49 protein-coding genes, 4 pseudogenes and 1 riboswitch are annotated in these 57,671 nt (G+C 40.1%); of the genes and pseudogenes, 42 read left to right on the top strand and 11 right to left on the bottom strand.

The window, feature by feature from the left end; translation table 11 throughout:
• The first annotated feature begins 228 nt into the window (after positions 1-228).
• Positions 229-1,086 carry a rhamnulose-1-phosphate aldolase gene (gene rhaD, locus AC1D7X_RS18595; RefSeq protein ID WP_495455621.1) on the top strand — a complete coding sequence of 286 codons (858 nt, stop codon included), beginning with the start codon at positions 229-231 and terminating at the stop codon, positions 1,084-1,086.
• Positions 1,087-1,306: 220 nt separating this feature from the next.
• On the opposite strand, the gene AC1D7X_RS18590 is transcribed toward rhaD, so the two are convergent.
• Positions 1,307-2,311: a LacI family DNA-binding transcriptional regulator gene (locus AC1D7X_RS18590; protein ID WP_495455622.1), complete on the bottom strand. Its 1,005-nt coding sequence runs from the start codon at positions 2,309-2,311 to the stop codon at positions 1,307-1,309.
• 167 nt (positions 2,312-2,478) lie between these two features.
• On the opposite strand from AC1D7X_RS18590, the gene AC1D7X_RS18585 reads away from it, so the two are divergent.
• The 6 genes from AC1D7X_RS18585 to AC1D7X_RS18560 are packed head-to-tail and all read left to right on the top strand — an operon-like array spanning position 2,479 to position 8,818.
• The gene (locus tag AC1D7X_RS18585; RefSeq protein WP_495455697.1) at positions 2,479-3,246 is read left to right on the top strand and encodes an SDR family oxidoreductase; all 768 of its coding nucleotides are present in this window, start codon (positions 2,479-2,481) and stop codon (positions 3,244-3,246) included.
• Positions 3,243-4,520, top strand: a complete 1,278-nt coding sequence (locus AC1D7X_RS18580) for a nickel pincer cofactor-dependent isomerase, group 22 (RefSeq protein WP_495475881.1) — start codon at positions 3,243-3,245, stop codon at positions 4,518-4,520. Before AC1D7X_RS18585 ends, AC1D7X_RS18580 begins: the two co-directional genes overlap by 4 nt.
• Positions 4,521-4,545: 25 nt before the next feature.
• Positions 4,546-5,376, top strand: coding sequence for an ATP-dependent sacrificial sulfur transferase LarE (gene larE, locus AC1D7X_RS18575; RefSeq protein WP_495455624.1), 831 nt, complete (start codon positions 4,546-4,548; stop codon positions 5,374-5,376).
• The gene (larB, locus tag AC1D7X_RS18570; RefSeq protein ID WP_495455625.1) at positions 5,363-6,043 is read left to right on the top strand and encodes a nickel pincer cofactor biosynthesis protein LarB; all 681 of its coding nucleotides are present in this window, start codon (positions 5,363-5,365) and stop codon (positions 6,041-6,043) included. The genes larE and larB overlap by 14 nt, the downstream gene beginning before the upstream one ends.
• Positions 6,040-7,305 carry a nickel pincer cofactor biosynthesis protein LarC gene (gene larC / locus AC1D7X_RS18565; protein ID WP_495475880.1) on the top strand — a complete coding sequence of 422 codons (1,266 nt, stop codon included), beginning with the start codon at positions 6,040-6,042 and terminating at the stop codon, positions 7,303-7,305. Before larB ends, larC begins: the two co-directional genes overlap by 4 nt.
• A 28-nt stretch (positions 7,306-7,333) precedes the next feature.
• Positions 7,334-8,818 (top strand): tagaturonate epimerase family protein, encoded by a 1,485-nt coding sequence (locus tag AC1D7X_RS18560; RefSeq protein ID WP_495475879.1) that lies wholly within the window; start codon positions 7,334-7,336, stop codon positions 8,816-8,818.
• 81 nt (positions 8,819-8,899) lie between these two features.
• On the opposite strand, the gene AC1D7X_RS18555 is transcribed toward AC1D7X_RS18560, so the two are convergent.
• Positions 8,900-10,120, bottom strand: a complete 1,221-nt coding sequence (locus AC1D7X_RS18555; protein ID WP_495455628.1) for a foldase protein PrsA — start codon at positions 10,118-10,120, stop codon at positions 8,900-8,902.
• Positions 10,121-10,431: 311 nt separating this feature from the next.
• On the opposite strand from AC1D7X_RS18555, the gene AC1D7X_RS18550 reads away from it, so the two are divergent.
• Positions 10,432-11,469: an AI-2E family transporter gene (locus AC1D7X_RS18550; protein ID WP_495475927.1), complete on the top strand. Its 1,038-nt coding sequence runs from the start codon at positions 10,432-10,434 to the stop codon at positions 11,467-11,469.
• A 98-nt stretch (positions 11,470-11,567) separates the two neighbouring features.
• On the opposite strand, the gene AC1D7X_RS18545 is transcribed toward AC1D7X_RS18550, so the two are convergent.
• Positions 11,568-12,026, bottom strand: coding sequence for a hypothetical protein (locus tag AC1D7X_RS18545; RefSeq protein WP_495455629.1), 459 nt, complete (start codon positions 12,024-12,026; stop codon positions 11,568-11,570).
• Positions 12,027-12,165: 139 nt separating this feature from the next.
• On the opposite strand from AC1D7X_RS18545, the gene AC1D7X_RS18540 reads away from it, so the two are divergent.
• From AC1D7X_RS18540 to helD, 3 genes are all read left to right on the top strand, one after another.
• Positions 12,166-13,254 (top strand): FUSC family protein, encoded by a 1,089-nt coding sequence (locus AC1D7X_RS18540; protein ID WP_495455630.1) that lies wholly within the window; start codon positions 12,166-12,168, stop codon positions 13,252-13,254.
• Positions 13,255-13,532: 278 nt separating this feature from the next.
• Positions 13,533-15,371: an adenine deaminase gene (locus tag AC1D7X_RS18535; protein ID WP_495475878.1), complete on the top strand. Its 1,839-nt coding sequence runs from the start codon at positions 13,533-13,535 to the stop codon at positions 15,369-15,371.
• 263 nt (positions 15,372-15,634) lie between these two features.
• Positions 15,635-17,986 (top strand): RNA polymerase recycling motor HelD, encoded by a 2,352-nt coding sequence (gene helD / locus AC1D7X_RS18530; protein WP_495475877.1) that lies wholly within the window; start codon positions 15,635-15,637, stop codon positions 17,984-17,986.
• Here the strand turns inward: helD and AC1D7X_RS18525 are convergent.
• Positions 17,983-18,933, bottom strand: coding sequence for an AraC family transcriptional regulator (locus AC1D7X_RS18525; RefSeq protein ID WP_495475876.1), 951 nt, complete (start codon positions 18,931-18,933; stop codon positions 17,983-17,985). The genes helD and AC1D7X_RS18525 overlap by 4 nt on opposite strands.
• Before the next feature lie 142 nt (positions 18,934-19,075).
• Here AC1D7X_RS18525 and yicI point away from each other — a divergent pair, with 142 nt between their 5' ends.
• From yicI to AC1D7X_RS18490, 7 genes and pseudogenes are all read left to right on the top strand, one after another.
• On the top strand, positions 19,076-21,397 hold the full coding sequence (yicI, locus tag AC1D7X_RS18520) for an alpha-xylosidase (protein WP_495475875.1): 2,322 nt from the start codon (positions 19,076-19,078) through the stop codon (positions 21,395-21,397).
• Positions 21,398-21,819: 422 nt separating this feature from the next.
• A complete protein-coding gene (locus AC1D7X_RS18515) occupies positions 21,820-22,800 on the top strand; it encodes a phosphotransferase family protein (protein ID WP_495475874.1) in 981 nt (326 codons plus the stop codon).
• 12 nt (positions 22,801-22,812) lie between these two features.
• Complete coding sequence (locus AC1D7X_RS18510) at positions 22,813-25,677, top strand: glycoside hydrolase family 3 C-terminal domain-containing protein (RefSeq protein WP_495455636.1); 2,865 nt, start codon at positions 22,813-22,815, stop codon at positions 25,675-25,677.
• 91 nt (positions 25,678-25,768) lie between these two features.
• Complete coding sequence (gene bcbE / locus AC1D7X_RS18505; RefSeq protein ID WP_495455637.1) at positions 25,769-26,992, top strand: bacillibactin exporter BcbE; 1,224 nt, start codon at positions 25,769-25,771, stop codon at positions 26,990-26,992.
• Between the two features lie 67 nt (positions 26,993-27,059).
• On the top strand, positions 27,060-27,461 hold the full coding sequence (locus AC1D7X_RS18500; protein ID WP_495455638.1) for a nitrous oxide-stimulated promoter family protein: 402 nt from the start codon (positions 27,060-27,062) through the stop codon (positions 27,459-27,461).
• Positions 27,462-27,694: 233 nt separating this feature from the next.
• Positions 27,695-28,485, top strand: a pseudogene (locus AC1D7X_RS18495) (AAC(3) family N-acetyltransferase).
• 27 nt (positions 28,486-28,512) lie between these two features.
• Positions 28,513-28,911 carry a ribosomal maturation YjgA family protein gene (locus AC1D7X_RS18490; RefSeq protein ID WP_495455640.1) on the top strand — a complete coding sequence of 133 codons (399 nt, stop codon included), beginning with the start codon at positions 28,513-28,515 and terminating at the stop codon, positions 28,909-28,911.
• A 44-nt stretch (positions 28,912-28,955) separates the two neighbouring features.
• Here AC1D7X_RS18490 and AC1D7X_RS18485 read toward each other — a convergent pair whose 3' ends face one another.
• Positions 28,956-30,833, bottom strand: a complete 1,878-nt coding sequence (locus AC1D7X_RS18485; protein ID WP_495475873.1) for a hypothetical protein — start codon at positions 30,831-30,833, stop codon at positions 28,956-28,958.
• A gap of 227 nt (positions 30,834-31,060) precedes the next feature.
• Here AC1D7X_RS18485 and AC1D7X_RS18480 point away from each other — a divergent pair, with 227 nt between their 5' ends.
• The 21 genes and pseudogenes from AC1D7X_RS18480 (at position 31,061) to AC1D7X_RS18380 (ending at position 50,450) form a co-directional block, all read left to right on the top strand.
• Positions 31,061-32,002 carry a carbohydrate ABC transporter permease gene (locus AC1D7X_RS18480; protein ID WP_495475872.1) on the top strand — a complete coding sequence of 314 codons (942 nt, stop codon included), beginning with the start codon at positions 31,061-31,063 and terminating at the stop codon, positions 32,000-32,002.
• Positions 32,003-32,019: 17 nt separating this feature from the next.
• Positions 32,020-32,859, top strand: a complete 840-nt coding sequence (locus tag AC1D7X_RS18475) for a carbohydrate ABC transporter permease (RefSeq protein WP_495475871.1) — start codon at positions 32,020-32,022, stop codon at positions 32,857-32,859.
• A 128-nt stretch (positions 32,860-32,987) separates the two neighbouring features.
• A complete protein-coding gene (locus tag AC1D7X_RS18470) occupies positions 32,988-34,364 on the top strand; it encodes an ABC transporter substrate-binding protein (protein WP_495455644.1) in 1,377 nt (458 codons plus the stop codon).
• Between the two features lie 81 nt (positions 34,365-34,445).
• Positions 34,446-36,260, top strand: a complete 1,815-nt coding sequence (locus AC1D7X_RS18465) for a sensor histidine kinase (protein WP_495475870.1) — start codon at positions 34,446-34,448, stop codon at positions 36,258-36,260.
• A complete protein-coding gene (locus AC1D7X_RS18460) occupies positions 36,248-37,855 on the top strand; it encodes a response regulator transcription factor (protein WP_495475869.1) in 1,608 nt (535 codons plus the stop codon). Before AC1D7X_RS18465 ends, AC1D7X_RS18460 begins: the two co-directional genes overlap by 13 nt.
• A 56-nt stretch (positions 37,856-37,911) precedes the next feature.
• The gene (locus AC1D7X_RS18455) at positions 37,912-39,048 is read left to right on the top strand and encodes a glycoside hydrolase family 88 protein (RefSeq protein WP_495475868.1); all 1,137 of its coding nucleotides are present in this window, start codon (positions 37,912-37,914) and stop codon (positions 39,046-39,048) included.
• A 96-nt stretch (positions 39,049-39,144) separates the two neighbouring features.
• Positions 39,145-40,989, top strand: a pseudogene (locus AC1D7X_RS18450) (DUF2264 domain-containing protein).
• 170 nt (positions 40,990-41,159) lie between these two features.
• Positions 41,160-41,447 carry an immunity 53 family protein gene (locus AC1D7X_RS18445; RefSeq protein ID WP_495455648.1) on the top strand — a complete coding sequence of 96 codons (288 nt, stop codon included), beginning with the start codon at positions 41,160-41,162 and terminating at the stop codon, positions 41,445-41,447.
• Positions 41,448-41,540: 93 nt separating this feature from the next.
• Positions 41,541-42,320 carry a glutamate racemase gene (gene murI, locus AC1D7X_RS18440; RefSeq protein WP_495475867.1) on the top strand — a complete coding sequence of 260 codons (780 nt, stop codon included), beginning with the start codon at positions 41,541-41,543 and terminating at the stop codon, positions 42,318-42,320.
• Positions 42,321-42,405: 85 nt separating this feature from the next.
• A riboswitch (TPP riboswitch) is annotated at positions 42,406-42,509 on the top strand.
• A 155-nt stretch (positions 42,510-42,664) separates the two neighbouring features.
• Positions 42,665-43,294, top strand: coding sequence for a thiamine phosphate synthase (locus tag AC1D7X_RS18435; protein WP_495475926.1), 630 nt, complete (start codon positions 42,665-42,667; stop codon positions 43,292-43,294).
• An 82-nt stretch (positions 43,295-43,376) separates the two neighbouring features.
• Positions 43,377-43,535 carry a hypothetical protein gene (locus AC1D7X_RS18430; RefSeq protein WP_495475866.1) on the top strand — a complete coding sequence of 53 codons (159 nt, stop codon included), beginning with the start codon at positions 43,377-43,379 and terminating at the stop codon, positions 43,533-43,535.
• Positions 43,499-44,020, top strand: coding sequence for an FAD-dependent oxidoreductase (locus tag AC1D7X_RS18425; RefSeq protein WP_495475865.1), 522 nt, complete (start codon positions 43,499-43,501; stop codon positions 44,018-44,020). Before AC1D7X_RS18430 ends, AC1D7X_RS18425 begins: the two co-directional genes overlap by 37 nt.
• Positions 44,017-44,220 (top strand): sulfur carrier protein ThiS, encoded by a 204-nt coding sequence (thiS, locus tag AC1D7X_RS18420; protein WP_495475864.1) that lies wholly within the window; start codon positions 44,017-44,019, stop codon positions 44,218-44,220. Before AC1D7X_RS18425 ends, thiS begins: the two co-directional genes overlap by 4 nt.
• A gap of 13 nt (positions 44,221-44,233) precedes the next feature.
• A pseudogene (locus AC1D7X_RS18415) lies at positions 44,234-44,785 on the top strand (thiazole synthase); the annotation flags it as partial.
• A 155-nt stretch (positions 44,786-44,940) separates the two neighbouring features.
• A complete protein-coding gene (locus AC1D7X_RS18410) occupies positions 44,941-45,435 on the top strand; it encodes a GNAT family N-acetyltransferase (RefSeq protein ID WP_495475863.1) in 495 nt (164 codons plus the stop codon).
• A 22-nt stretch (positions 45,436-45,457) separates the two neighbouring features.
• Entirely contained in the window at positions 45,458-45,955 is a 498-nt protein-coding gene (gene lepB, locus AC1D7X_RS18405) for a signal peptidase I (protein WP_495475862.1), read from the top strand.
• A gap of 25 nt (positions 45,956-45,980) precedes the next feature.
• Positions 45,981-46,694, top strand: coding sequence for a class I SAM-dependent methyltransferase (locus tag AC1D7X_RS18400; protein WP_495475861.1), 714 nt, complete (start codon positions 45,981-45,983; stop codon positions 46,692-46,694).
• A 132-nt stretch (positions 46,695-46,826) separates the two neighbouring features.
• Entirely contained in the window at positions 46,827-47,615 is a 789-nt protein-coding gene (locus AC1D7X_RS18395; RefSeq protein ID WP_495475860.1) for a class I SAM-dependent methyltransferase, read from the top strand.
• A gap of 786 nt (positions 47,616-48,401) precedes the next feature.
• Complete coding sequence (locus AC1D7X_RS18390) at positions 48,402-49,145, top strand: nucleotidyltransferase family protein (RefSeq protein WP_495455655.1); 744 nt, start codon at positions 48,402-48,404, stop codon at positions 49,143-49,145.
• Positions 49,146-49,162: 17 nt separating this feature from the next.
• Complete coding sequence (locus tag AC1D7X_RS18385; protein ID WP_495455656.1) at positions 49,163-49,945, top strand: sugar phosphate isomerase/epimerase family protein; 783 nt, start codon at positions 49,163-49,165, stop codon at positions 49,943-49,945.
• The gene (locus AC1D7X_RS18380) at positions 49,932-50,450 is read left to right on the top strand and encodes a hypothetical protein (protein WP_495455657.1); all 519 of its coding nucleotides are present in this window, start codon (positions 49,932-49,934) and stop codon (positions 50,448-50,450) included. The genes AC1D7X_RS18385 and AC1D7X_RS18380 overlap by 14 nt, the downstream gene beginning before the upstream one ends.
• Before the next feature lie 155 nt (positions 50,451-50,605).
• Here AC1D7X_RS18380 and AC1D7X_RS18375 read toward each other — a convergent pair whose 3' ends face one another.
• The 5 genes and pseudogenes from AC1D7X_RS18375 to AC1D7X_RS18355 all read right to left on the bottom strand — a co-directional run bounded on the left by AC1D7X_RS18375 (position 50,606) and on the right by AC1D7X_RS18355 (position 54,208).
• The gene (locus AC1D7X_RS18375) at positions 50,606-51,169 is read right to left on the bottom strand and encodes a hypothetical protein (RefSeq protein WP_495455658.1); all 564 of its coding nucleotides are present in this window, start codon (positions 51,167-51,169) and stop codon (positions 50,606-50,608) included.
• A 181-nt stretch (positions 51,170-51,350) separates the two neighbouring features.
• Positions 51,351-52,442: pseudogene (locus AC1D7X_RS18370) on the bottom strand (transposase).
• Between the two features lie 299 nt (positions 52,443-52,741).
• On the bottom strand, positions 52,742-52,966 hold the full coding sequence (locus AC1D7X_RS18365; RefSeq protein ID WP_495455659.1) for a hypothetical protein: 225 nt from the start codon (positions 52,964-52,966) through the stop codon (positions 52,742-52,744).
• Positions 52,967-53,294: 328 nt separating this feature from the next.
• Positions 53,295-53,546, bottom strand: a complete 252-nt coding sequence (locus AC1D7X_RS18360; protein ID WP_495455660.1) for a hypothetical protein — start codon at positions 53,544-53,546, stop codon at positions 53,295-53,297.
• A 101-nt stretch (positions 53,547-53,647) separates the two neighbouring features.
• Entirely contained in the window at positions 53,648-54,208 is a 561-nt protein-coding gene (locus AC1D7X_RS18355; protein WP_495455661.1) for a hypothetical protein, read from the bottom strand.
• 750 nt (positions 54,209-54,958) lie between these two features.
• On the opposite strand from AC1D7X_RS18355, the gene AC1D7X_RS18350 reads away from it, so the two are divergent.
• From AC1D7X_RS18350 to AC1D7X_RS18340, 3 genes are all read left to right on the top strand, one after another.
• Complete coding sequence (locus AC1D7X_RS18350) at positions 54,959-55,318, top strand: hypothetical protein (RefSeq protein WP_495455662.1); 360 nt, start codon at positions 54,959-54,961, stop codon at positions 55,316-55,318.
• A gap of 128 nt (positions 55,319-55,446) precedes the next feature.
• A complete protein-coding gene (locus AC1D7X_RS18345) occupies positions 55,447-56,286 on the top strand; it encodes a TolB-like translocation protein (protein ID WP_495455663.1) in 840 nt (279 codons plus the stop codon).
• 126 nt (positions 56,287-56,412) lie between these two features.
• Positions 56,413-56,934 (top strand): hypothetical protein, encoded by a 522-nt coding sequence (locus AC1D7X_RS18340; RefSeq protein ID WP_495455664.1) that lies wholly within the window; start codon positions 56,413-56,415, stop codon positions 56,932-56,934.
• A 394-nt stretch (positions 56,935-57,328) separates the two neighbouring features.
• Here the strand turns inward: AC1D7X_RS18340 and AC1D7X_RS18335 are convergent.
• On the bottom strand, positions 57,329-57,671 hold a 343-nt coding region (locus AC1D7X_RS18335), incomplete at its 5' end, for a hypothetical protein (protein ID WP_495475859.1).

Genomic DNA, 57,671 nt, shown 5'->3' with positions numbered 1-57,671 from the left:
ACCTTTCCGTCGATGAATAATACTTTATACAAAAATGACAACACCCATATTGTAGCAATTTGGAGTGAAGAACGATACCCTATGCAACGTGTTGTCATTGAAAATACATAAAACAAACAAAAACAACATTTATTATTTTGATTTAGTTGACAATAAAGATTTTCGGACATAGGATATAAATATAAGCAACGATATTCCATAAATAGGATATTGAAGGAGAGTGCTAATATGACTATAGCGTTCAAGGGCGAGAGAGTAATACAGAGTTATGTATCTTCCATGGAAGTGCCTTTTATACGGGAAATGGCTGATATTACTTTTCATATGTGGAATTTGGGTTGGGATGAACGTAACGGAGGAAATATCAGTTATATACTGGAGGAATCCGAAGTTAGTAAGTATATAGATACACAAAAAGTCATCAGGACACTTGATCTGACCTTTCCAGTGGTGCCATTAGCAGGTAAGTATTTTATCGTGACAGGTTCAGGTAAGTATTTCAAGAATGTGATCTCTGACCCTGAGTCTAATCTTGGTGTTATCCGCGTGTCTTTGACGGGTGATTCTATTGATATTCTCTGGGGATTAAGTCAGGGTGCGGTTCCAACAAGTGAACTTGCCTCTCATTTCATGAGTCATATAGAGAGATTACAAGTGGATCCTACACATCGCATTGTTATGCATACGCACTCTACAAACACATTAGCGATGACCTTTATTCATGATCTGGACGAATTAAAATTTACACGGACTTTGTGGGAAATGTGTACGGAATGTATTGTTGTTTTTCCTGATGGCGTAAGTGTTATTCCTTGGATGTTACCAGGAAGTAATGATATTGGGCGAGAAACGGCGAAGAAGATGAAGGATCATCGAGTTGTGATTTGGCCACAGCATGGGATCTTTGGTACGGGTTCGACGATGGATGAGACATTTGGGTTAATAGAGACCGTTGAGAAAGCTGCACAGATTTATATGTTAGTTGCACATCATGAGATTAAACAACGGATTACAGAGCAACAATTAATTGATCTAGCAAAAGCGTTCGGCGTGACGCCGGTTCCAGGTATTCTCCAGGGGGGTTGACTAGACTAGCTATGTTTCTATTAATGAACGGATACTTACGTAAGAACTACGTAGGATATCCGTTCTTTTTTTAAAATATAAGAATTTATAAGTATTTCTGCTTATACATAGGATTATATTTCAACGCTAAACGTTTCATCGTCGCTAAAGGACGGCGAAGCCGTTTATGCTTGTATGATGAACTATCGTACCTTGTTTCATGTTATTCAAAGGCAATCTCTCATGTAGCTGGTGAAGAAGTAGAGGAACGTATGACTAACTCGGGTTCAAGATGATTAGACGGAATAGGACCTTTGCTATCAATCATCTCAAGTAAGGTTTGGACGGTTGTATTTACGATTTCAGTTAGTGCTACACCAACAGCCGTCATAGGTATCTCAAGGTCCTCCATCTGCTGGATATTATCATAACTAACAATAGATAAATCTGCTGGAATCTGTAATGTTAACTCATTAACTGCTCGCACGACCCCTCTTGTAAGATCATAACTCCCGCTAATGATGGCTGTAGGTCTCTGTTCGGACGAGCGGAGTAATTGTTTGGCTGTCATATAACCTTCATGTGTATCCAGACTATGAATAGGTAGGATTGATTCACTCGTGATGGGTAAATGATGCTCATGCATCCGTTCAGTGAAAGCAACGACTTTCTCGTATTGCAAAGGATCGTTCGTCATGACATGACCTATGTAGGCGATTCGTTGGTGCCCGAGTTCAACAAGATGATCAACGGCCAGTTCAATGGCTTTGCTACGAATAGCATCAATCGTTGTATAGGGTGTCAGCCCATCAATCCCATAATAAAGGATGGGAATATGATGTGAACTTGGAAAATCCGTGTCCTCTCCACTCTCACGTCTCTCTTGGTCATGGAATACAAGAATGGCATCACATTGTAGACGGATAAAGGTCTCGATCGCCATAGGAGTATCATTGATGGATAATAATGTCGTGTAAGAGTGTTTGGCTAGTTCATGATTGATTCTTGTAATTAAGGCAGAGGGTGCGACTCGTTCCACAGATGGCCAGACGACACCAATAATCCAACTTTTATTCGAAACAAGTCTTTGGGCTGCTATATTGGGTTGATAACCTAATTCTTTGGCAATCTCTAGTATTTTATGTTTGGTTACATCTTGTACAAGGGGGCTATCCCGAAGCGCTTTACTTACTGTAGAAAAACTTACACCTGCACGTTCAGCTATATCTTTAATCGTGATAGACACTCTAAATCCCTCCCAATTAACAACGTTGTTATTATAGCATAGAGAAACCAAAACGATAAGTGATTTACTTCAATTAAAGTGGTAGACAGTATAAAAAAAGTCGGTTATGATTACCAATAACAACGTTGTTATTGTCAGGTATTAGTTTACCATGGAGGGATTGTATGATGAATCTATTTGATCTAACAGGGACAACTTCAGTCGTTATAGGTGGAAATGGTGTACTTGGAGGGGCCATGTCTGAAGGTCTTGCGGCTCAAGGGTCAAGAGTAGCCATCGTTGGGCGTAACCTTGAGACAGCCAATGCTGTTAAGCAACGGATCGAAGATGCTGGGGGTGAGGCACAGACTTTCCAAGCCGATGTTACGGTGGAAGATGATCTTAAAAACGTGCTGGCCCAAGTCGTAGCATGGACGGGAAGTATTGATACCTTAGTGAACTGTTCTGGTAGTAATAGTTCAACACCTTTTTTTGAACTTCGTATGGATGAATGGGATAACATTATGGATGTAAATTTGAAAAGTGTTGTCATGGCTAGTCAAATCTTTGGACATCACATGGTTGAGCAGGGTAAGGGAGGATCGATTATTAATATTTCTTCCGTATCATCTGATCCGCCGTTATCCAAAGTCTTTACTTATTCTGCATCTAAAGCAGGAGTTAACAGCGTAACGAAGTTTCTAGCTCGTGAGCTTGCCCCCCATCATATTAGAGTAAATGCTATTATTCCAGGGTTCTTCCCTGCGGAACAGAATCGGAAGATTCTATCTCCTGAACGTATCGATTCTATTATGACGCACACCCCCATGAGTCGGTTCGGGAACCCTGAAGAACTGCAAGGAACGATTATATATTTAGCATCTATGAAAGCGTCATCATTTGTTACGGGAGCGCTAATTCGTGTAGATGGTGGGTTTGGAGCGATGACGATATGAGTGATTTATTAAGTCAAATGTTAAAAGATATCCCTATGCCTCGGATGGTCAAGATTCGTCAGAAATTCGATGACACCAAGCTAGAAGATCCCATAGCGGAGTTGAAAATAAAACTAGATCAATCTGGTTGTGTCCCGAAGATTGCTAAGGGAAGCAGGGTGGCTGTAGCTGTTGGTAGCCGCGGCATATACAAGATTGATGAAATGACAAAGTGTGTCATTGACGAATTGAAAGAAGCGGGTACAGAACCTTTTATAGTTCCATGCATGGGAAGTCATGGTGGTGCAACAGACCAAGGACAGCGTGACGTTCTTGCACACTTAGGTATAGATGAACAACGTATGGGAGTTCCCGTCCGTTCGTCTATGGAGGTTGTCCTCATTGACCAACTTCCAAATGGGCTACCTGTATATGTTGATAAAATAGCTGCAACGGAAGCCGATGCCATTGTCGTGATTAACCGTGTGAAACCTCATACGGCTTTCCGTGGACCTATTGAAAGTGGTCTGTTGAAGATGATCGCCATTGGACTCGGTAAACAAAAAGGTGCTGAAGCCACGCACCAATTAGGTTTTAAATACATGGCAGAGAATGTTCCTGCTATGGCGAAGAGAATGATAGATAAGCTCCCGATTATATTCGGTGTTGCCTTGATTGAGAATGCCTACGATCAGACATGCAGAATCGAAGTCGTTCCAGCAGCAGAAATGGAGCAGCGTGAACCAGAACTCCTACTTGAAGCGAAGAAGCGCTTGCCTCAACTGTTGTTCTCGCATTTAGACGTCCTTGTGATTGATTATATCGGTAAAAATATTAGCGGGGATGGTATGGATCCGAATGTGACGGGTCGATATCCAACACCGTATGCACACGGTGGACCTGAGGTAAACAAGATGGTCGTGCTAGATTTAACACCAGAATCTCAAGGGAACGCTAATGGCGTGGGTACAGCAGATTTTACGACTCAAAGATTAGTAAGTAAGGCTGACTGGCCTGCTACGTATGCCAATGGACTAACGTCTACCGTGTGTGCTCCCACGAAGCAAGCTACAACACTTGGAAACGATCGAGATGCGATTAAAGCGGCAGTCAAAACATGTAATATTCTTGATTTCCATCAATGCAGATTAGCTAGAATACGGGATACTCTCCATCTTGGAGAGATCGAAATCTCTGAGACACTACTTGCAGAAGCAATAAATAATCCACAAATAGAGATTGTTAGTGAACCTTACGACTGGCCATTTGATCAAGAGGGGTATTTAAGTAAATGAAACGAAAGGTGCGGTGATGTGCCTAATGCTTAAGTACAAACATGAGAAATTAAAAGAAATATTAATCGAAATGAAGCGTGTTGTTGTGGCATTCTCAGGTGGGGTAGATAGTACGCTTCTGCTAAAGGTAGCTCTTGATACGCTTGGACCTGAGCATGTATTGGCCGTTACAACAGATTCGGAAACCTATCCATCTCGCGAATTAGAAGAAGCGAAGACGATTGCTATAGAATTGGGAGCACCGCACAAGGTGGTATATACTTCAGAACTATCGATTCCGGGTTATGTGGAGAATACAGAGAATCGCTGTTACTTCTGCAAAAGAAATCTATTTGAAGAGTTACTTCCTTATATCAATGATAGTGTTGAGGGGTATAACTATTTAGTATTTGGACTTATAGCAGATGACATGAGCGAACATCGACCAGGCGTCAAAGCCGCGCGTGAATATGGGGTGCGTGGTCCTCTTCAGGAAGTAGGATTATTCAAACCAGAGATTCGTGAACTCTCTAAGGTGCTCGGATTATCGAACTGGGATAAACCTTCCTTCGCGTGTTTGTCGTCAAGAATTGCCTATGGGGAGACGATTACACTCCAAAAATTAAGCAAAGTGAATCAAGCAGAAGACTATCTTCTCTCGCTAGGTTTTCGGCAGGTTCGCGTTAGAACTCATAACAGCATTGCAAGGATCGAAGTTGAACAACATGATATGAGTCGGTTAATCGAATTGGGTAGTGAAATTACTAACCAATTACGTACGATCGGATATGAGTTCGTTACAATGGATCTTTCAGGATATAAGAGCGGCAGTATGAATCGTGTATTGGAACGAGGAGGTAGCCATGAGCTCGTTTGAAGATATGGGGTTCTGTAAGCTAGACACAGATCGTGAACAGAGAACAGGATTTCCCGAAGTGGTCTTTGGGGCAGGGAAGACGACAGAACAAATCAAGTTAATCGTTACTCGGTTAATTGAGAATCATGGTCGTGCTATGGTTACCCGACTCCCGCAAGAGTCAGCTGCAGATTTAATAGAATTATTTCCTGGAGGAGTCTATCACGAGATATCACAAATTTTTACCTATGGGATAACAGAGCGTCTGTTCGAGGGTAAAGTTACCGTGTTAAGTGGAGGCACCTCAGATATGCCGGTGGCCGAAGAAGCAGCTATTACGGCCGAGTGGATGGGATGTGTTGTTGAGAGAATTTACGATGTAGGTGTAGCGGGTATTGATCGTTTATTAGCCCATCGTGAGCATATTCAAAGTGCCAATGTTGTCATCGTCGTTGCGGGGATGGAAGGCGCATTGGCGAGCGTAGTGGGTGGGCTTGTAAGAAGGCCAGTTATTGCTGTGCCCACGTCTGTTGGGTATGGATGCCATTTTCAAGGATTAACCCCATTGTTATCGATGATGACATCTTGTGCAGCGGGCATTTCGGTTGTAAATATTGATAACGGATTTGGAGCGGGATACAATGCGGCCATCATTCAACAATTGGTAGCGGAGGCGAGCAAGAGATGACTAGAGTTCTTTATTTTGATTGTTTTGCAGGCATTGCCGGAGATATGGCCTTAGCAGCACTGATTGACCTTGGAGCAGATATCGATTATATCCGCGACTACCTGAAGCTTCTTCCCTTTGACCCCTTTGATATGGATGTTGAGTCCGTCGTGAAACAGGGAATGTCAGCGAAGACATTAATACTCCAATTTGGAAAAGAGTCAGATGTAATTCACATTGGACATAGTCATGATCACGGGCACAGCCACGATCATAGTCATGATCACGGACACAGTCACGATCATAGTCACGATCATGTTCATCGTAAAGCTTCCGGAATTATTAAGGATATTGAAGAATCTCAGTTACCTGAACGAGTGAAGAGCAGAAGCATTCAAATCTTCCGGGCGATTGCTATCGCGGAAGGGAAGATTCATGGGATGAGCCCGGATGATGTTCATTTTCATGAAGTGGGAGCTATGGATTCAATCATAGATATTGTTGGTGTGTGTCTGGCACTTGAGAATCTTAATATCGATATCATCGAGTCTTCACCTGTCCCGACGGGTCGAGGAAGGATGCGCATGGCACATGGACTGTATCCGATTCCAGCGCCTGCTACATTAGAGATATTACGAGGGATTCCTTTGGATGATTTTGCGGTAGAGAGTGAATTAACTACGCCTACAGGAGCTGGAATTCTAAAAGCGTTATCGACTCGGTTCGGCGTATTCCCTGCGACAACGATCGAAAGAATGGGTTACGGAGCAGGTACGAAAGATTTCGCGCATCCTAATGTGTTACGAGTATGTCTCATTGAACAACCTGATCTTCAATCTAGGGAAATGATTCATGTACTAGAGGCGCAACTAGATGATTGTACAGGTGAGATGATGGCGTACGCTATGGAACGTTTAATGGATGCTGGAGCATTAGACGTCTATTTCACCTCGATCTATATGAAGAAAAACAGACCGGGTGTGTTAGTAACCGTATTATCTTTGCCCGATCATGTTGAACAATGTGAAGAGACCTTATTAAGAGAAACGACGACCTTTGGTGTTCGTAAAAGTGAATGGTCTCGCAAAATATTAGATCGAAGATTTATCCAAGTCGATACGAAGTACGGGAGTATTCAAGTGAAGCAAGCCTTGCAAGGGCAGGCGATTATCCACCAATCCCCAGAGTACGAAGAGGCTGCCACAGCAGCGAGAGCACACGGAATTCCCATCAAGATTATATATGACGAGGTTGCGAAACGCTTGAACCAAGGTGAATCATAATATTTTAAGATATGGGAGGATTATAATCATGAATGAAATCTCGCAAGTGTTAAAAGAAGGTCGTGTAGCATCAGCGTCACCCCAAGGTGTGAAAATTTATGATCGTTCACTCCACAACCATGGTGAAGTTCATTTGCTCATGCTTAAGGTGGACAGTAAGAAATTCATTATGGCCGTCGGAGTTGGCGAACTTTATGATGAACTAGAAGGCGAAATTCATGATGATTATAAGCTATGCCCTTTAACTCATAAGAATCGATTAACGCTTGCCAAGTATTTCACGCATTTATCACCCAAAGCTTTTGGGAAAAAGTCTACTACGTTTGGATTAGGAGATCGGCTTGGACTTGCGGGTCCCGGACATTTAGCAACATTACGTGGTCGTCCTGTATCCCCGATCCTTGCACAGCAAAGTATTCGTGAGCTGGCTTTAACCGGTAGAACCTATCAAGATGTGCTAGATACAGCTAGTTATGCAGCGTTCCAAGAGGGTTATCGAGATGGATATGGTGCTGATGGAGATCACTTGAAGGAAGAGTCGGATATTCAGATGTCGATAGACTTGGGATTCACGATGCTAACGCTAGATGCTTCGGAGAAGATTCCAAGTGATATTCAAGATCTTGATGATCAAGAGTTGCTTGTGCGTTACGAACTTGTACCTGAAGAGAAACGTAAAGATTATGAAGAGAGATATCTAGATAAATCTATTCAAGTAGGGGAAGAGAAGGTTGTCTTCGATCGTATAGAATTCATGAAATGTGTCCTAATCTATGGTGAAGCCATTCCATTCATGGTGTACATCTTCGAAAAATATATTCAACCCGTGGATCGTGCTATCGATTTTGAAATCTCAATTGATGAGACCGTGACGCCAACTTCACCGGAAGCTCACTATTTCGTAGCAGCAGAATTAGACCGTCAACAGGTCGATATCTTCAGTATGGCGCCAAGATTCTGTGGGGAATTCCAAAAAGGAATTGATTACATCGGAGATATTCAACAATTCGAACAAGAGTTACGAATTCATGCAGCAATTGCGGATCATTTCGGATATAAACTAAGTATCCATTCTGGAAGTGACAAATTAAGCGTGTTTCCGATCATAGCGAAGCATACGAAGGGACGCTTCCACGTGAAGACTGCAGGAACCAATTGGTTAGAAGCCGTAAGAACCGTGGCGAAGGAGAATCCATCCCTGTATCGTCGAATGCATGCGTACGCGTTAGAACATTTTGAAGAAGCCAAAGCATATTACCATGTGACAACGAATATAGCGCGAATTAAACCATTAGAGCAAGTAACTGACGCACAATTACCGGAGTACATGGAAGAGGATGATGCCCGTCAACTGCTTCATATCACATATGGCATTTTGCTGAAGGCAGAGGACGAAACAGGAAAGGCTATATTTAGTGATGAGTTCTTCGATACACTGGAGAAGAAAGAGGCGGAATATGAGCAATCTCTTAAGTCTCATATTGGGAAACACTTGGATTTATTGAACGTTTAATCTGATTGGGAGATAGAATAGAGGTTTCTAAAAAAAAGACCACGTGAGTTCAACTCACGTGGTCTTTCGCTGTTCTGATACTTATTTTCCAGTATCAGTTGTAGTATCTGTAGTAGTGGTATCTGTTGCATCATCTTCTTTATCCAATGTGTTCTTAATATCAGCCTTTGTCTTCAAATCAGCCAACCAAGTGGATGATAAGGTTGATACTTGTGTAGTTGTTAACTGTTCTTTGATCTCTGCTGATTTTTCTTCAAGAGTTGCTTTATGTGCATCTTTGCGATCCGTAACCTTTATAATGTGGAATCCGCTAGCTGATTGGACAACATCGCTTATTTCATCTTTTTCTAGAGCAAATGCTGCGTTATCGAAGGCATCTTCATGAGTACCTTGAGGGAAGAAATCCAAATCTCCACCGTTATCTTTAGAAGCTGTATCTAGAGATTTAGCTGCAGCAACAGTAGCGAAATCTGATCCACCCTTAATTTCTTTAAGGATACTATCTGCTTCTTCCTTAGTAGCCACTAGAATATGTGAAGCTTTGACTTGTTCTGCTGTATCGAAAGCACCTGGGTTCTCATCAAAGTATTTCTTGATGTCAGCATCAGTTACTTTCACTTGTGGTTCTACTAATTTACGAATTTTCACTTGAATATTCATTTCGTTCTTTAGGTCATCTAAAGTCATACCAGATTGCGTAAGAGCAGAATTGAATTCTTCTTCTGTTGCAAAGTTTTTCTTAACGGATTCGATTTCTTTAGTCAAATCTTCTTCAGTAACCGTAATATTCGCTTTTTTGACTTCTTGATCGATAAGTTCTTCAGTGATGAGGTTATCTAATGTTTGAGTACCACCAAGGGTAACTAACTCGGAGTAAAGCTTGTCCTTTGTAATATCTACGCCATTCACTGTAGCTACAGCTGCACTATCACCACTTGGCTTAACAAGAATGATCACCAGTACGATAGCGAGCACAAGAGAAAGACCCATCCATATATTACGGCTAGTGTTGTTGTTTGATGGTGGAACAGAAGCCGATGAATTCTCTGTTAAATATTGATCGTCTAAGGGCTGTGGAACTATAGCTTCCTCTGTGTTAAGAGTAGATTCGTTTACGACTACATCATTAACAGGTTCAGGTGTAACCACTACTGGTTCTACAATCTCACTTTCTATAACTTCACTCTCGACAACTTCATTCTCCGTACTTGTACTTTTCTCTAGGTTTGATTCTTCTTTGGGCGATCCGTCCAATGGGTTATTTTCGTTATTTTCGGGATTCCCTAATTCTTTGTCAGTCATTAATTTATAATCCTCCTTTAAATATATGCACGCTTACTAGATACTAGTGTATCAGAACTTGAGAAATCAATCCTTAAGAGTTTATAAAATTGTGGTATTTTTTTTAAGCAAATTTTAATTTTTGTTTGAATGGATGATTAAAGAATACCAATAATGAATGTTTATTACGCAGTAATATGATGATATATGAGTATCACTCTTTTCAATGATGTTATTCTAATGATACAATAGATATTAGTGCTAATCGTGTGTTGAAAGTGCTTATAATATATACAAAAATACCTTGAACAAGGGGAGCCTAGCCTTAAGTGATGACATCATTTAAAGAAACACTTCAAAGCCCAGCAATCAAAAGATTAATTGTTTTAGTAACACTTGTTTTAGTGCTTTACTTATTTAGAAGTATGATGAACCTCTTATTAATAACGTTCATTATTACTTATTTGGTCAATCGACTTCACTCCTTCTTGACACAAAAGCTTACGAATCGGCTTAAGATTAATGGTTTAATCGTGGTTGTCGTTCTGTATGCTCTAGTTCTGACCGTTCTGACAGTAGGCACAATAAAGTATGCTCCTAAGTTGATATCTCAGTTGAATGATCTTGTACAGCAAGTGATCGCCTTTTATAGTAAACCTTTTGTACCGACGGATAATAAAGTTATTAATTATTTAATGGAATCAGCACATAAGATTGACGTAGCAAGCTATGTGGATCAGGGATGGGACATTATCGTATTGACCATCTCTAACATTGGTACATGGAGCTTTAACATAGGGATCGCTCTTATCATGAGTTTGTTTTTCATGTTGGAAAAGGAAAATGTTACGCAATTCAGCAAGAAGTTTAAGGATAGCAAGTTTGCATATTTCTATGATGAACTAGTTTACTTTGGTAAAAAGTTTGTCTTTTCATTCGGTAAAGTTATTGAAGTACAATTCCTTATCTCGATCATCAATTGCCTTATTTCAACTGCGATTCTTTGGATGATGGGCTTTTCAAATTTATTTGCACTTGGTATTATGATTTTCCTTCTAGGTTTGGTTCCTGTAGTAGGAGTCTTTGTTTCCTTAGTTCCATTATGTGCTATTGCATTTAAAATTGGTGGCGTCATCAAAGTGGTATATGTACTTCTAATGGTAGCAGGATTACATGCATTTGAAGCGTACTTTATGAATCCCAAATTCATGTCGTCAAAGACGCATCTACCCATTTTCTATACATTTACGGTTCTGATTGTGTTTGAACACTTCTTAGGAGTATGGGGTCTTATTCTTGGAGTGCCAATCTTCATGTTTGTTTTAGATTTATTAGAGGTTCCCGTGTCTGCTCCACTTAAGAAGAAATAATGATCCTAATATGAAATAAACAAAAATCCTAACTTTATAGTTAGGATTTTATAGTTGGAGGAATACACAACTTGGGGACTTGATTGTTTGTTGTCATGTTATAGGTGCGAGAAAGTGCCGGGCATCCGTTCATGATGATTACTAGGTTTGTGGTTCAGAACGTTCTTAATTTTTTCAGGCAACTTTTTCTTGATTAGAGTTCCTTGCTCTTTCGTTAACTTACCCGATTGGATGGCCTCATCAATCTTTCTGAACTCTACATCACTTAATTTCTGGGTAAACGTTTCTTCATTCCATCCCTTATGCGATTGAGCAATTTGAATCAATGTTTTTCCTTGTTTCCATTCTTTTAATAAATCCTGACGTTCCATACCAAGTAGGTTTGCTGCATCTCTAGTGATGCCACCATGATGATGGTCTCCGTGAGGCTTCTGATGGTGGGGAGCTTCTTTTATAGGATCCGCCTGATCAGCATAAACATATGGTGTACTACACACGATAAGACTAGCGATTACCGTCGAGAATGCCAGCTTAGAAAGGGTTCTCATATGGTTCATGTCTTTTTCACCCCAGTTTCTTTTGTTTACCAGAATTAGTATGAACATTATTTAGAATTTCATGCATAACGGCATGATTGCATCAATCTCCCGTGGGTGGGGTAATACATTGATAACCTATTGTAGAGGAGAGATGACTATGACTTTTGGCGCTCGTATGCTAAAAACAGGGATTGCGGTAACCCTTGCCTTATATTTAAGTACTTGGCTTAATCTAACCCCATCGGTAATCGCAGCTGTAGCCGCTATATTCGCCATGCAACCCTCGATCTATCGTTCATGGCGATACTTTCTGGATCAACTTCAGACCAATACCTTAGGCGCGATCATTGCGATGCTTGCTGGTTATTTCTTTTCAAGTGAACCTATTGCCGTTGGGCTTGTCTGTATTCTAGTTATTATGGTTTGTCTGAAGCTAAAAATGGGGGATACGATTGGTTTAACGCTAGTAACGGTCATTTCCGTCATGGAGGCATCAGGCCAATGGGAATTCGCTTTGAATCGATTCTCCCTAAGTTTAATTGGAATTATATCCGCTTTTTTAATTAATATATTAGTGATTCCTCCGAGACCAAAGCAGCAACTGTATGGACAGATGCATGGGATCTTTGATCACTTGTCGTTATTACTTCGGACGTCAATTACAGATGAGATTAAAGAGAATATATTTCGAGATGAGAAGAACAAATTAGAAGGTGATATTAGATCCCTGTCTGATAAGTACATATTATTCGAGGAAGAACATAAGAAGTTGAAAAGAAGCCCTTTTAATGAAAGTAGGAACTTAGTTGTATATAAGCAAATGCTTCATACGTTAGATAAGGGGCGTGAAGTCTTAGAAGCGATTGAAGATCATTATTTTCAGTCGGAACGGATATCGAATACAGATCAGGAATTCATTGAAGAAATTGAAATGCTAACGAAATTTCATGAACATATCCTTCTTAAATTTGATCGTAAGTTAAAGCCCAATACGACAGAATCCTTGATGATAGAAGAAAGTAGTGGTGAATTTATCAGAGAGACATTTAAGCGATATCTGGATCATGAAGGTAGAGGATCATTTCGATTAGCTATTGTGGCTGCGACAATGTATGACTATGGGTTTCAATTAAACCGACTTAATCGCTTAGTGGATAATAATCACAAATACGATGATGATAAAGAAGAATCTAACTTAAACGCAGTGAAATTGTGGGAAAAGGTGAATAAAAAGTTGAAAAAATAGTGAAAAGACTATCTTAATTTTATTTAAGGTAGTCTTTTTTCATGTAACGAAGGAGATCATAGAAGCTTAAGCATTTCTATATGCGTGTATTGTTACAATATCTAACATTATTTAACTTAGATGTGCGTTTCAACCTTGATATGGCCCTGAAATGAGTGGATTTGTCATTCTTATGAAATATTAATTTACGTAAGGGTGACATACATTTATAATACATAACAAGTTAATAAAAATTTAAAGTGTTTTAATATCGAATAAAGACTTTAGGAGGGTTTATTATGACGCAATCATATCAATCAAACAGAACGACTTTAGCGGACTGTATGCCTGAGCTCGTAGCCACAGCGCGTGGAGATCTTAAGGCAACGTTAGCTATCATCAATATTAAATTAGTGAATGTGATATCTGGAGAAATCATACCCGAGATGTCTATCGCGGTACAAGGTTCAAGAATAGCTTACGTAGGTAAAGACATCAGTCATTTATTAGATGAGAACACGCATGTCATTGATGGGCAAGGTAGATATGCTGCTCCAGGCTTATTGGATGGGCATTGTCATATAGAAAGTACCCAACTTACCGTGACAGAATTCGCGAAGGCGGTACTTCCACTTGGAACTACCGGTGGGTTCTTTGATGCACATGAAATATCCAATGTCATGGGACTTAAAGGTCTGCGTTTCATGTTAGAAGAAGCTAGAACTACACCTCTTGCAGCGTACATGCAGGTGGCCTCTTGTGTTCCTTCAACACATCCGGGACTCGAAACAACAGGTGCCTTTATTGGACCAGAAGAAGTAGCAGAAGCGCTTAGCTGGGGTCCGGACATGATTGGATTAGGAGAAGTCATGAATTTCCCAGGTGTTGTATATGGGGATGATCGAATGATTCGTGAAATTCAGGAGACGTTACGCGCCGGTAAGTATGCTGATGGCCATTTCACATGGAAGTCGGATGACTGGCGATTACCTGTATATGCGGCAAGTGGCGTGAGTGGGGATCATGAATGTGTGACTAAAGAAGATGTGATTGAACGTATCCGATTGGGTATGTATGCGAAGATGCGTCAAGGCTCCGCATGGCATGATGTGGCTGAGACGATTAAAGCTCATACTGAAGGTGGAATAGATACTAGACGAATGATGCTTGTAACAGATGATAGAAGTTCGGAGTCACTACTTAGAGAGGGACATATGAATTTCGTAGTACGTCATGCCATTGTGCAAGGAGTTAAGCCTGTTACGGCTTTCCAAATGGCAACCATTAATACGGCTGAACGTTTCGGACTTGCAAGAGATATTGGCTCGATTACACCAGGTTCATGTGCAGATATTATATTACTTGATGGAAATATATCGGATGTTAACGTAGTGGTAACTATTGCATCCGGTCAGGTGGTGGCTGAGGCTGGACGCATGACAACGACGTGGGAAGGATACCAGATTCCTAAAGAAGCGTTCGAGACTGTTCATATGGATCGGAAATTAGTTCAAGAGGATTTCAAGATTGAGGCTCCAATAGCTAACGGGGCAATCGGTGCTAAGGCAATTGAAGTCGTTGAGAATCATGTCGATACACGTGAGCGGAAAGTTCAAGTGCAAGTGGAAGATCACCATGTAAGCCTTCATTCTTCGGATGACTTGTGTACAATGGCCGTATTTGAACGCCATGGGTTAAATGGGGGACATGCACTGGGTATTCTGAAGGGTGTTGGATTGAATATTCCAGCAGCGATCGCGATGACTGTAGCACACGATAGTCACAATCTGACTGTTATAGGAAATGACAATGAACTCATGGCTAAAGCAGGAAACCTAGCGGCAGAAATGCAGGGCGGCGTAGTTATGGTAACAGAAGGTGAGATTACGTCATTCCCACTTCCAATTGGTGGATTGATGTCTCCTGAGCCTTTCGAGACCGTGGCACATCAATCGGAAGCCATAAGTCATGCCTTGTTGCATGCGGGTTGTAGTCTTAATAATGCATTCATGACTTTGTCATTGCTAGCGCTTGTAGTTATTCCCGAGATCCGTCTATCAGATAAAGGGCTCATCCGGATATCGGCAGATGGCATCGACATTGTTCCATTGTTTGATGCTGCTGGTGAGAATGAATAGAAGCTATTCTTAGAGAAGTGCAAGGTCAAATCACATAAAAACGGATATCATCTTCATAGATGATATCCGTTTTGAATGTTATATATCATGATAATTGGTTAGGCTACATAAGACATAAGATAGAATTTGATTTCTAATCTACGGATTGTTACAATAGACACTGTTATGTAATTGGAATAAAAACTTAAAAATGCATAATAATACAACTTTATTATAGTGTAATATTTATTAATTGTCAAATCGAGTAAGGGGATGAATGATTCATGGGCACGAGCGATCAAGAATGGCATGACGAGCAGCAACGAGTCGATGAAATAACAACGAAAGTCGCGAATAGAATTGAGAAGCTTCAACGTGAAGTGGGTAGCGTTCGTGGAGACGTTGTAGATTTACGTAAGGAATTCTGGGATGAAGTAAGAGTGAACTTTAGTAGTTCTGATGACTTAGGAGAGACCTCAACTAGTCTACGTCAGCAGTCACAAGTATTATCAGAACGTGAGCGTAGCCATCTTCAGTCTTCAGAATCATTGAAGAAAATGAAATTACTCGTGAGATCCCCCTATTTTGGTCGAATAGATTTTGAAGAAGAGGGATCCAATCATAATGAAACAATATACCTTGGCATAGCCTCCTTTTTGGATAATGACGATGAGACATTCCTTGTGTATGATTGGCGTGCACCCGTATCCAGTCTGTACTATGATGGAGCTCCAGGTCCGGCTAGTTATGATACACCTATGGGCGAGATTAATGGAGAGATGAAGCTAAAGCGACAATTCGTTATTCGGAATGCCAAGATTGATGTTCTCTTTGACACAGGCGTAACGATTGGTGATGAGCTTCTTCAACAAGTGCTTAGCCATAGCGCAGATAATCAGATGAAGAGTATTGTAGCTACCATTCAGAAAGAACAAAATGCAGTGATTCGAAATGACAAGAGTCGGATGTTAGTGGTTCAAGGTTCGGCTGGTAGTGGCAAAACATCTGCTGCTTTGCAACGTGTAGCGTATCTACTTTACAAATATCGTGCTGTCTTGAAGGCTGATCAAGTCGTACTGTTCTCACCTAATCCGCTCTTTAATAGTTATGTATCTTCTGTACTCCCGGAATTAGGGGAAGAGAATATGCAACAGACCACTTTTCAAGCTTATTTAGATTTTAGATTGGCAAAAGAATTCGAACTTGAAGATATATTTGCACAAATGGAATCGATGTTAAAGATGGACGAAGGGCACTCCCATGAGGTGAAAAAGGCTGCCATTAACTATAAATCATCACCTACTTATTTGGAGGCTATTACGAGTTATAAAGTATATCTAGAATCGCAAGGCATGATGTTTAGGCCAATACAATTTCAAGGAAGACTAATCATATCTTCAGAGACGATGAAGGAGAAGTTCTATAGTTTCGAACCCGGTGTAAAGCTCGCCAATCGGATTGAATTGATGCGGGAATGGATGCTGAAGGAATTGTCAGTATTCGCTAAGAAGGAGCGCGAGGCAGCATGGGTTGACAATCAGATTGACCTGTTAAGTGCGGATGAGTACCAGAAGGCCTACACACATGTTCGACGGAAACAACATGCGAAGAAGGATACCTATGATGATTATGAGAAGGAACGAGATCTCTTAGCTCGTATGATTGTGAATGAATGGCTGAAACCTGTGCGTAAATGGATTAAACGGAAACGCTTCGTGGATGCCAAGGGATTGTATCGGGAATTATTTCTGAATCATCAACTTCTTCAATCCATTAGCGGAATGCATTCACTACCTATGTATTGGGATGAAATTAGTGAGAGTACGATTGCTAATCTGAAGCAAGGCAAGTTGTCATATGAGGATGCGACACCCTATCTGTATTTGCAGGAGTTAGTCAAAGGCTTCCAGACAAACAATGCCATCCAATATGTATTTGTAGATGAGGTACAGGATTATTCTCCATTCCAACTTGAATATTTAAAAAGATTATTTCCACGTGCTCGTATGACAGCGCTAGGAGATTTGAACCAAGGAATATATACACATGCATCTGTTCTAGACCGTATGGAGTCGCTTCAGCAATTGTATGGTCCACAGGAAACTGAAGTAATATCTCTAATTAGAAGTTACCGTTCAACGTATGAGATTGTGGATTTCACTCGCAGTATGATGCCTGGTGGGGATACAATTGTTCCATTTAATCGACAAGGTGATAAGCCGATGGTCGTGATCGAAACAAATCGTGAGCAATTGCATCAGAAGATTATTGAAGATGTTAAAGCTTTACATGCTCAAGGTTATGAACATACAGCGATTATCTGTAAGACGCTTGAGGAGAGCGAGCAGGTGTATGAGGCGTTAAAAGATCATTTAACTTTGAAAAAAGTGACCAAAACAACGCCTTCTTTTGTAAAAGGAACGCTGGTTATTCCGTCGTATTTAGCAAAGGGTGTTGAGTTTGATGCGGTCATGATCTATAACGCCTCAAATGAGACTTATACCCGTGAAAGTGAACGAAAGTTGTTCTACACCGTCTGTACTCGTGCAATGCATCTTCTTCATATATATAGTCTTGGAGAGCCTAGCCACTTCATTACCGACGTAGATACTGAGAAATACACTTTAATAAATTAAACTCTATGGATTGTCAGGATATCAGCACTTTCCGTATTGATACTTAATCCTTCATAGAATTGCTTCCGATATTGAGAAGGTGTGCAGCTTTTGTGATTCTTGAATACCGTGATGAAGTAACTGAGATTATCGAAGCCAACGTCCATCGCGATATCTACAATTTTTTTATCACTGTTCTCAAGTAACTTTGAGGCCTTCTGTATACGATAGTGGTTCACATAGTCTACAGGTGTTTTCTGAACCATTTGTTTGAAGAATCGACAAAAATGTCCCTCACTCATATTGATTTCTGAGGCGAGGTCTTTCAGTTTGAGTGGTTCTGGATAGTGTTTGTGAATATAATTAAGAACATTCTTAATCCGCTCAACCTTCTCATGACTTCCAGTAGGACGGTGGTCACCTTTCGTAGTCTGTTCTATATGTCCAACCATTTTGGCAAATATGAGATAAAGTTGTGCTTTGGTTGTGAGTTCACAGGTGAGTGACTGCTCTTCATTTTCAGTAAGAATGCTATCTAAATAATCCAGAATTTCGATCTCCCATGGTTCCTCTCTTTTGATATGAGGCTGTGGGAGTATCTTTTTTTTGAGCAATGGATCGATAAACTTCTCTTGAACAATATCGAAAGCATGACTAAGGAGGAGGTCGGGACTAAATACTACTGCTGAGAATATACAAGGAAACGTATGCTCCTTCTCTACATAACCCGAATGAAGTTCTCCACTGTTGACGAATAGACCTTCTCCAGCATGCACTTCATAATAGTTCATATTGATTTGAAATATGGCGCTACCTTGTCTCACTACAATAAATTCCATTTCGTCATGCCAGTGGTAGTCTATGATACTTTGATTCTGCTCGTCCGTTTGCTCGACATTGGGGTAGATACTAACGGGGTACATAGGGTTTCCGTGGACCCGATTTTCTTTTAAAAGTTCTCGATTCATTGTAATCGTTCCCACCTTTAGGATATTTGTAAGTACTTTTACAACAAAACATCAATATATTGATACATTTGGTCATAATAACGTAAGAAAAGAATGTTTTATATCAATATTATTATAGTATAAACCATAGGAGGTTAGATATATGAAATTTTCGGATGGATATTGGCAAATCCGCGAAGGCTATGAAGTTCAGAATCCAGCAGATATTCGTGATATAACACAATCTGGTGATTCTATGACCGTATATGCAGCAACTAAAGTGATTGAAACAAAAGGTGATACCCTAAATGGTACATTGTTAAAAGCTACATATAGCTCTCCAATGCCCAATGTGATCCGCGTTCAATTGAATCATCATAAAGGTAAAGTGAAGAAAAGTCCTGAGTTTGAACTATACACAGAGCAAACAGATGTACAAATCGCAATGGACGAAGAAGTGGCTGAGCTTACAAGCGGGCAACTTAGTGTCAAGGTGAATAAAAAACAAGGTTGGAACATCGATTTCAACTTCGCAGGCAAACGTGTGACAGGTAGTGGATGGAGAGCACCAGGTTATATTAAATCTCCTGACAAAACAGCTTATTTCCGTGAGCAACTTGACCTCGGTGTAGGTGAGTATGTATACGGTCTAGGCGAGCGTTTCACACCATTTGTAAAGAATGGTCAAGTCGTAGATATGTGGAATGAAGATGGGGGTACAAGTTCTGAGCAATCTTATAAGAACATTCCTTTCTATCTCTCCAATAAAGGGTATGGCGTGTTCGTTAACCATCCTGAGAAAGTATCCTACGAGATTGCATCAGAGAACGTATCGAAGGTACAGTTCAGCGTTGAAGGTGAATCTCTTGAATACTTCATTATTGGTGGAGGCACTCCAAAAGAAGTATTGAATAATTACACGAAATTAACAGGTAAACCAGCACTTCCACCAGCATGGACATTTGGTCTATGGCTTACAACATCCTTTACAACAGACTACGATGAAGATACTGTAAATCACTTCATCGATGGCATGGCAGAACGTGATATTCCACTTTCCGTATTCCACTTTGACTGTTTCTGGATGAAAGAGTACCAATGGTGTGATTTCGAGTGGGACAAGGATATGTTCCCAGATCCAGAAGGCATGCTTAGACGTTTGAAAGATAAAGGTCTTAAAATCTGTGCATGGATTAATCCATACATCGCTGAGAAGTCTCATTTGTTCGATGAAGGTATGGAAAATGGCTATTTGGTTAAGACAGCTGACGGAAGCGTATGGCAATGGGATAAATGGCAAGCAGGTATGGCTCTTGTCGATTTCACGAACCCAGCTGCAGTTAAATGGTATCAAGATAAGTTGAAGACTCTTATTGGTCAAGGTGTAGATAGCTTTAAAACTGACTTTGGCGAAAGAATTCCAACAGATGTCGTTTATTATGATGGATCTGACCCAGTCAAAATGCATAACTACTACACGTTCTTATATAACAAAGCAGTATTTGAAGTATTGGAAGAAAACATCGGTAAAGGTGAAGCTGCTCTATTCGCACGTTCTGCAACAGTCGGCGGCCAACAATTCCCAGTACATTGGGGTGGCGATTGCTCAGCTAGTTACGAATCGATGGCAGAAACCGTACGTGGTGGATTGTCTCTAGGTCTTTCAGGATTTGGTTTCTGGAGTCATGATATCAGTGGTTTCGAAATGACAGCTGCACCAGACGTATACAAACGTTGGGTACAATTCGGTCTGTTATCTTCACACAGTCGTCTACACGGAAGTACTTCGTACCGGGTGCCTTGGTTGTTCGGAGAAGAAGCGGTGGATGTTGTTCGCGAGTTCACTAAGCTGAAATGCAGACTTATGCCGTACCTATTCAACTCCGCAGTAGAATCTACTGTGAAGGGTCTACCAATGATGAGAGCTATGGTTCTTGAATATCCTGAAGATCCAACTTGTGCTCCATTGGATACACAATATATGTTCGGGGATTCCATCTTGGTTGCTCCAATCTTCAATAAAGAAGGCGATGTAACCTATTACCTTCCTGAAGGTACTTGGACGAACTACTTAACAGGTGAAGTTCTTGAAGGTAGCCGTTGGTATAGTGAGAACCATGATTTCATGACATTACCAATGATGGTTAAATCCAACACGATCCTTGCTGTAGGTCAACAAGATAACAAGACAGATTATGACTTTGCTGATGGCGTTAGCCTTCACCTGTTCCAATTGGCTGAGGGTGCAACAGCACAAGCTGAAGTTGTTAACTTGCAAGCAGAGAAAGAACTTGCTGTTACAGCAACACGTTCTGGTTCTATTATCGAAGTGACAACGGATGGCGTAGGTAAAGCTTGGTCCGTAGTACTTAGAGGTATTAACGAAGTGGCTTCCGTAGATGGCGGCAAGTCGGAATCCGGTGTTGATGGTGTCGTAATTACACCAGCAGCGGGTGCAACTTCTGTGAAGATTAACTTGGTATAATAAAAGTAAAGAAAAGGCCTGATTCATGTATGAGATGAGATGTGAACCATGAATTTGGGTGTTTGACAATATAGAAAACCGAGTCACGATGATGTATATATAGAGATGAGACTTTTATTCAGCAAAGTTCTCTTCACTTATATGCGTCGGGTGGACTCGGTTTTTTTAATAGTGCGTGTTCAAAAAGTCGAATTTTCAGCACCAAGAGTATGCTTACGATGCTGCGTTTTTTCAAAACGCTTCAGAAGATTGGATGAAGCAAGGGAGTGAGGAGCGGAACGTAGGCAGTACCTACGTGAGCACCGGAAGGACCGGCTGAATTCAATATTCGATGTCGAATAAGCTTCTTGGCATACTTCGTGATCAAAAGATGGCTTTTTGAACAACCTCTAATACATAGGATAAGGAGTTGGGTGAACGTCATGGCAGTATCTAAGCTCTATCAGAGTGTGACAGATGAACAAATTCGAGAAGTTATGGTGAATACATTTGGGCCCAATACGGAAGTGAAGCAGATTAAGATGATGAAAGGGGGTCAATTTAACACAACGTATTACATAGAAGGTTTTCTTCCCGAGCAGAAGCTTATTCTACGTGTTGCCCCCGGAAATAAGGAACATCTGCTGTCTTTTGAGAAGAATATGATGGCTGTTGAACCGGTCACTTATGGGCGTATGGCAAAGAAGGGTATTCCATGTACACATGTAGTGCGTTACGACGGTTCGTGCGCTATTATTGACCGGCCGTATATGTTAATTACATTCATAGATAGTATTCAATTAAATGACCCTTCGATCACAAGGGAAGAATATCATCGTTTACAAGAAGAACTAGGCCAATGTACACGCCAGATGCATGACATCTCAGCAGACAAATTCGGTTTTCCCCAGCCTGATGGAACGGTGGTAGGATCGGACTCTTGGAGTGAAGTATTGATCCAATTCGCAACGGAAGTGGCAGATCTCTGTCGAAAGTATGAGTTAGTTGAACCAACGGTAATCGATGGATTTCAGAATTTTTTCCTAACACATCGTGTGTTATTTGATGAAGTGACGATACCTTCGCTTGTGCATAATGATTTGTGGGATCCTAATGTACTTGCCCAAAGAGACGAAGAGGGTACGCTACATATTGCAGCAATCATTGATGCGGATCGAGCGATGTTCGCGGATTGTGAGTTTGATTTCGTATTATATAAGAATGACCCTAGGTTTATAAAAGGATATGGAATCGAACTTGATTTAAGTAAACAGGCGATGATTCGGAGAAAAGCCTATGACATGTTATGGACTTTTACGAATCTCTATATCCATGAGGTGCAAATTGAACTGCATGAAGAAGCAGATAAACTGAAAGTTGCTGCATTAGAATCGTTCCAAGCATTGACCCAATTATCGTTATAGGAGATGTTCATAATGGAACAGACGTTTAAAGGGTATTCTTTTTGGAATCATACTTTGCCTTTGAAAGAACGTATTGAGGACCTTATTTCACATCTCACATTAGATGAGAAAATAGGGCTGATTCCAACTCGCCAAGCTGCGGTTGATCGTCTAGGTATCCCTGCCTACTGTGTGGGCGGTGAAGCCGCCCATGGCATTGCTTGGATTGGGGAGGCAACGGTATTCCCTCAGCCGATCGGACTGGCTTGTACTTGGAACCCAGAGTTGATGAAGTCGATTGGTTCTGCAGTAGGGGATGAGGCAAGAGTGTTCCATCATAAAGATCCTACGCATCACGGCCTAACTTTATGGGCGCCTACGGTCGACATGGAGCGAGACCCACGTTGGGGGCGGACGGAAGAAGCATATGGAGAAGACCCTTATTTGACTGGAATGTTAACCTCCTCTCTAATAAAAGGTATGCAGGGCGATCATCCATTCTACCTCAAGATGGTCGCCACGTTGAAGCATTTTTTTGCCAATAATAATGAAGTGGATCGTCTCACTTTCTCTTCGAGTATTGATCCGCGGAATATGCATGAGTATTATTTGAAAGCGTTTGAAATGCCATTTGTTGAAGGCGGAGCTTATTCTATGATGACTGCCTATAACTCAATTAATGGAACGCCTGCGATTGAGAGTCCTTATGTGAATCAGTTCGTGAAGGGTGAATGGCAAATGCCCGGATTTATCGTCTGTGATGGTGGTGATTTGTCACAGACGGTAGAGTATCACAAGTACCATGCGACACATGCGGAATCAGTAGCAGGAGCTCTTAAAGCAGGTGTGGATTGCCTGACAGATGAACAAGAGTTGGTCGTCGATGCGACGAAGGTTGCATTCGCTAGTGGTTTAATAAATGAAGGTGATTTAGATCGAGCCATTCGTAATATTTTTCATGTGCGCTTTAAGCTTGGGCAATTTGATCCAACAGAGAATAACCCTTACGCAGCAATTCCTGATTCTGTACTGATGTGTTCAGAGCATAGTAAGTTGTCCCATCAAGCAGCGCAAGAGTCTATTGTCCTTTTGAAGAATGAAGGTAGGTTATTACCCCTATCTAAAGAGAAGACGGAGAGCGTCGCGGTTATTGGACCTCTTGGTAATATCGTATATACAGATTGGTACAGTGGCACACTTCCTTACGCAGTTACCCCATTCGAGGGGATATCAAAGAAATTAGCAGGATTGGACCAACATGTTAGCTTCCATAGTGGGGATGATGTGATCACGCTGAGAACGGTAGGAAGCGGTTGGTACGTAGTTGCAGGGAAGGATAACACAACCCCTCTTATGCCACAACCGGATGGTGCGAACGATGATCGAGCGCTATTTACACATACGAACTGGGGTTATGGTAGTCATACATTACAATCCAAGGCGAATGGTCTATATGTGACGGCAAATGATGAATTGACACTTCATGCTTCTGCGGAGAGAGTATGGGGTTGGTTCGTGAAAGAAGTGCTAGACATTTCCTCACAGGAGGATGATCTCGTGACCATAAAAACGTGGAATGGACATCCTATTAAACTTTCAGTAGATGAGTATGGTTCGACTATTTTACGTGGAAGTAAGGATTGGTTAGACCAGCGTGCTACCACAGGCTTTACGAAAGAGGTGGTATCGGATGGGCTTAAGGAAGCTGTCGATGCAGCTCGTGACCATGATGTTGCTATTGTATTTGTTGGGAATAACCCGTTCATTAATGGAAAAGAGGAAGTAGATCGTCCTGGGATTGAACTACCACCTGCTCAGGTGGAGTTGGTCAAAGAAGTGTGTAAAGCTAATCCACGCACGGTTGTCGTAATTATAGGAAGTTATCCGTATGCCTTGGGAGAGTTAGCAGAAATAGCACCGGCCATTCTATATTCCTCTCATGGAGGGCAAGAACTAGGGAATGCGATCGCGGATGTTCTATTCGGAGATTATAGTCCAGCAGGACGCTTGAATATGACCTGGTACCAAGGTGAAGAGCAACTGGCTGATTTCTTAGATTACGATATTATCAAAAATAAGTTGACGTATATGTATTTTGATGGAAAACCATTATATCCGTTTGGTCATGGATTAACCTATAGTGAATTTTCATATGAAAATATGATCGTGGATCAACACACTTATCAGCTTCATGACACGATAACTATCGTGGTTGAAATTGAGAATACAGGCGATAGGTTATGTGATGAAGTGGTGCAATTGTATGTAAGTGGTCACGTATCGCGTGTGATGACGCCGAACAAACGGTTAAAGGGCTTTAGACGGATTAACCTTCAACCGGGACAAAGACGGAAGGTTAGCTTTCAAGTTCCTGTATCTGAGCTTGCCATTTGGGATGTAAGTAGAGACCGCTTCTGTGTGGAATCAGGTGCATATAAATTGTTGATCGGGAGTACTTCAGAAGATATTCGCTTGGAGAGGACTGTTCAAGTCCAAGGTGAGATCATCCCTCATCGTGATCTCACAAAGCTCACCTATGCGGAAAATTACAATGATTATTACCATGTGCTTCTTGATGAGTGTCTTGAAGGACGCACTGGGGTGAGGGCAGTGAATGAACAAGGATGGATTTCCTTTCAAGATGTCGAGTTTAAGGAGATTGTTCATTCTTTAGAATTACGGGTCTCGGGTGGGATTGAAGGTGGATATATTGAGGTTCGTCTGGATAGTCCTGAGGGAATAGGCATAGGCCAGTGCTCGGTCCTACCATCAGATCACGGAGTATGGTCTACGGTTACATGTCATTTAGATCATGTTGCAGGGATTCACACTATATTTCTGATGTTACAGGGGACGGTTAGTGTGAGTCACTTTACCTTTATTGACGCACATGATTAATAGTATAAAATGTATTAACGAAAACATGAATATGTTGGGGACAATTAAACCACAATAGGTATGATTGAAGAAACCTAAAGGTGGTTTAATAATGAAGAATATGAAGTGGGACTTGGTAGCACTTTCTTCCATTCCGCTCATCATGACACTTGGAAATTCCATGCTGATACCCATTTTACCTTTGATTTCGAGGGAACTTCATATTAGTTCTTTTAAAGTAAGTATGTTAATTACAGTGTATGCGATTGTGGCTATATTACTAATTCCTATCGCAGGTTATCTGTCAGATCGATTCGGTAGGAAGAAAATTATCATCCCTAGTCTTATCATTGCCGCTGCAGGTGGCGCGGTCGCTGCGGGTGCAGCTTGGTTAACGGAGGGTATGGTAGCTTACTGGATCATCCTAGGCGGAAGACTTTTGCAAGGAATCGGTGCTGCAGGCGCATTTCCAATTGTTATTCCATTAGTAGGAGATATGTTTGACAAAGAGGAAGAGGTTAGTAAAGGGTTGGGCATCATAGAAACCTCTAATACTTTCGGAAAAGTCATTAGTCCGATACTGGGTGCAGCACTTGGAATAGTGTTATGGTATCTACCTTTTATTAGTATCCCCATCCTTTGTATCATCTCTTTAGTGCTCGTTATATTTCTTGTCAAAACCCCGAAAAAGGATAAGGCTGACATCTCGCTGAAGAAGTTTCTAGCGGGGACGAAAGAAATTTTGAAGGAAAAGGGGCGTTGGTTATATGCGATCTTTGCGGTAGGTTGCATATGCATGTTCATATTATTTGGGGTTCTCTTCTATTTATCGGAAACCTTAGAAGTGAAATATAAACTGGATGGTATTCTTAAGGGATTGGTGTTAGCCATTCCACTTGCGGTACTTTGCTTGAGTTCCTACATCGGTGGGAAAGTGATTGGGCAGAATAAGAAACGGATGAAATGGTTAGGGTTTGCTGGCATGGCCCTTATAACTGTATGCCTTATCATTATTGGGTTTAGTAGTCAGATTGTTTTTGTGACTAGTTTGTTCTCACTTTGCGGTGCAGGCATTGGAATCGCACTTCCTTGTATGGATGCGTTGATTACAGAAGGTATTGATAAAGAACAACGAGGAACGATTACATCGTTATATAGTAGTATGAGATTTATTGGGGTATCTCTAGGGCCTCCAGTCGTTTCCTTATTAGAGAATGCGAATCACTGGATTCTGTTTGGCATCATGGCAGCTGTTGCTGCGGTTGGTGGACTACTAACACTATTTGCGGTTAAGCCATCGGAAGACACAGCAGTGGATAACAAGAGTGAGACTTAGTTAATATTTGAACGCTGAATTTAGAAGTATAATTAGCATAGTTACATAAAAAGTGAGGTGCGTAACTATGCCGGATGCTTCAAGTAATCAGCAACGGACGCCAACCCAAACCAAAGAAAACAAAGGTCCACGGATCCTTAGAGAGAAGAATGTAGTTTCAATCATGATCCATAATTATTGTATGGGACAAGGACATGATCGAAACAAAAGTGCATCAAGTGGCACAGTAGAACTATGTACGGAATGCTTGAATATTCTTCAATATGCGCATCTTCGCCTGGAACGCTGTCGCTTCGGTGAGGAGAAAACAACTTGTGAGCATTGCTCAGTTCATTGTTATAAACCGGATCGGCGGGCTCAGATTAAGACAGTTATGAAGTATGCTGGGCCACGCATGTTATGGAGCCACCCGTTAATAGTGATTAGACATATGATAGATGGTTCTGGTTCTAAACGGAAACGCGGATAAACAATATGGACAAACGTTGTCTTGGCTTTCGTGGACAAATTGTTAATCTAAGAGTCATGGGTATGGATTATTCCTACCCCATGACTTTTTTTGCATATTTGGAGTTGTAATCGACATAGGGCATGATAGAAGACTTTTCCAGAAGGTATTGTATTGAACATGTTGAATAGTTTTAGGGGGACTTACTGTACGATCATTCAATCATGAAGTAACTTAAAGGAGATTATTGATTTATGCACACACATGATACTCTATTGGAGCAACTGCATCACATGGGCACTACGAACAGGGTGTCTTACTCGTTCATTCATCTATGAAAAGTATAGGAGAGGTAGAAGGAGGAGCGGACACGGTCCTTAACGTTATGGGAGATTACATGAAAGATGGATTGCTTGTTCTCCCCACACATACATGGGCTAATATAAATGCTAGCAATCCAACATTTTATGTGGAAGAGTCACCATCGTGTATTGGTATTCTACCTGAAATGTTTCGTAAGAGACCAGGAGTCGTACGATCATGGCATCCCACGCATTCCGTAGCGGCAATGGGTAGCAATGCTAGGGAATTTACAACTGGTGATGAACGATTTGATACACCATGTGCGAGAGGTTCAGCTTGGGGTAAGTTGTTGGATGAACAAGCAACTATTCTACTTATTGGAGTGGACTTTCGTAGGAATACCTTTATACATGGGGTAGAGGAATGGCTTAATATTCCGGGTAGGATGACTGATGATCATGAGAAATTACAAACCGTTCTAGCCGACGGTACGGTTATGGAAGTGCCATCGCGTAGACATTGTGGAGAGTCTTGGTCAGAGTACTTCTGGAAGGTTGAAGAAGTGATGATAGCTAAGGGTGCCTTATATTTTGGTGAATTCGGAGATGCTGTTGTTCGTGTATGTGACACTGTGAAATTAACCGAAGTACTTACAGAAATGCTAGGGGTATTTCCGGATCTCTTCTCAGATAATGAACCCTTGTCTGAACAGATGCAGCAGTTATTCGCAAACAAACGATGATGTCATCTTTGAAAGGGTGGTATGCGAATGATTAATTTGAAGAACAGAATCATTTATATCGTTATATTTGTTGTGGTTATCATCTTAGGGCTCAGTTCGAGGGTGTTCTCAGACCATCTACCCTTGTTCATATCAAGTCATTTCGGAGATGCACTGTGGGCAAGTATGGTATATTTCGGTTGTCGGATATTGTTCAGAAATAAAAGACTGTTTGTATCTGTTGTTCTGAGTTTACTCTTCAGTTATACCATTGAATTTAGTCAGTTATACCAAGCCGACTGGATTAATGACTTACGATCGACGTTGTTGGGAGCACTTATATTAGGAAAAGGATTCTTGAGCATTGATTTAATTCGATATGGGATAGGGATTGTGTGTTCCTGGGTTATGGATAGGTATTGGATTAGTCGTGTGAATGTGAAATAAATGGGCAGATCGGATAGTATTCGACTGCCCTTTATTTTTAGATCTTAGTAATTAATATAATATGAAGTAATGAAGAACGACAGCCTGCAGACAGTCAGGTTGGTCTCCGTGTCGGGACTGGGATGGATCATTAATGAAGTCTGATAAAATGTAAAAGGTACTCCATCATGATCTTCATGAGCGATGGCAGTGGAGGTGGCCTTCATATAGTCCTCGTTATAATCTAGTGTTAGCTCCGCATGGCGACCGTGCCAGATGATACGTCCTTCTTCTATATGTGGTGGGAATTTACTAATCAGTCGCTCCTCCATGTTGCCAGGGGAGTCATTCCATACGATATGATCCTCTAGAATTAGATTAGCTGTATTCGCGTCATGATCAATGGACCAGTTGAAATGTCGTATAAATTGTTCTATCCCTGCCTCAGGATAAGCGGAGGTCAGATCTAACGTTTGCTTAGCGATATCTTGGGAGAGATGTCCTTCAAGTATAATAGCTTCAGCACTTCTCCCAGAACGCTGTAAGCTTCCATTGATGACAGGAAGTGAATGTCCACCCGAGGAAATATTAATAATCGACTCTCGTCCAACAGAAAAATAAGATTTCGTATATATGCCTGGACCTAAATCACACAGCAGGTTCTCACCACCACCATGTAGAAGAAAGTGACCTAGATCATTATGATTATGTGGTTCGTCATTATGCCCACCTTTGGTCGAGAAACTCACGACAATAGGCTTACTATCTTGATTATGGATCTCCCCGCGGTGGATGAGCCAATTCAGATCTAATAAGTACACATTCTCTTTCTGACGTTGTGATCCAAAGACTTGTGGGTTGCTCCAAAGCACATTACGCGATAAATGAGCCCAACGATGGCATGGATCATCTGAGATTAGAGGCATTACGAATGGAAGAGATGTATGTCGATCTGATTGTTCTGCAAGTCGAGTAATGAGCCCGGGCGGTAATAGCTCTGATTCACTGGAGTCCGAATAGTTGACGAATACGCCATCCGATAGATGAACATTCTCTGGAAAGGAAGAGATCGCCGCGACTTTTGGGCAATCCAGAAGATTGATGTGTCCTGATGTATACTCCTTCAACATTTCAGCAAAGTAGGTGTAATACCCGAAGCCATAAACCCAATATCCTAAGCCTTCAGCACAACCTCCGTCCAACCCATAACCGGAAAGAAAAGCATTCAAAGATGATATGACCCTTTGCATTGCAGAAGTAAGCTGCATATAGTCTTTCATTAATAATAGAGCTGCAATGCCACAGCCTCCTGCACAGACCGCAGACCAGTTGTGATCTGCTGATTCCCAGTGGAAGCCAACAGGTCTCCAGAATACTGGCTCAAATATCCGCTGATCAATCTCTTTTTGAACCCTCTTTGTAATACGTGTATCCAAATCCTCCTCCAACATGGTGATTATTTCAGCCAACATGCCTGCCGTTTCCGCGGCGAATAGATCCACATTTTGTCTTGAAGATAAGCTATCATCTGTGGCAGGTAAATGTGCAGGGAGACACCACGTATACTCATCACAAACGTCCCACAACAAATCCTCTAGGAGTTGTATGTTCTCATGAGAAGGATCTGCACTTGCAACTAAGGCGAGCGCAGCAATTCGTCCACGCCGTTCAAAATATACATCCTCATAAGCCTTGCGTTCTCCTGAATCGTTAAATTGTCGGAAGAGTGAGAACGTAAGGGCAGGAAGGAGAGACTCCCTTGCTCGTGCCGCGTAGGAGTCAAGATCCGCCCAGTACTTCTGGTATATATGAGATCCTCGAGTTGATTGCAAGTGAGTACGCCAATCCTGCGTTCCCCAGGGGTTGAAGGATTCAGGACGGTGGGCAACGATGGCATTAGCCAGTTCAGTTAACTTGATCCGGATTCCGGGTTCGCTCGTCATATATGGAGTTCCTTTCATACATCGTATTGCAATCGATCTCATTAATGAAACCCATTGTAAACCATTTATTACTGAATTTGAAGTCCTGATCTTAAAAGAACAGCCACTGAACATAAAGGTAAAAATAAGGTTCTTATTGATCAAAATACCGTCAAAGAAAAGAGGGTTATGTTTTTATAATTAAAATATATTCATCGTTCCTCATCACAATAATGGAGGTGTATCATATGGCTCAACAAATTGAACTGCTAACTAAGAAAACCCTTAGAGGGAATAAACCAAAAAGTCATTCCCTTCGTTGGGGAGAGACACTCTCAGGATTGTTATTCGTTAGCCCCATGTTAATCGGAGTGTCCATTCTAGTACTGATTCCAATTATCGCCACCATTGTTCTAGGGTTTGCCGATTGGAACTTCGTACAGGGGCTGGATGGAATCCGTTGGGTTGGGCTTCAGAATTTCGTGAACCTACTAGAAGACGAGATGTTCATTAAGTCTGTTCGAAATAACATTCTCTTTCTACTTACCGTGCCAATTTATATGTTGATTTCCATGGTTCTGGCTATACTAATCGACCGACATGTTTATGGTAAGGGATATTTCAAGGTCGCCTATTTCATGCCCTACATTTCTATGATTGTAGCTGTTGCTGTAGTATGGCAAGTATTATTCCAACCTTCCTACGGTCCGATTAATGAAATGCTGCGAGCGGTTGGAATCGCAAATCCTCCTAAATGGATTGCAGATCCGAACTTTGCACTAATCTCGATCATGATGATTTCGATATGGGTTTCCATTGGTTTCAACTTAATTATCTATATCGCGGGATTACAATCCATTCCGAAGGATTTATATGAAGCCGCTGAAATAGATGGAGCGAACGGATGGCGTAAATTCACGCGTATAACCTTTCCCTTGCTCTCACCCACGTCTTTCTTTCTTCTTGTGACCGGCATTATTTCAACTTTCAAAGTGTTTGATATCATTGCTGTTATGACGCAGGGTGGACCCATCGGTTCGACTACGATGATGGTCTGGTATTTATACGACACTGCCTTTGTTAATTTGAAAGTAGGATATGCCTCATCTATTGCAACCGTCTTATTTGGATTCGTGTTATTGATTACTTTAGGCCAATGGGCTGCTCAGAAAAAATGGGTCAATTATTAATGAAAGGAGAGATACGCATGCAGACACAAACGGGTATCAATTGGCAGAAAATGATTATAACCATTATCATGTTTGCAGTGAGCATTATCTTCCTACTCCCTTTCGTATGGATGTTAGTTACATCTTTCAAGATAGAAAAGGATGTATTCGTGTATCCTATTCAATGGATTCCGAGGCAATGGAATGTGATTGAGAACTATAAAGAAGTCTGGTTCGGTGAGTATCCGTTCTATGTGTATTACTGGAATTCGATTAAAGTGAGCGTTCTAACAACAATGACCTCCTGTATCGTCTCCGCTTTGGCAGCGTACGGATTCTCCAAAATACAATTTGCTGCAAGTAATGGACTATTTATTATCGTGCTGATTACATACATGATCCCAAGTCAGGCGATCCTAATTCCGCAGTTCATTCTATATCGAAATATCGGATTGTTCGATAGTCATATCGGTCTGATTATTCTAGGAAGCTTCAGTGTACTTGGGACGTTTATGTTAAGACAATTTTTCATGGGATTACATCAAGAGTTTATTGAATCCGCCAAAATCGATGGAGCAGGACACCTACGAATCTTCTGGTCGATTGCGCTCCCGCTGGTAAAGCCAGCTGTTGCAACGTATGCCATCTTGAGATTTATATGGACATGGAATGACTATCAGAATCCACTTATTTTCGTACGAAGCGATCGATTATTCACACTCCCATTAGCGATGCAGAAATTCACATCTCTAAGCGGAGAGTATTATTCACTCATTATGGCAGCTGCGGTATCATCGATTCTTCCACTATTGATCGTATTCATCATTGGACAGAAGAGCGTGATCGAAGGCATTGCACTTGGTGGAGTAAAAGGATAATAAGCTCAGCTCCCAATAATAGTAAAAATAATTCAAATATAGTAAATATAGTTGGATAAGATGGGCGTGTCTGTTCTATATAATGTGAATTGTTACAACGTAACGATATACAAGGAGGGGGATAGGGTATGAAACGAAAAGTGTTGTCAGTAGCCATCAGCGGGGTTGTATTGATTAGTCTACTATCGGGATGTGGCGGAAATAATAACAATGCTAAGGAAGGTAAGATTGCATCAGAAGGTAGTTCTGGGAAATCGGTCAATCTTCGATTGTATACGTATGGTACAGAGTCAGCCTATAACTGGAGTAAGACGCTGAAGGCTTATGAAGAGGCTACACCAGGAGTGACCGTTGAGCTAGTACAACTTAGTGAGAAAGGGGATACCCAAGAAGCCTCTAAGAAGCTAGATCTCGAAGCAGCATCTTCAGCAGATATGGATATTCTCATGTTCAGTGATCCTGCGGGGTACGCTCAGCGTGTAGCACTTGGAATGGCTGAACCACTAGATAGTTACATCGCCAAAGATGGATATACCGTTGAGAGTGACTATAAAGTGGATACTCATTTAAACGGAAAAGTGTATGCGCTTCCAGGAAAGTTCAATCCTTGGTATGTGCTTTTGAACAAAGATCATCTTGATGAAGCTAATCTCGAAGTTCCGATCGATTGGACATGGGATGACTATGCAGATTACGCTAAGAAGTTGACAAAAGGTGATGGCGCAAGCAAACGCTACGGTACTTATTTTCATGGGCCTCAAGGTGGTGGCTGGCTGGAATTCATTAAGTTAAAGATGGAGAATCAAGCACAGGATGCAGACTTTCTTAAGGCAGACGGTTCATCTAATCTAGATAGCCCATACTTTAAAGAGACGCTTGAACTGAGAGTGAGAATGGAGAAGGAAGATCAATCCTCCGTTCCTTACAGCGATATGATCTCCCAGAAGTTGAACTATCGTACGCAATTCTTTAATCAATCTGCTAGTATGATTACGATCGGAAGTTGGATGAATTCGGAGATCGGTGGAACGGATAAAGTACCTCTAACCTTTAACATAGCGGTGGCCCCATTTCCTAAGAATAATAAAGAAGACCCAACAGGGCTAACTCCAGTGACTACAGATTACGTAGCCGTAGCCGCAAATTCTAAACATAAGGAAGAAGCCTATAAATTCGTACGCTGGTACACAACAGAAGGACAGATTATTCAAGGTAAGAATATTCCTGCGTGGAATCAGGTAAAGAGTGAAAAGGTTGAAGAAATTATTGATACGATTCTAAGCAGTACTAAGAATCCAGAGAAAGTCGATAAGAAATCACTTGTTAATACACTTATATTGTCCAAAGCCTCATCCATTGTTCCCCCGGCTTCCTATCAAGCTGAAGTATTCAAAGCTGTTAATGAGGAGTATGAAAAGTTGATTCTTGGCAATCAGAATATAGATACGACGATTAAGAATGCTCAGGAACGAGTAACTAAAATAATTGATTCGAATAAAAAATAATGGATATAATGAATCCGAATCGGGGACGTACTTTAACGTCTCCCTTTTGCTTATTTGATCAGTGGATGGTGGAATCAAATCATGATAAACCGCATTAGGGACCTGGCACCACGTTCTATTCGTCACAAGCTTATCTTGGCATCAATCGCTTGTATTCTGGTTCCTGCGGTGTTCACCTTGCTCATGTTCAACTTTTTGACCGAAGAAGCAGTAAAGCGGCAGGCGATATCCAATGTAGAAGATTCACTAGAGTTAGTAAATGGGTCGGTGACGAATCTACTTAAAGGTATGCTAAAAACTGCGAATTACGTTCAGGTGAACTCGGAGTTAAATACATACTTCAAGATGGTCGCTTCGGGTAATGAGGAGAGTGATCCATACCATAAGTTCATGGCTGCCAACCGCGTTCTGGAGCAGTTAGACAGTTTGACCGTAGTTGGAGACAAAAGTTATGTAACCGTGTTACTTACAAATGGATCATATTTTATGAATTATTCTGTAAACGATTTCAACCCAATGGAAATTCTGAATGAACCATGGTTCGATCAGTTAAAAGAATTAAAAGGATTACAATCCTATTGGACCGAAGCTGAGCCGATAGCATTTCAAAATGATAAGTTCGATCATCTCTATCAAATCTCGGTTGCGCGCACATTAAGACTGGCTAATTCAGATATTTACGGTTACGTCGTTGTGACAGTCATGGAAGATCAGATCAACGAGATTATAAGTAGGCCATCCGCAGTGGATGACGCGATGTTAGTAAATGATTCAGGAGTAGTTATATCGAAGCGAGATCAGAATGACATTGGGACCACGATATCATATTTAGATATAGACAGCTCCAAAACTTCCTCCATTATCCGCATTCATGGTGAAGAATTCCTTATAGCACAAAAGAGGATAGCACTTGCTGATTGGCACCTTGTCCTAATGCAACCTTATGAAGATGCAATCGTAAATATCCGTTCCATTTTCAGTCGTGTGTTTATCTATCAGTTGATCTCATTTTTTGTTTTTCTCGTTCTGCTTATTGCCCTGGTTAGAGCATTCACGAAGCCACTAGTAAGGCTGGGTAAAGTCACAACTGCGGTGCAGAGAGGTAATCTGAAAGTACGCTCAGGTGTGCGTGGTCATGATGAGATTGGTCGTCTAGGCTGGTTGTTCGATCAGATGTTGGATCGGGTTACAGAGATGATTGCTGAAGTCTCGGATACCCAAGCACGCAAAAGAAAGGCAGAGCTGAAGATGCTACAAGCGCAGATCAACCCCCATTTTCTGTTCAATATACTTAACTCTATTCGAATGAAAGTCATGAAGCGGGGGGACTCAGAGAGTGCTCAAATGATTGGTTCACTATCCATATTACTTCGAATGACTATTAGTCGAGAGGAAGATGAAATATTCCTTCATGAAGAAATTGATCTCATATCCCACTATGTGAATTTGATGAATCTAAGGCAAAAGGAAGAGGTGAATCTTGAACTTGATATTGTTCCGGAGGCCTTTCTAGTTAAGGTGCCAAGATTCTTTCTTCAGCCGATCGTTGAGAACGCGCTAATCCACGGATTCGCTCAGAAATCGGGAACGATTGGTATTAAGGTTAATCAGGAGCAAGGGCATCTAGTCCTGACTGTGCAAGACAATGGAAAAGGTATGGAACCAATCCAAAAAGAAACTATTCTAAGAAAGATAGCGATTCATGTGCTTCACACGAATGTCGAGGAAGAGGGTAAGGGAGTATTCTCTGGAATAGGTCTACAGAATGTGGTAGAGCGAATGAGAATACTTTACGGAGAGGAGTTCACCATTAAAGTACACAGCGAACCAGAAGCAGGAACAATCATTGAGATGCATATACCGCTAGAGAGAAGGGATACGGAATGTATAACGTGATGTTAGTGGATGATGATTACCCTGTCATCGAACTGTTGTCTGATACAATTCAATGGGAAGAACTTGGGCTTCGCTTAATGGGAACGCATGAAAATGGTTGGAATGCCTGGGAGCATGCTCAGCGGGAGACTCCTGACATTCTAATTACCGATATCGGAATGCCAAGAATGAATGGTCTGGAGCTATCCGCACGTATTAGGGAATTGAAGCCAGATGTGCGAATTGTGATCTTGTCATGTCACAACGAATTCGAATATGCACAGCAAGCTATGCGTCTGAATGTACAGGATTACCTTATCAAGGATGTGTTGGTACCAGCAGATCTAGTTCAATTACTCCGTCGTTTCAAAGATGCTATGGATGTGGAGACGCATGCGGGCTCGATACAATTACACATGAGACATCTGTTCAGCGAAACGAAGGAGTTGCGCAAAGAACAAATTATTAAGAACTTCATCCATCAACCTCTAATCTCGGCAGACAAATGGAAGCAGGATGCGATAGAGTATGGGTTGTTTAGTGAGGGGGAATATTGCTTGCCAGTCTTCGGTTACCTAGAAGATTATCGGTTAGTCAAGTACCGGTTCTCATCTGATCAAACGTTGCATTTTGCGATAAGTAATGTGATGAACGAAGTGATGAATGGGTTAAAGCCAGAGGGGATTCATATCGGATACAACGTAAGGACTTCGGTTCTCCTTTTCTCTTATAGACCTAGCCTCAAAATGAATATTTACGATGAAACGATTTCTCATCTGAAGCTCATTCAGTCCACTTTGTTTAAAGTGCTTAAAGTTCGCATGTCTTTCATTATGGGCACCGGTTGTGATACGCCGGAAATTCTAAAGCAGAGATTGAATGAATTACTTGTGAATGAAGAACAGCGTTTTTACTTAGAAACAGGTGAGATTACAAAAAAGAGATCCACAACTGAATTCAATCTTGGACAGAATCTTTTCGCTTACTATGATCAGACTAGTTCAGAACTTCGTGAAGTGTTACTAGAGAAGCGATCGTCCAAAGCTCGAGAGGTTGCCAATGTATGTATTTCACTTATAAAGAAGGAAAGGTACCCATCAGAGATGGTTAAGGATTGGATGCTCAAGTTACTTCTCGATTTAAAACTTAAGTTATATTCACGCCAATCGATTCGACCCTCCTATTCGGCAGATACCCTACACAAAGAAATCGTGGATATAGATTCAATATCTGAGCTAGGTGTATGGTTGAATGAGCATCTAGAATCGATCGCAGCGGTGTCGGGAACAGGAGTCGGAGCAAGCAAAAGGGTGGAAGTGGCGGAGGCTTGTAAATACGTATCTCTTCGATTGAATACAAGAATTAGTTTAGATGAGGTGGCAGACCATCTCCATCTGAACTCTAGTTATTTCAGTAGGTTGTTCAAGAAGGAGTCAGGGATGACTTTTATCGAATACGTTACAGGGCTGAAGATGGAGCGGGCTAAAGAACTGCTGGATCAGACCAATAATACGGTAGGTACGATTTGTGAACTGCTCGGATATGACAACCAGAGCTATTTCATTAAGACATTTAAAGCCCATGCAGGTGTCACTCCGGTGGAGTACAGGGGATAGTAGAATCACAAGACTTAAATCTATTAAAAATACAGTCGATGGGTAGGTGGTTAGAAATGAAGACATTTGGTAAACATGAATGGTTAGAAGAAGCATGGACAAAATCATTAGAGAAAACACAGCGTAATAGTCAACGAATAGGGGCAGGATTCCCTCACGCGAGTCAAGGGGGTACTTATACATTAGAAGAGCCGTTCTGGTGGACAGCAGGTTTCTGGCCGGGGATATTGTGGCTTCTATACAACGATAGCCAAAATAATAGCTTGAAGGTTATAGCGGAACAATGCGAAGAAAAATTGGATGCCGTACTGAACGACTATGTACGTCTAGATCATGATCTGGGCTTTATGTGGACATTAACGAGCATAGCCTCGTATAAGATAATAGGTAACGAGATCTCGAAAGTGAGGGCCATGAAGGCCGCCAATTTCTTAGCTGCTCGATTTAACTTGAAGGGTCGGTACATCCGTGCTTGGAATCCGTGGTATGAAGGCGAAGACAATACTGGATTAGCTATTATCGATTGTGCAATGAATACCTCACTCCTGTTCTGGGCGTCCGAGATTAGTAGTGATCCTCGCTATCGCCACATCGCAGAAGCACATATGGATACTGTGCTTGAGCATTTCATCCGACCAGATGGATCTGTCTATCATATTGTGAAGTTCGATCCGCATACGGGAGAGTTCATAGAGGGAATAGGTGGACAGGGTTATGCACCAGAATCGGCCTGGTCACGGGGGGCTGCATGGGCGTTATATGGATTGACGTTAGCCTATCATCATACAGGTAAGAAGGCATATCTTGATGCCGCGAAGCGCGTTGCACACTTCTTCCTCAGTCGACTACCGGAAGATCTTGTACCGCACTGGGATTTCCGAGCGCCATTCGAAGAACGGAAATTCAGAGATTCATCTGCAGGTGCATGCGCAGCGAGCGGGCTACTATTACTTTCTGAGAAAGTGGATGAGCTAGAAGAGTCTGTCTATCGAGAACCAGCTGAACGAATGCTAGAATCACTGTACCAAAATTATGGTGCATGGGACGATACTAGCGAAGAAGGACTGATTCTTCATGGAACAAGCCATTATCCAGGTGGACAGAATGTTGACGTGCCACTAATATACGGAGATTTTTTCTTTGTGGAAGGGCTAGCACGACTAAGAGGTAAAGGACCGTTTTATTGGGAATAAGTTGTACATACAGATGTAATCGCATTCCAAATATCAGTTGGTATCGATAGAAGATTATACAGGAATCGTTAAGTGTGGAGAGTGGGTTATATGAATATGTATGGGAATCAGATTAGTCTAAATCCATTACAAACAAAGCAGGATATGGAAGAGGCATTCCGGCAAATTACCTACCCGTTAAAATCACATTATAGCGAGGGTAATACACGTTTACAAATAGGAAATACTGGATCTGGATGTCCATCATCCAGTGCAGAGATAGAAGGATTCTCGCGAGTACTGTGGGGACTTATACCGTTGCTAGCAGGAGGCGTTGAAGAGGGGCTCTGGGACATCTGTTTAGAGGGGATTCGTAACGGAACTAACCCTGAACATGTTGAATACTGGGGAGCTGTAGCTGATTATGATCAGCGACTGGTGGAAATGGCAGCGTTCGGGTTCGCCCTTGCGTTAATTCCTGATCGAATCTGGGGTCCCCTGAATGAACTAGAAAGACTTCATTTGTATCAATGATTAGATCAGATCAACCAACATCCTTGTCATGATTGTAACTGGTTATTTTTTAACGTACTGGTCAATATGGGCTTCCGTAAAATAGGACTTCCTTTCGACAAAGAACAAATGGAAAGCAACTTGAATCGAATCGATGATTTCTATATGTCTGAAGGTTGGTACTCTGATGGGGTCGGCGCACACGTCGATTACTACGGTCCATTCGCTATTCATTATTATAGTCTCTTATATGTGAAATTAATGGGTGAAGAGGATCCCGTGAGAACACGAATTTACAAGGAGAGAGCAATGGAATTTGCGAATGAATTCATCCATTGGTTCACACCTGAGGGTGCAGCTCTTCCTTATGGAAGAAGTTTAAGTTATCGATTCGCACAGTCGGCATTCTGGAGCGCAATGGCTTTTGCGGAAATAGATTCTCTACCGCTAGGAGTCATAAAGGGACTCATTATGCGTAATTTATGTTGGTGGTTCCAGCAACCTATATTTGATGCACATGGTGTGCTTACGATAGGGTATGCCTATCCGAATCTGATCTTGGCTGAGAATTACAATGCTCCGGGGTCTCCTTATTGGGCAATGAAGACATTTCTCCCCTTAGCTCTTTCTGAGGATCACCCTTTCTGGCAAGCGGAAGAGTTACCGTTACCACTGATCAGTAACATGAAAGTGCAGTTGCCTGCTCATTTGGTCATCTGTCGTGAAGAGGAGAATGGACATGTAACTGCATTTAACACAGGTCATTTATCATCGAATGAACACACACATACTTCGGCTAAATATGAGAAGTTCGTCTATTCAACGGCTTTTGGATTTAGTGTACCAAGAGCAGAGTGGGGGTTGTCCCAAGGGGCTTTCGATTCGATGTTAGCTCTAAGCGAATGTGACAACATCTTCCGTGTCAAAAGGAAGAATGAGGAGTCCTTCATCAAGGACAATGTGCTGTTTGCAAGATGGAAGCCTTGGTCCAATGTAGAGGTGAAGTCATGGATCATAGCAGGCCTTCCATGGCATATACGCATCCATAGGGTAGGGACACAGAGGCAGTTAGATGTGGCTGAGGGTGGATTCGCACTGGGGTTAGAGTTCGATCAAGTGGCATCCTTAAGCGAGATCGGAGTGATAGCATCCAATTCTCATGGGAAAAGCGGCATTCGTAATGTAAAGGGGTATACGCAAGCTGATATTATTTATGCAAATGCGAATACGAACATTATGCAGACCCGAACAGGGATTCCAACGCTACAAGCAAGGTTGGAGTCAGGTGTCCATTGGTTGATATCCGCTGTACTCGGTGAGTCAGGAACATCAGGCAAGGAACGATGCACACAAATTGATCCCATGGATTCATTGAATGTGCGTATCGAAACCAAAGAGATCATGATTACGACGCAGCGTGGAATGTTAATTACAATCAAGATGGACTGAATGATTTGAATGTAGTGTACAGAAGTGGCGTAAGTGGCGGAATTGTAAATGTAAATATTTTCATTACATTAGAATTAAACAAATAGGAGGTTTTGATATATCATAAAGAATAGAAATGATTTGGATGGGCATGACGTAACATATAAAGAAGTAGAAAGAGGCTGAGACAGATGAGTTATCTGAAATGGTTAGAAAGCTGGTATGCAAGTTATTGTGATGATGAATGGGAGCAAACCCATGTATTGAAGATTGAATCCATAGATACGCCAGGATGGAGAGTGACCATTCCATTACTTGAAACGGAATTGGAAGGTAAACCTTTAAATGAAATTATCCTCGATCGAGATGACAATGACTGGGTAAGATGTTGGATTAAAGAGGGTTATTTTGAAGGTGCGGGTGGATTACGTAATCTAGAAGAGATGATACAGCTCTTTAAGGAATGGGCAGAAGGATAGGTTAGAGATTAGAGATACCTATTTTCTCAATGATTATGATGGAATAGAAGAATAGTGTTTATTTTTAAAAGCAGATGTTGAAAGGTGAAACCAATGAAAATAGCTTTTTTTGATTCAGGATTAGGCGGATTAACGGTACTAGCTGAGGCCATCAAGCAACTCCCACAGGAGGAGTATATTTATTATGCGGATACACTTCATGTTCCTTATGGAACCAAATCAACGGAAGAAGTAAAACGGTATGTAAAAACTGCAATTGAAACGCTGATGAAAGAACAACAAGTGAAGGCGATCGTCATAGCTTGTAACACGGCAACCAGTATAGCGGTTGCAGAATTAAGAAGTACTTATCGTATACCCATTGTGGGTATGGAACCTGCTGTTAAACCGGCTATAGAGATAACTAGATCAACGGGAAAAAGAGTGCTTGTCTTTGCTACTCCGTTGACTTTGAGATTATCTAAGTACACAGATTTAGTATCTAGAATAGATGATCAATGCATCGTAGATTCGTTACCATTACCCGAGTTAGTTGAATTCTGTGAGGATTTAAATTTCGATACGGATACGATAGTAGAGTACTTCAAGTGTAAACTATCAGAATTCGATCTCAGTACATATGGAACGATTGTTCTAGGGTGTACGCATTATCCCTTTTATAAAGACATATTAACACAAATGTTACCCGATCATATTCATATCGTTGATGGAAGTAAGGGTACTGTGAATCGATTAAGAAAAGTGTTAAAAGGTAATCTTCAACGGAATGCTCAAGGAGAAACGAAGACCACCCTTTTATGCTCGAGTCGTGATTCAGGATACGTGCTAAAGATGGAAAGAGCACTGGGAATCGTCTTAAATAAAGTAACGTAATTGGGTGATAACGAAATGTTATCTTTAGAAAAAAAGGTTTCTATTTTTCCAATATTTATGTTACTATGAATTTTAATTAAATACGTTAGATCACTAGGGGTGCTATTTGGCTGAGACGGAATGGATAATTCCAAACCCTTTGAACCTGATCTGGATTATACCAGCGTAGGGAAGTGAGCTCAAAGACATGGTTATCATAAGTTTTGTATGCGTATATACGTTTACATTATTTTTACTATAGTTATAGGGCCACCTTCTATGTAGAAGGTGGCCCTTTTTGTTGATTTCTATGTTTACATGTTGTTAACGAGAAGAGTAGTCAGGGGGAAGGGAGGTTGATTGCAGTGACGGCGAGAGAGTTACATGTGATCTCTAATGGTCAATCCAATTTGGAGCACTTTGCGAAGATAGCAGCGCTTATACATCCTTATGTGACTGCCTTTCATTTACGGGAGAAATTATGCAGTGCGTCTGAAATCTGGGAAGGAGCACTAGCTATGAATGCAGGTGGAGTTCCTCTCAGTAAAGTAATAATTAACGATCGAGTGGACATTGCTTGGGCGACGGGTGCGCTGGGAGTCCAATTAGGTAGCCATAGCTTACAAGTACAGGTAGTAAGGCGAGATTTTCCGAGAATGTTAATAGGACGTTCTGTTCATGATGTCGATGAAGCAGTAGCGATGTGCAATGAAGGTGCTGATTATTTGATGTATGGGCATATCTTTCCGACAGATTCTAAGCCTAACCAGGCAGCCAGAGGAATACGAGCATTAGAGGAAGTGGTGCAAAAAGTTTCTATTCCAGTTATTGCGATTGGAGGGATTAAGCCGGATCATGTGCATCAGATCATGACATCTGGAGCTGCTGGTATTGCAGTATTATCGGGTATTACAGAAAGCCATAATCCCTTAAAGTCCGTAAAAGACTATCGTGAGGCATTAGACAGTCAAAGTATATGGGTTCTAAAGGAGTGATTTCGAAGCGAAAGATGAAGTAAGTACTTACAAATGAAGGAGGACAATGATCAGATGAAGCAAATAGAACATATGAGGGGCGATGCGAATAGAAGAGGACAGTCAAGTCGATGCTCCTGAATTGTGCGCAGCATTTGCACAAGCTGCAGTAGCCCTTGGAGCACAAATAAAAGAGTTTACTGAGGTGAAATCATTCCTTCAGGAGTGTGGAGCGGATCTCTTCTTGCACAGGTTGGAGTAACATGTCCAATTTATCCGGTTAAGGGAGAGTGTTTCTCTGTTTTGAGTCATATCCCACTACTTCAATCCACAATAGTTAGTCACGGATGCTATTTAGTTCCGAAGAAGGGAGGACGTATCGTGGTTGGAGCAACGGCGAACGCACATAGCTATGATCGAAGGGTATCTCTAGGTGGCATCTCCAAACTGTTAGATGCAGCGAAGCGACTCTTACCAGATATTGTTGACGCAGAGTGGGAGCGTGTTTGGAGCGGTTTACGTCCACAGACACTGGATGGGTTACCTTATTTGGGTGAACATCCTCAGTGGAAAGGATTATATGTTGCAACAGGTCACTATCGTAATGGTATTCTACTTAGTCCAATGACTGGGAAGCTTGTAGCAGATTGGGTCGAAGGAAAGAAGGAAGAGGAGCTTTCTCTAGAGGCTTATCGAGTAGATCGGCATGAGAAAAGTGTGCTAGACAAGGAAGGGGCTCCAGTATGATGATCGAAGTTAATGGAGAACGAATTGATATTCCTAATGATTGTAGGAAAATGGCAGACGTATTAGTACATTTTGGCTTGGAGAACAAGATGCTTATTTTCGAGTTGAATAAGCAAATTTTAGAAAAATCAGATCATGACAAGACGCATTTATCGGATGGAGACCGAGTTGAGATCGTTCATTTTGTAGGGGGTGGCTAACATCTGGAAGATAGCTACAACAGCAGAAGAGGCGGTTCGGAGTGCTAAATTAGCGAAGGCATCTGGATTATGCGATATGATTAAGGTTGAAGTGATTGGGGATTGGAAGACGCTGTTACCCGATCCAGTGGAGACGTTAAAAGCCTCAGAGATGTTATTACATGAAGGATTTATCGTTCTGCCCTACACATCAGATGATGTGTTGTTAGCCAAAAGGCTACAAGATTTAGGTGTTCATGCCATCATGCCGGGTGCGTCACCCATTGGAACAGGTCAAGGTATCATTAATCCGTTGAACCTATCTTTTATTATTGAGCAAGCAACAGTTCCTGTCATTGTGGATGCAGGGATAGGAAGTCCTGCGGATGCAGCATTTGCTATGGAGCTTGGGGCAGATGCCGTATTACTTAATACTGCTGTTTCAGGGGCACAAGATCCGGTGAAGATGGCCTTAGCCATGAAACTTGCTATTACAGCAGGTAGATTAGGATTCGAGGCAGGCAGAATTCCGAAGAAAAGGTATGCCTCCGCAAGTAGTCCGATGGAGGGTTGGAGTAGTACTTAAGTAGAGTAACTTTTGTTTGTTACTAGCGTAATTCACATGATATCAAGCAGCCTAGCGGAGAGATCTGTCTAGGTTTCTTAGTGATGATTTTACCGTTGATGAAGTTTGTACCATTATTTGTTATATTTAGTAAAATGATAATAAAGGATGGGGTAATGATGATTCGGTTATGTGGTGTAAATGATATAGAGACAATCTATGATATTATTAATGATGCTGCGCAAGCCTATAAAGGAATCATACCTAAAAATCGATATAAGGAACCCTATATGACTCTAGATGAATTAAATGAAGAGATTAATGATGGAGTGTTACTTTGGGGATACGAGATAGATAATGAGATTGTTGGCGTGATGGGATTGCAAGAGAAAGGCGAAGTTTCACTGATACGTCATGCTTATGTACGAACAGATCAGCGTAGTAAAGGGATCGGGGGGAATTTATTATCTTTTTTGATTAGATATACGAAGAAGACCATACTGATCGGTACTTGGGAGTCGGCATTCTGGGCCATCGGATTCTATGAGAAATATGGATTTCAGGTTGTATCTAAGGAATCTAAAGAGAACTTATTACGTCAATACTGGCATGTGCCGTATGAACAGATTCAAACATCTGTCGTGTTAACAAATGAGCCTAGTTTTAATTGAATTGTATTAAGGAGGAAAATGCATGATGAAAATAATAAAGCAGTATCTACCTAGTATCTTGATCGCACTTGTCGTATCCATTGGGGTTCGCACCTATGTCGCAGAAGCAATGAAGGTACCTACGGGGTCCATGATCCCTACGATTCATATCAACGATCATCTGATTGTGGAGAAATTAATGTGGATTACAAATCTAAATCACGGAGATATCATTGTATTTCAAGCTCCAACAGAAGATAAGAAATATGTTAAAAGATTAATTGGATTACCTGGTGATGAAATTGAAATAAAAGAGGGAGAACTCTATCGCAACAACCAGATGGTGAGTGAACCCTATATAAATGAAAAAATGAATTATAACTATGGACCTATCGTTGTACCTGCAGATAAATACTTTTTCTTAGGTGACAATCGGAATAATAGCTTTGACTCCCATGCGTGGGTTGATCCTTTTATAGATAAGGAAAAATTGATTGGAAAAGTCATGATTGAAATCCCTACACATGCTTGGTTCGATTAACCAATAGGAAGGAGTCACTCCAGTGATGAGTCAGTTCGTTCAAGCCCGTTCGAAAGAAATCCTATATCATGAACAATTCTATGCAGAGACAGAGCTTTTTGAAGCAGGTAGTTGGTTGGCGCGCCCCGTAAAAATAGTTATGGATACCTTGAACTTACTCAATATGGCTAATATTTCGGTGTTGGACTTAGGATGTGGGGTAGGACGAAATAGTATTCCTATCGCTCAAGAGGTTAAGAATAATAATGGCACGGTTACTTGCGTAGACCTAATACCCTCTGCCATTGATTTACTTCATAAGAATGCGTTGAAATATGAGGTTGAAGATATTATCGTAGCGGAAGTTGCAGACGTTGAAAAGTATGATATGCCCACAGACAAATATGATTATATCGTGGCTTGTTCCTGTCTTGAGCACGTAAGTTCAGAGGAAGCATTCCTATCTCAACTAAAACAGATGCAGACAGGAACAAAGAATAACGGGATTCATTGTATATTAATGAGCACAGACGTTAAGGAAATCGAGGTTCATTCAGGATTAGAGCATCAGGGGCTTATCGAATTAAATCTGACGACAGAACATGCCTTCTCGTTATTAAGGGATACATACCATGATTGGAACATCGTGAAAGAACATCAAATACAACAAGAAGTGATTGAGAATATAAACGGTACCGAGATTATTTACAGAAGCCAATGGATTACATTTGTTGCCGTTAAACAGATACAGATTCCATAAAATGATGTTAAAGAAATAAAAAATTGAAGACATGTGTCGAACATGGTATGATTTCTTGACGTGTCCTTCTAGTGGAAGAAGGAAATTATACATGAATGAATCCCAGCAGATGAGGGTATGGAGGAATTGAAAGTGGAACCATTTCAACAGAATAAGGATGCATGGAATACGGGAGCGTATCAAGCTTGGGTTAATCGCTTCGGTACACCGAATGAAGCAGCACAGAAGATCATAGCTGATCCAATCAAAAGAATTGGTAACGCGTTCGAACATATGAATGGTGTCAAAGATAAGAAAATAATCAATCTACTTGGATCAAATGGAAATAAAGCCGTAGCGCTAGCCTTATTAGGTGCCGATGTTACGATTGCTGATTTCTCTGTTGAGAATGAAACGTATGCCTTAGAATTAGCAGATGCAGCCAAAGTTAAGGTTGAATATATTGTCTCGGATGTACTGAAGTTACCTATGGACAGGTTATCTGGAACGTTCGATATCGTGTTTATGGAGTTTGGGATTCTTCATTATTTTGAGGACTTACGCCCATTGTTTAAAGTGGTATCTGACCTTCTTGTTCAAGGTGGTCGATTAGTTCTGCAGGACTTCCATCCGATCTCAACGAAATTGATTTCATCAAGAGGCACAACAGCTAATATCAGAAAGCATAAAGTTACGGGTGACTATTTCGATACATCTCTTGAGGAAAAAGAAATATCATTCTCTAAATTCACTCCTTCTGAGAATAAAGAACCTGTTGTTCAGACTGTTCGACTAAGAAAATGGACCATTGGAGAAATTGTAACAGCCGTTGCAAGTGAAGGGCTATTTATTAAAGTCTTTGAAGAATTACCTAACCTTTCATCTGATGTATTCGATAAAGGTATCCCGAAGACGTTTACCATTGTTGCTGAGCAAATGTAATCTAAGGATTAACGGAAATTGAATACCACTTACGTGGATGAAAATTATAAACCCTACCGTGAATATAACGGTAGGGTATTTGTATTTTCATATTATATGTTATGGTATAATTTACCTCGAAATGGTTGGGCGAAATCACTATTCTAATCTACCAAAAATCGAAAGGAAAATGATATGGAGGAGACTAATGAACGATAGCTATTCCCAGTACTAGAAACTGAGAGATTGCTACTAAGAGAGATTCAGATTCAAGATGCGGCATCTATGTATCACATCTTTCCATTCGAACGCTAGAGAAGCAAGGATTTAAGAAGGAAGGGTTACTAGAAGAGAGTACGCTTTTTACAGAAATGTATATCAAGATCTATGGATGCTCTCATTATTAAAGAAGAATATTGCATAACTACATAAGGGAGAGTTACGAATGGAACCAGAGTTAATAGAGGAGCAATATAGAAATCTCACGCAAGATTATTCTGGATTAGGTGGGTGGTTAGTTCTAGTATAGATCGGATTATACTTCAGCTTGATTAAGTTGTTGGTACGGTTGTTTCAATCAATAATAATAATTTCTTCTGACAATTGGGACTTATTCACTTCGAAAGAATCAGAGTTCTATCATCCATTATGGAGATCTTTTCTTACATTTGAAATTGCGTATAACATTTTGTTTATATTGTTTATCGTGTATATCCATTTTTGAAGACGAGATCAATCATCGAGGACAGATTCGTTTAATTAGTAAGAGAACATAGTATAGTTTCACGCTCTTGCCGGAAGGGGAATATGATGAAAGCATTAATACTAGCTGCTGGTTATGCAACAAGGCTCTATCCAATCACGAGAGATAAACCTAAATCATTATTACCTATTGGAAACCAGACTATTCTAGATTATATGATAGATCAATTAGAACAATTAAATGAGATATCTGAAATCTACATTGTAAGCAACGATAAGTTCTATCAGGCTTTTGTGGATTGGGCTAATTCAAGAAAGACCACTACAATCATTAACATCATAAATGATGGAACAACTTCTGTAGAGAATAAACTAGGCGCTATAGGCGATATTCATTACGTGATTGAAAAAGAGAAAATACAAGATGATCTTATCGTGTTAGCGGGAGATAATATATTCACATTTGATCTTAAGGATTATATCCATTTCTTTCATGAGGAATATAGAGACAGTATTTTAGTTCAACAACTAGATCGATTGGAAGACCTGCAACGTGTGGGTGTCGTAGAATTAGATGCATCGTGCAGTGTGTTATCTTTTAAAGAAAAACCGAAACAACCGAAGACCAACATAGGTGTGTTCGCCATCTATATTTATAGACAAGATACGTTACCGTTGTTCAAGCAATATTTAAGTGAAGGTAATAATCCAGATGCACCTAGTTATTTCCCGGAATGGTTGCATGTCAGGAAAGAGGTCAAGGCCTATTTCGCCAATGGAGATAGCTATGATATAGGGACTCATGAAGCATACAAGGAAGTTCAAGAACTCTTTAATATTTCAAAGTAAACGAGGCGAAGAGGCTTATGATTACTATTTATGATTGGTTTGGTTATGAATTGCCTATTAAGGAACGTTATCAGTTAATAAAAGAAGCCGGATTTGATGGTGTTTTATTATGGTGGAGTGAAGGGTTTGGCCGGACCGATGATTACCGCAATGGCCCACAACTTGCGCGGGAAGCGGGTCTTGTTATAGAAAATATCCACACACCCGTCCAACATGAAAACGACCTCTGGCTTGACAATCTGGAAGGTGAAGCCTTAACTGACTGTTATTTGCAATGTGTTGCAGATTGCGCCGGATTTGAGATTCCGACAATGGTGGTGCACCTGCCTCACGAAGATAATCCATATAACGCATTGGGACTCGATAGAATCAAGAGAATCGCTGAAAAAGCTGAACAGTTTGGTGTCAATGTTGCGTTTGAGAATTTGAAAAATATTACCAATTTGGCGTATATGCTGGAGCAAGTGAATTCCCTACGTATCGGATTCTGTTATGACAGTGGACATCACTACCACTACTATCCGAATAAAGATTTATTATCCATGTATGGTTCCCGGTTGATGGCAATCCATTTACATGATGATAACGGAAGCTATGCCCAGCACGGGTTACCCTTTGACGGCACGATTGATTGGTCTACAGTTATGAAAGAAATTGTGAGAACGGGTTATTCCGGTGCGACTGCAATAGAAGCTATGAATTGGGACTATGAGGATTTATCGACTAAAGAGTTTTTACATAAAGCGTTTGAGCGAGCAATAAGACTAGAAGCATTAAGGGGTTCCTATGAGTTCATCTAAAATAAAATTATTTTTAATTCTGAATGTTATATTCCTAATTGTGGGCTGTAATAATGGCAATAAGGAGAGAGCTGTTAATGAATTCTCAATCTATTTGGTAAAAGACTTATCTACAACTGAAGCTATGAGTAAAAAGCTTGATGATCTTCCACTAGAAACAATACCTGTGCTTACCGATAAGGAAATTAGAACATATAATTGGACAGAACATGAATTTACAATGAAGGAAGGCATTAGTTTAGAGGGAAAGTTAGAAGCGAAGGTACCAGCAAGCGGTAAACCTTTTGTTGTAGTAGTGGGAAATGAAAGAATATATCTAGGGACTTTTTGGTCCCATTTATCTTCTCAATTTTTGGATCTTGATATTCCGAGTATTGCTTCTAATTGGCTTAAAAAAAGTGATAACGATATTTACAAAATAGACTCTGGAAAAATTCAAGATCCTAGAGATGATACTAAAATATTTGAGGCATTAAAAGAATTAGGGACAGTTATTAATTTTTAATTATTCTATTGAGTGCTGAGTACTAGCAATTTGAAATCTAAAACAAAAAAGAATCGCCGCTCACTCCTAAAATGGGAGTGGAGCGGCAATTCTTTATTTGAGAAGTATTTATGAATGATCTTAACTGTTGCCATGTCAGAGGCTAGATAAACAGCCTATTTTAATATGATTGTTTTGTCACCACTTAATGTGTGTAAAATAACTTCAGTTTCATATACCCAAGTTGGACTTTGAATATTAAGCAGATCCATAGCTTTATTATCGTGAGTATCTCGTACCATTATATTTAGATCTGATTTATCCAATTTCGTAAGTAAGAGTCCCATAAAAGATTTTCTGTAAAATTCATAAATAAAAGTAGTTTCACCTAAAGTAGCTGATCGATGTTTAATCATGAGCGTTTCTGTTCTTCTGGGTGAATGAATATTATCATATTGCCAAGAAGATAGAGAATTAAAAATAAGCACAATAACAATATATATGCCTAGCACAAAAGAGAGAAATGAGGGTAGGATATATAACCACCATCTGTTATAAGTGAATGCTATAAACATTAAAAATCCAATGTTAATGATTAGCGGTATAATGTAGCCACTCCCTATAAACAAGCTCACACTATAATGATTGAAATGTGCAAAAACATAGAGGAGATCAAGTGCAAATATCAAAACTGCAGTAATAACAAATGGGTGATATTTAGGGGAAGTTTTATCTTGCATTCATGCCTCCTGAATTCGATTGATTTAAAAATACAATGAATCATAAGTTCTAAGTTAATTGAGCATTTTGCATAATTCATTTTTCAAGAGAGAGACAAGGTTAGACCTCATACTAATTGAGTTTTTGAGAGAGTGTAGGCGTAAATGGACAGACGGGCAGAATTTTCGGAAGGTTGAAAATTTAAGCGGCGTTTGTGACTCGTTGTCTCGATACAGCCAGCGCAGTAGCAAGAAGCACAATCGCATTCAAATATTGGTGAGTCGTGACTTTTTGAATGCCCCAAACATGCAATTGGTCTGCGGTTAAATAAGTCTTCATACAGAATTACAGCGTTCTACACTGGTTCGCTTGTTGTAGAGTTCCTTCCAGCCCCTGCTTTCTCGGTGCGGCATCGCATAGCGACGAAGGTCTTGCTGAGTGTCGACCTTGACCACCATCCCATAATTGGAAGTCGAGCAAGCTACCATACCCAAAGGGCACTCGACTTTTCCAGTGGCGTGCGGACAACGGAATTTCAAACGTTCGTTCTCCTGACCCCAATACGTCATCGTAAACCCCATCGAACAGCAAGGTGTTCCTTTGGTTGTCATGCCTGCAGGTGGTTCCCTTTCATTCCGTGGATTCATTGGAATAATCGCTTGGGTGGGGGGCCCTCGTCCCCATCGTTCACATGTGCGGGTGTAACTTTTAGGGCAATCGGAAGTTCACTCTTGGTATCGACGGCCAGATGCAGTTTGTAGCCAAACCACTTGACTTTATTGCCAAAGGTGTCGAGCTTCACTCCCAGTTGGCATTGCCTGTAAGTTCGCTTTTACGTTTCGGTTCCTTTTTCTCATAGGCGTGGATGGCTGCGCTGTCGATGGCAATATGGGTTCCGTCATTGAGTTCAGTTTCCTGGCACTGAGAGACGAGATCCTCAAACAACCACTGCGCAATACCTTTTTGGGTCAAATCGGTAAACACACGACTCAAGGTTGCAATGGAGGGCGCGGATCGATCCAGTCGTAACCCACACTGGTAACGGAAACGAAGGTCAAATTCGAGTCTGCGTTGCAAACCGGTGAACGTGTCGATGTTCTCCAAAGGGGCAGCGAGCAACGCGCAGAGAATTCCTTCGCGGCAGTGGCCATCCGCTCCTCGGGGTGAAGGATTTCTCAATTTTTTCGCGTAAGGACGAAGGTCGAGTGCACTGAAAAAGATAGGTAGTCGTTCTTTAGAATCGATTTTTTGCAGTTCCTCAAAGGAAAATAGACTTTCTTGGAGAATATACATAGTGACTTCACTCCCTTGGGTTTTCTCGTTTGGTCACTTGAAAACTTCTCCAAGTTGGGGTGAAGTCCTTTTTTATGCTCAAAAATCCTTTGTGTACCAAGGGCTTAGATTAATGCAAAATGCTCAATTATATACTGATCCTTAAATTGTTAAGTGACATTAATTTAACTAATAAATTAGAACAACAAAAAACCTGAATAAAGATCCATTCAGGTACAAGAATCAGTGAGTATTAAGCTGCTAATTTATTTCAATTACCTCACCAAGAAAAATAACGTTATAACACCTCAAGTTTCAAATTATTGTGGGACATTTACTTTTGTACCATCTGGATAAAAAATATCTCCACGAACAGGTGTATTTATTTTTGTTCCATCAAGATTGAAAATATCAGTACGAATTGGATCATGGCTATCATAATTCTTTAATCCTTCTACTTTTATTGTATTATTACCGAAGGAGGAGTATAACATTAAACTAAATATACCTGCTATAATACCTGGAATCAATAAAAAATTTCTCAATAAAACACACCTCCATAAATATAACAATAATTTATAATGGTAAATAATTCAATTTAATTAACACTATCTTGTTGAATAACATACTCTTCAATGACATTCCACATCGAACCATCTAGGCCATGTGTTGCGCCCAATTGTCTCTCTTTTTCATCTTTTCATCGGGTGTCTTGTTAACGTATCTCCATCTTATCATATATTTGGAAATTTAATGCATGTAAATTACTATTCGTGCGTTTTTCTTTTTATTTACTATACCTGCAAATACGGCTGAGTTTTTAAAGTCCTTTTTAATTTCGGATTATCAACGATTTCAGATAGTTTTAATATATTAGAGCATCCCATCCGTTTTTTTCCTCAACTCCGTTTTCTTCATCCATATATAACCATACCCTTCGATCCCTACACTATTTAAACGTGTATGTAAATAGGGAAGCAAGGAGCGTATATCATTTTGGGTAGTAATCGCTTCTATAAGAGCTTGCTCCTTATCAATAGAGGTATTAAAATTAGCTGGAGGGTTGCCTTCTCCAGTGTAAAGAATTCGGATATATTCCGTACTAATGGCGTTTGAACGCCGCATTTTTTATTATAACCATGAGAGGGGTCAGTAATAATCAAATGAAAAATTATGGTTTTCCCAGTAGTTATAGGTGACTATTCGATATCCGCAGTGGTCTTGTTTTAGTTCTTCAATCTAAATTTATATGGACCTTCATAAGTATAGAAAATGACTGTATTTTCACTTATCCACTCCGGTGTTTCAAAGCCAAAAATTTCGTTTGGAGATAGAGGAGAAAAGCGTGGACCCTCAATTTTTATTACATTTTTTGAAAGTTCTTTCATGAAAAGTCCCGGTTTATTTTGATATATTCTGTAGCTTGAGAAGCGTGCATCGCCAAGATCACTCCGATATTTAATGATCACGGATTGACTCTTTTGTGGAGAATAAATTTGTACGTAACGATAGTTGTGAAATAATTGGGTGCCTAAGCTTCTTATTAATAAAAAAAAGCATATTAAAATAGCTATAATTATAACTCCTAGAATACTTCCTTTACTTTTACTGACTAATAAAAGTAACATGCAAATATTTAGAATAATAGGAATTAAATTATTACTTTTATTAAAGACAACCACGTAATAGTCTCCTCCAGTTATTGTTAGAAAGAATAGAATAATGTCCATTGCCAGTACAATAATTATAAAAAAAAGTAAAACTTTTCTTCCAATGCTTGATATCATGGCTCAAACTCCATTTCTTAGTATAATGGTTTTCAATTTTATAATAGAACTATACCTAAGCTTGCTAAACCGCATCAAACGGTATAAGTGGTATTTAACATCATTCTTGCAATTTATCAATGTATTGATAGAATAACAAATAGGAGTCACGGATAGATTTAGCAGATATCTCTTCATCATATAGTCATGAGGAAAATGTGGTAGCTAGCCATTCTCCAAGTACACCATTGATTCGATTCATCGAAAGTCCTTTTTCCAACAGATTTTATTATCTCTTGGACATATATCTTTTTAGCAGGTGCATTCTTCTCCTTCAACTGATTTTCTATCACGATCAACGCTACCCTATGCAAATATACAATTTTCTAAGTTTTTTTATGATCTTACTTAATTGTTGAAATCGCCCTGGCACGTCCCCATTATAAAGAAGCAATTTAATTTCTGTCTCTATAATTATTCTAACGTTAGTTTTGTAGAAAAGTTTAAGAAACATTGTTAGATATCCGAGCAAATGTTGGTTTCTTACCGCTTGCGCTATTGCTCCATCTAAGTTAATCCTACTGTTCTATGATGAAATATAACCATTAATATTTCAATAAAAGGAGGATTAAGAATGCGTTATGTAATTATGTTTTTTATGTTTGTTTTTTTCTTACTGGTTGTTCACAGCAAAATAGTTCTAATACAGTTAAGAGCACTAATATTACTAACTTAAATTCAAAAAATGATAGATCTTCTACCGATGAGAACGTGAATTCTACGAACGCAGTTGTCTCTATCGACATTTCCGAATATATTAATGATGTTAAATATGATTTCATTCTACAAGAATTAGTAAAAAACTTAAATGCGATTACAAACAAAGATAAAATATCATTTGAAGAAGGATTCGTCAATGAGATCAGTGCCAAAGCCAATCTATTTTGGATTGAAACTAAAGAAATTCAATATAGTTTTTTTGGCAAGCCAGAGATTATAGATAGAGAGGCTGATCTTAGTAGAGTAGATATTTATGTTCAATACAGGACTAATGGGAAGGACGAAAAAGGTACTACTTTTAATTTTGTGAAAAATGATCTAGGGGAATGGAAAATAGCTCAGATTGATTAAGTTCTGAAATTTACACTTAAAAGTTTAACAGCGGATAAAAACGTAATCAAAATATTCTCTGAAGATATAACTAAGTACGGGACAACAGCTTAGTAATCAAACCCAAATTTGAAAAAAGGAGTGAACAGATGAAAACTATAAAAATATGGATTGAATTAGCGCTAGCAATAGTTATGATTGTTGGATGCACCAATAAGACCGAGATATCTAACCCAATTGAGGAAAATTCGCAAAATAATCTAAAAGAAAAGACAACAAATGGCGGAAAAATTGATTTGTTACAATACTATTCTCCAAATCAAGAGGGAAGAATAAAGATGACTTCAAATAGAATTACATGGTCAGACAAAGATGTTACCTTTATAGCCGATAAGCGAGATGCCACAGAAGAAGAAAAAGCTGAAAGTATGTTGAGAATCAGTTCAATAACTGTTGCGAAAGGGAATGAAAAGTACAAAATTCAAGTGAATCCAAATCCTATTGATATTTACTCGGTATCTTTATCATCCTCAAATCAATATTTAGCTGTTTCTCTATATTACAATTTTGGGCACAAATTAATGTTAATTGATCTATCAAGTGGAGAATATTCTATTTTAAATGATATTTTAAAATCTGCGGGTAAAGGAACCGTTGAAAGCATCAGTGCAAATAATTGGTCACCTAACGGGAGAAAACTAGCATTTAGTTATGGTAAGATATCTGAATCGAAATTAGCTATATTTGATGTGGAAGAAAGGAAATTTAATTATATATCATTGGGAAAAGATTATTTAGGTATTTATCGGATTATGTGGAGCAAAGATGGTGCCCACTTTGATTATATAAGTGATTTTCCACAGGAATCCTTGAAATTAAATAGATATAACATAAATGAAAATACAATAGATTTTATAAGTGATATTACTGATGACGAATTAATGAATTTAAAGAGAGTTGGGTCAACTCAAATTTTAATGGATAATTAAATTTAGTGGCATCTGAAATCCGAGTGACTCGTGCTGTTGCTGAGGGAGCTCCAGTGAAGATAATATAATATTTATATATATATCTAACATCTATAATTTAATGAGTGTCTAATGAGAGGGGTTCTTATGAGGTCATCCAAAATAAAATCACTTTTAATTCTGAATGTTATTCTATTCCTAATTGTTGGCTGTAATAATGGCAATAAGGAGAAAGCTGTTAATGAATTCTCAATCTATTTGGTTAAAGACTTATCTACAACTGAAGCTATAAGTAAAAAGCTTGATGATCTTCCATTAGAAACAATACCTGTACTTACCGACAAGGAGATTAAAACATATAATTGGATAGAGCATGAATTTACAATGAAGGAAGGCCTTAGTTTAGAGGGGAATTTAGAAGCGGAAGTACCAGTAAGCGGTAAACCTTTTGTTGTAGTTGTTGGAAATGAAAGAATATATCTAGGAACTTTTTGGTCCACGTCCTCTTCCCAATTTTTAGATCTTGATATTCCGACGATCTCATCTATGTGGCTTAAAAGATACGATAACGATATGTACAAAATACGCTCTGGAAAAATTCAAGATCCTAGAGATGATACTAAAATATTTGAGGCATTAAAAGGATTAGAGAAAGTTATTAATTATTAATTATTCTAGTGAGTGCTTAACTGTCGACATGTCAGAGGCTAATATGATTGTTTTGTCACCACTTAATGTGTGTAAAATAACTTCAGTTTCATCGACCCAAGTTGGACTTTGAATATTAAGCAGATTTATAGCCTTATTATCGTTAGTAGTATCTCGTAAAAAAAATATTTAGATCCGATCTATCCAATTTCGTAAGTAAGAGTCCCATAAAGTATCTCTGTAAAATTCATAAATAAAAGTAGTTTCACCTAAAGTAGCTGATCGATGTTTAATCATGAGCGTTTCTGTTCTTCTGGGTGAATGAATATTATACATATTCCTAATAGTTTTCAATTAGTTTAAAGTGTTAATATAGTTGCTTGGGTGATGTCTTCGTACCCGCATGGCTCTTGTGTTAGTTCTTCAATCTAAATTTATATGGACCTTCATAAGTATAGAAAATGACTGTATTTTCACTTATCCACTCCGGTGTTTCAAAACCAAAAACTCCGTTTGGAGATAGAGAAGTATAACGTTGATCCTCTATCGTTATTTCCTTTTTTGTAAGTTCTTTCATGAAAAATCCCGATTTCATTTGATATACTCTGTAGCTTGATAATCGTCCATCCCAAATGTCACTCCGATATTTAATGATCACGGATTGACTCTTTTGTGGAGAATAAATTTGTACGTAACGATAGTTGTGAAATAATTGGGTGCCTAAGCTTCTTATTAATAAAAAAAAGCATATTAAAATA

This window comes from Paenibacillus sp. Y568, from assembly GCF_059445545.1.
The sequence above is the reverse complement of the archived record's forward strand: the minus strand, read 5'-3'. Positions and strand labels throughout refer to the sequence as shown.

Excerpts from the sequence above, each read along its gene's own strand:
- rhaD (WP_495455621.1), top strand. The coding sequence starts at position 229 with ATGACTATAGCGTTCAAGGGCGAGAGAGTAATACAGAGTTATGTATCT.
- AC1D7X_RS18585 (WP_495455697.1), top strand. The coding sequence starts at position 2,479 with ATGAATCTATTTGATCTAACAGGGACAACTTCAGTCGTTATAGGTGGA.
- AC1D7X_RS18580 (WP_495475881.1), top strand. The coding sequence starts at position 3,243 with ATGAGTGATTTATTAAGTCAAATGTTAAAAGATATCCCTATGCCTCGG.
- larE (WP_495455624.1), top strand. The coding sequence starts at position 4,546 with ATGCTTAAGTACAAACATGAGAAATTAAAAGAAATATTAATCGAAATG.
- larB (WP_495455625.1), top strand. The coding sequence starts at position 5,363 with ATGAGCTCGTTTGAAGATATGGGGTTCTGTAAGCTAGACACAGATCGT.
- larC (WP_495475880.1), top strand. The coding sequence starts at position 6,040 with ATGACTAGAGTTCTTTATTTTGATTGTTTTGCAGGCATTGCCGGAGAT.
- AC1D7X_RS18560 (WP_495475879.1), top strand. The coding sequence starts at position 7,334 with ATGAATGAAATCTCGCAAGTGTTAAAAGAAGGTCGTGTAGCATCAGCG.
- AC1D7X_RS18555 (WP_495455628.1), bottom strand. The coding sequence starts at position 10,120 with ATGACTGACAAAGAATTAGGGAATCCCGAAAATAACGAAAATAACCCA.
- AC1D7X_RS18550 (WP_495475927.1), top strand. The coding sequence starts at position 10,432 with ATGACATCATTTAAAGAAACACTTCAAAGCCCAGCAATCAAAAGATTA.
- AC1D7X_RS18545 (WP_495455629.1), bottom strand. The coding sequence starts at position 12,026 with ATGAACCATATGAGAACCCTTTCTAAGCTGGCATTCTCGACGGTAATC.
- AC1D7X_RS18540 (WP_495455630.1), top strand. The coding sequence starts at position 12,166 with ATGACTTTTGGCGCTCGTATGCTAAAAACAGGGATTGCGGTAACCCTT.
- AC1D7X_RS18535 (WP_495475878.1), top strand. The coding sequence starts at position 13,533 with ATGACGCAATCATATCAATCAAACAGAACGACTTTAGCGGACTGTATG.
- helD (WP_495475877.1), top strand. The coding sequence starts at position 15,635 with ATGGGCACGAGCGATCAAGAATGGCATGACGAGCAGCAACGAGTCGAT.
- AC1D7X_RS18525 (WP_495475876.1), bottom strand. The coding sequence starts at position 18,933 with ATGAATCGAGAACTTTTAAAAGAAAATCGGGTCCACGGAAACCCTATG.
- yicI (WP_495475875.1), top strand. The coding sequence starts at position 19,076 with ATGAAATTTTCGGATGGATATTGGCAAATCCGCGAAGGCTATGAAGTT.
- AC1D7X_RS18515 (WP_495475874.1), top strand. The coding sequence starts at position 21,820 with ATGGCAGTATCTAAGCTCTATCAGAGTGTGACAGATGAACAAATTCGA.
- AC1D7X_RS18510 (WP_495455636.1), top strand. The coding sequence starts at position 22,813 with ATGGAACAGACGTTTAAAGGGTATTCTTTTTGGAATCATACTTTGCCT.
- bcbE (WP_495455637.1), top strand. The coding sequence starts at position 25,769 with ATGAAGAATATGAAGTGGGACTTGGTAGCACTTTCTTCCATTCCGCTC.
- AC1D7X_RS18500 (WP_495455638.1), top strand. The coding sequence starts at position 27,060 with ATGCCGGATGCTTCAAGTAATCAGCAACGGACGCCAACCCAAACCAAA.
- AC1D7X_RS18490 (WP_495455640.1), top strand. The coding sequence starts at position 28,513 with ATGATTAATTTGAAGAACAGAATCATTTATATCGTTATATTTGTTGTG.
- AC1D7X_RS18485 (WP_495475873.1), bottom strand. The coding sequence starts at position 30,833 with ATGACGAGCGAACCCGGAATCCGGATCAAGTTAACTGAACTGGCTAAT.
- AC1D7X_RS18480 (WP_495475872.1), top strand. The coding sequence starts at position 31,061 with ATGGCTCAACAAATTGAACTGCTAACTAAGAAAACCCTTAGAGGGAAT.
- AC1D7X_RS18475 (WP_495475871.1), top strand. The coding sequence starts at position 32,020 with ATGCAGACACAAACGGGTATCAATTGGCAGAAAATGATTATAACCATT.
- AC1D7X_RS18470 (WP_495455644.1), top strand. The coding sequence starts at position 32,988 with ATGAAACGAAAAGTGTTGTCAGTAGCCATCAGCGGGGTTGTATTGATT.
- AC1D7X_RS18465 (WP_495475870.1), top strand. The coding sequence starts at position 34,446 with ATGATAAACCGCATTAGGGACCTGGCACCACGTTCTATTCGTCACAAG.
- AC1D7X_RS18460 (WP_495475869.1), top strand. The coding sequence starts at position 36,248 with ATGTATAACGTGATGTTAGTGGATGATGATTACCCTGTCATCGAACTG.
- AC1D7X_RS18455 (WP_495475868.1), top strand. The coding sequence starts at position 37,912 with ATGAAGACATTTGGTAAACATGAATGGTTAGAAGAAGCATGGACAAAA.
- AC1D7X_RS18445 (WP_495455648.1), top strand. The coding sequence starts at position 41,160 with ATGAGTTATCTGAAATGGTTAGAAAGCTGGTATGCAAGTTATTGTGAT.
- murI (WP_495475867.1), top strand. The coding sequence starts at position 41,541 with ATGAAAATAGCTTTTTTTGATTCAGGATTAGGCGGATTAACGGTACTA.
- AC1D7X_RS18430 (WP_495475866.1), top strand. The coding sequence starts at position 43,377 with ATGCGAATAGAAGAGGACAGTCAAGTCGATGCTCCTGAATTGTGCGCA.
- thiS (WP_495475864.1), top strand. The coding sequence starts at position 44,017 with ATGATGATCGAAGTTAATGGAGAACGAATTGATATTCCTAATGATTGT.
- AC1D7X_RS18410 (WP_495475863.1), top strand. The coding sequence starts at position 44,941 with ATGATGATTCGGTTATGTGGTGTAAATGATATAGAGACAATCTATGAT.
- lepB (WP_495475862.1), top strand. The coding sequence starts at position 45,458 with ATGATGAAAATAATAAAGCAGTATCTACCTAGTATCTTGATCGCACTT.
- AC1D7X_RS18400 (WP_495475861.1), top strand. The coding sequence starts at position 45,981 with ATGAGTCAGTTCGTTCAAGCCCGTTCGAAAGAAATCCTATATCATGAA.
- AC1D7X_RS18390 (WP_495455655.1), top strand. The coding sequence starts at position 48,402 with ATGATGAAAGCATTAATACTAGCTGCTGGTTATGCAACAAGGCTCTAT.
- AC1D7X_RS18385 (WP_495455656.1), top strand. The coding sequence starts at position 49,163 with ATGATTACTATTTATGATTGGTTTGGTTATGAATTGCCTATTAAGGAA.
- AC1D7X_RS18380 (WP_495455657.1), top strand. The coding sequence starts at position 49,932 with ATGAGTTCATCTAAAATAAAATTATTTTTAATTCTGAATGTTATATTC.
- AC1D7X_RS18375 (WP_495455658.1), bottom strand. The coding sequence starts at position 51,169 with ATGCAAGATAAAACTTCCCCTAAATATCACCCATTTGTTATTACTGCA.
- AC1D7X_RS18360 (WP_495455660.1), bottom strand. The coding sequence starts at position 53,546 with ATGCGGCGTTCAAACGCCATTAGTACGGAATATATCCGAATTCTTTAC.
- AC1D7X_RS18355 (WP_495455661.1), bottom strand. The coding sequence starts at position 54,208 with ATGATATCAAGCATTGGAAGAAAAGTTTTACTTTTTTTTATAATTATT.
- AC1D7X_RS18345 (WP_495455663.1), top strand. The coding sequence starts at position 55,447 with ATGAAAACTATAAAAATATGGATTGAATTAGCGCTAGCAATAGTTATG.
- AC1D7X_RS18340 (WP_495455664.1), top strand. The coding sequence starts at position 56,413 with ATGAGGTCATCCAAAATAAAATCACTTTTAATTCTGAATGTTATTCTA.